Below are 53,277 nucleotides of genomic sequence, written 5' to 3'. Positions count from 1 at the left end.
CTCCGTTGTTCTCTATCGCTGGCCCTTGGACCAAGGGCTGGCTCCGCATGTCTCTAGCTAGCGCGCGCCGCGCGGCGGCAAGGGCGGGCCGCGTGACGCCCCGCGAAATCGCCGCATGTTTCGATTAGGATGAGGCCTATGACACCGGATGATCTCGTCTCGCGCCTCCTCTATCGGGACGGGCTGATGCTCGTCGTCGACAAGCCCGCCGGCCTGCCCGTGCATCGCGGCCCCAAGGGCGGCGAGAATCTGGAGGATCATTTCGACGCTCTGCGCTTCGGCCTGCCGCGCGCGCCGGCGCTCGCGCATCGGCTCGATCGCGACACTTCCGGCTGCCTCGTGCTCGGCCGCCACCGCAAGGCGCTGGAGCGGCTCGGCAGACTGTTTCACGACGGGCGCATCGAGAAGACCTATTGGGCGATCGTCGAAGGCGCGCCTTCGGAGGAGGAGGGCCATATCGACATTGCGCTAGGCCGGCTCGATTCGACGCGCGGCTGGTGGATGCGTCCCGATCCGCTGGGCCTGCCGGCGCAGACGGATTGGCGCGTGCTCGGCCGCGCCCGCGACGCGCAGGGCAATGACCTCGCCTTCCTCGAGTTGAAGCCGCAGACCGGCCGCACGCATCAGCTGCGCGTGCATTGCCAGGCGATGGGCTGGCCCATGCTCGGCGATCCCGTCTATGGCCATGGCAAGCGCGAAGGCGCGCCGCCGCTGCATCTTCATGCGCGCGAGATCGACATTCCGATGCGCGAGAACAAGGAGCGCATCGTCGTGCGCGCCCCGGCGCCCGCGCATATGCGCGAGGCGCTGGCGCTCTGCGGATGGCGCGTGGAGGCGGAGTGATATTTCTCCCTCTCCCCGCGCGAGCGGGGAGAGGGCCGGGGTGAGGGGCTCGGGGCGTTTTCCGTTTGTGGCTCATGCTCTGGCCCCTCATCCTCACCTTCTCCCCGCGAGCGGGGAGAAGGAAGGCGGCGGAGGCCGCGCAAATCTATCCGGGGGCGCGCATGACCACGCCGGTTCGCATCTGCTTTTTCGGCGACAGCCTCGTCAATGGAACCGGCGACGACGATGGTCTCGGCTGGGTGGGGCGGCTCGTCTCGCGGGAGCGCCGGGGCGGGCGGGACGTCACCGCCTATAATCTCGGCATCCGCCGCGACACCAGCGCCGACATCGCGGCGCGTTGGCGCGAGGAGGCGCGGCGCCGTCTGCCGCGAGACTGCGACGCGCGTCTGCTGTTTTCCTTCGGCGCCAATGATTGCGTGGAGGAAGCGGGCCGCGCGCGCGTTCCGCTCGAGGAGACGCTCGCTCATGCGCAGGAAATATTGCGCGAGGCGGCGACGCTCGCGCCCGTTTTGATGGTCGGCCCGTTTCTGCCGGACGTGGCGCGCATCGATCGCCTGTGTCCGCAATTGCAGCGGCTCTGCGCCGAGCAGCGCATTCCCTATATCGAGACGCGCGGCTTCGCCGCGCATTGCGGCGTGCTTTTGAGCGAGGCGGCCGCCGGCGACGGCGCCCACCCCAATAGCGGCGGCTATGCGGCGCTGGCCGATTTCATCGGCGCGGCGCCGCAATGGCGCGCTTGGCTCGACGGCGCGCTCATGTCCGCCAAGGATGCGCCGGCAGATCGCTGACGCCGACGACGGCGACGCCGGCCTGCGCGACGGCGTGGTCATTCTCCACCGAGCTGCCGCTCACGCCGATGGCGCCGACCAGCACGCCGTCCTCGTCGACGATGGGCAGGCCGCCGGGAAAGGTGATGAGCCCGTCATTGGAATGCTCTATGCCGAAGAGCGGGCCGCCCGGCTGCGACAGCTTGCCGATCTCGCCGGTCGGCATTCCGAAGAAGACGGCCGTCTTCGCCTTCTTGATCGCAATGTCGATGCTGCCGACCCAGGCGTCGTCCATGCGATAGAAGGCTTTCAGATCGGCGCCGGAATCGACGACGGCGATGCACATTTTCGTGCCGAGCTCGGCGGCGCGCTTGCGCGCGGCGGTGATGGCGGCCTCCGCCGCGGCGATATTGACATGCATGGGGACTCTCCTCGTCGCGCGAGCGCCGCGACACCACACAAATGGCTACGCCGAAGTCCCTTTCAAGTCCGTCATCTCTGCGCGATCGGCGCCGGCTGTGTCACAATGTCGCGCTCCGCCGGCCATTTGACCCGATAGGCGAGGCGCAGCTCTTTCGTCTCGCCGGGCTTGGCGTCGAAGCTCCAGGCCATCACGCCGCGCTTGTCCGCCACCTGCTTCGTCGTGGGCGCGGTGGTCTGTGGCAGCGTCTCCACCGTAATGGCCGTGTTTTCGGAAAAAGGCGTTCGATCGACCACCGTCACCGGGACGACGAAATCATGCAGATTGCGTATAGTCGTCTTGAAGTCGCGCGTCTCATATTTGGTCTGGCCGAACCAGCTCGGCTCGATTTCGACGCGCTTGACCGGCGCGCGCGTCACCTTGATCTTGTCGTCGGCGCCGAAGCCGAGCTCGACCGCCTCGCCGGGCGCGACGAAAGCGATGCGGCTCTGCCCGACATGAACGCCGTCGCGCTGCACGGCGACGGAGCCTGGCAGCAGCGGCGCGTCCTCCTCATTGACGATGCGCGCCTCGAGAAAGGCGGTTGGATCCTGCGCCGGCGCGATATGCGCGGCGAGCGTCGGCTCGACGCGGCGCGACGAGAGAATGAAGCTCTTCGAGCTTCCGTCGCCGGGGACGCCGACGCGGCCCGCGATGTTGAAGCTGGCCTGATAGGCGTTGGATTCGAGCGTCGCCGTCTGCTGTTCCAAGGGGACGGGCGCGGGCGCCGAAGCCCTGGCGTCGGCTCTGCGCAATTGGCGCTCGGGCGCTGCGGCGACCGGAGCGGCGAGCTTTTCCGCATAGAGAACGGGCGGCTCGTAGAAGCCGACGCGCTGCGGCTGCACATCCGGCGCCGATGCGCCGCGATGCGCGCGCGTCGTCGAGACGGAGAGCGCGACGTCGCTCCAATCCTCGCCCGTGTTCTGCGTCACCGCGGCGCGACGGGTGAGCTCGATCTGCGGCTTGCCGTCCTTGCCGCCGGTGTCGAGCCGCGCGTCATAGGCGGGCCGCCAAGAGGCGCCGGAGACGAGATAGGTGAGCGTCAATCGCAGCTTTCCGCCGCTCGCCGATTCCACGGCGATCGCGACCTCGCGCGCCGGGCGCTGCATTTTGCGTTCGCCGCCTCCCGCTTCGAGCGCATGAATCTCATCGTCGAGATCCTTGGCCCTGGCGCGCGCCGTGCGTAATTCTTCGCCGGTCTTGGCGAGCGCGGCGCCGATCGTCTCGAAAGCGGCGTTCCATTCGCCGATCGCGAGAGGGCGCGCCTCGGGCCCGAGCTTCTCCGGCCCGGCCTGTGAATAGCGCGTGATCATCGCCTGCTTGCCGGCGAGCGCATCCAGCGTCGCCTGCAGGCTCTCGCGCGCCCGGCGCAATTGCTTCAGCTTGATCTCGATCGCCGTATCCGGCGCGCGCGCATCCGCCGGAGCGAATCGCGTCTCGACGGCGCCGATCGTCACGCGGCCATTCGCCTCGCCGGAGACGCGCAGCGAATCGGCGTCGAGCGCGGCGGGCAGGTTCTCGAGCACGATGGTCGAAGCCCCCGCGGGAAGATCGATCGTCGCTCTGCGCGTCACCGTCGCGGCGTCGGGATGGACGACGACGCCTTCGACCGCCGAGGCCGCCTCGATGATCGTCTCCTTCGCCCATGCGGAGGACAGCGCGATCGATGATACGCAAACGAGAGCGGAAACACGAAGCCGCATGGGGCCGCCTCCTCGAGGAAAGACGGCGCCATCCGGCCCGATGCTTATGTCCTTTTCGCGGCGGAGCCGGCGCTTCGGCCGGAGACGTTCTGTTTCTCGGCTTTATTTCTCGGCTCTGGCGACCGGCGCGGGCCGGTCGGTCAGCGTGCGCAGAAAGGCGACGATGGCGTCGATTTCGCCCTCGTCGAGCCGCGGCGTTTCGCCCGGCTTGCGATCATAGGGAACTTCCTTGACGTTCACATTGTCGTGGAACTTTTGCGGCAGATCGTCGTATTTCGCGGTCGCGCCGTTCTTTTTCGGATACCAGCGCGCAGGGTCGGTGTCGCGCGTCGCATAATAGGCGACGACATCGCGCAGGCTGGCGAAGACGCCATTGTGCAGATAGGGCCCGGTCACGGCGACATTGCGCAAGCTCGGCGCCTTGAACTGGCCGCAGAGACTGTCGATGTCGAAGCCTTTCGGCGCGATCTTCGCGAGGCCCTCGCGCTTGCAGAGGCCGAGATCGACAAAGGCCGGGTCTTTGTTGTCGGGAATGGCGGCGTTGCGCGGCGCGCCCAGCGCGTCATAGCTGAAATCGGTGAACAGCCAGTCTTGCGGCCGGCGCGATTTCTCCTCGCCGACATGGCAGGCGAGGCAATTGCCCTTGTTCTTGTCCTTGAACAGAGCGAAGCCCTTTGCTTCTTCAGCGGTCAATTTCTCGCGGCCGCGCAGAGCATCGTCGAATTTGGACGAGAAGGGATGAAAGCGCGCGCTGCTCTCATAGGCGGCGACGGCGCGCGCCAATTTATCGAAAGCGGCGTCGCTGTCGAAAATCTTCGCGCCATAGACGCGCCGCGCGAGATCGGCATAGGCGCCGGATTTGATCTTCTCGACGACGGCGGCTCTCGACGGATTGTTCATCTCGCGCGGATTGAGCAGCGGCCCTTCCACTTGCGCAGCCAGATCATCCGCGCGTCCGTCCCAGAATTGGCCGCCGGCGGGAACGAGCTCGGTCGCGCCGGTCTCCTCGTCCTCCTTCTTCATGAAATGAAAGCGCGGGCTGAAGGAGACGTAGGCGAGCGACGGCGTCTTGCGCGTTCCGAGCGCATCCGGCCGGCTGCCGCGCGCCAGCGCCGCGACGGGCGAGCCGTTATTGCCTTGAAACGCCTTGGCGGGATCGTGGCAGGAGGCGCAGGAGAGGCCGGCGGGCTCGGACAGGCTCTTGTCCTCGAAAATCCGCTTGCCCAGCAGCTCGCGCGGCGTGAGGCCGGCTTCATCGGCCGCCCGCGCGTCGCTCGTCGTCGATTCGAAGCTCGCCGCCGGCGCGGCCGCCGCGAGCAGAAAGAAAAAGGCGCGCGACACTATCGAGAGGCGCGATCGAATGGCGAGCGCCATTGAGAGTCTCCAATCGGGAGAGCGGACTCTCCGAATGAGCGAGGCGCGCGAAATCTAGTGAAGAAGCGCTAATTCCGTCAAACTCAATAGATTGGATCGGTTCCAAACAATGCTCTCGCCGCTTCAGCCGCGCGGGGGCTCCGGCTGAGCGACGAAGAGCAGGATGAGGCCGAGCGAGCCGATGAATCGAAAGGCCGGCTGCTGGAAGTTCCAATCAATGGAACGCCACATCTGGAACCATTCGCCGCCGATGATCATGAAGCCGAAAAAATAGAGCGCGAAGCCGAGCGCGAGCCCGCCAATGGCCCATTGTTTCGCCGTTTCGAAGCGCGCCGCATCGGCCTTTCGTGCGCCAAAAAGCCGCAGCGCGCCATAGAGGCAGAGCGCCCCATAGGCGAGCTCCGTCGCGATGATTCCGGCATAGAGCAGCCGCTGCAGCGTGTCGGAGAGAATGGCGCGGCTCATCAGCGCGGCGTCGGCGTGAGTCGTGTCCATGGAGACGACATGACGAAGGACATCGAAATTCGTGCCATAATCGAAAATATTGCCGAGCCCGGTGACGAGGCCGAGCAGGCCGGCGCAGGCGGTGAGCAGGATCTTGGCGATGCGGGCGATCATGCGTGGGTCCTCCCCGGAGTCGATTCCGATCTATGTCCCGCCGATGACGCGGACGAGGCGGCGAGGGCGATGATCGCGACAGTGGCGCAAATTCTTTTCATTTTCGTCTTTCTCCTGCTGCTCCTCGGCGCGCTGCTCGTCGTCTCCGACGCCGGCGCGCGGCGCGTCTTTCGTATCGCGCTGCATCGGCGGGTCGCGCGTCTGCGGCCGCCGCGCTACGCCATTGTCGGCGACAGTCTCGCGGCGCAATGCGATTGGCGCTTGCTCCGTCGGAGGCCCTTCGACGTGCTGCGCCTCTGCCTCGGCGGCGCGACTCTGAAGGATATAGGCGCGCAAATCGTCGAGGCGCGCATGATGGGCGCGCGCTGCTTCATCATCGACGGCGGCTTGAACGATCTTCTTTTCGACGCGGCGCCGCTCGCGCAGATCGACCATGACTTCCGCGCGCTGCTGCGCCGCCTGCCGGAGGATGCGCGCGGCGTTCTGATGCTCGCGCCCCATGTCGCCGACGCTGCGCAGGCTCCGCGCATAGACGAGATCAATGCGCTGATGCGCGCGCTCGCCGAAGCGCGCGGGCTCGCGGTCGTCGATCTCGCGCCGCAGCTCTCGCAAAACGGCGCGCGGCGGCCCGAGATGACCGATGACGGCCTGCATTTCTCGCCGCTCGCCGCGCAGCTATGGGTGCAGGCGGCGCGAGAGCGCCTTCTTCGCGATGGGCTCGCCTGAGCGCGGCGCGCCCTATGTAACGCGGCGCGGGCGCAATTCCACCGGCGCTCGCGCTCACGCCAAAGCGCGAAGGAGGTCGTAAAAATGGGTCTCTTCAATTTCTGGAACAACTCGAAGAGCGGCGACAAGATCGACAAGAATGCGCCGTCGCCCAAGGGCGCGACCGAGAACGCCGCCGCGCCCGCCGATGAATTGAAGAAGGAGATCGAGAACAAGGGTCTCGACGCCTCCAAGATCGAAATCTCGGTCGAGGGCGACAAGGTGAAGCTCGGCGGCAAGGCGGCCTCCACCAGCGACGCCGAGAAGATCGTGCTCGCCGTCGGCAACACCAAGGGCGTCTCGCAGGTCGAGAGCAATATCGTCGTCGGCAAGCAGGAGACCGAATCGCTCTTCTACAAGGTGCGCCAGGGCGACACGCTGTGGAAGATCGCCGAGACGCAATATGGCCAGGGCAAGGGCGGAAAATACGAGGAGATTTTCGCCGCCAATCGGCCGCTGCTCTCCGACCCCGACAAGATCTATCCGGGCCAGGTGCTGCGCATTCCCAAGGCCCAAGGCGCCGCCGGCCAGGCCTGATCTCTGTCGCGCGGCCTCCTTCGGGAGGCCGCGTCATGCGGGAAAAATAGGGATGCGCGCGCGGGAGCTATTCTCGAAATCGCGCGCGATATCGAAAACGAATTGCCTCGCAAAGGCGCGCGTCACATATTCTGCGCCGTATAAGATCATCCGTCATCGAGGCGAAGAGTTGAACCTCCATACTGTGTGTCGCGCGACGCTCATCGCCGTGATATTGCCGCTTGCTGCGAGCGCGTTGGCGGATAGTCTCCCGCAGCGTCGGCCCGGCTTCTGGCGCATAAAGACCATATCGCCGGAAGTGGGATTGCAGTCGCATGACGTTTGCATCGAGGCGGGCGACGGCCTGCTCGGCGCTCCGCAGGACAATTGCACGAAGCCGACGGTCGAATCCGCGCAAGGCGGCGAGGTCATCGTCACCTTCTCCTGCGATCTCCATGGCGCGCGCGAAGTGACGAGCCTCTTGTTCACCGGCGATTTCTCGAGCTGGTATCGCGCGCAATCGAAGACGACGCTCACGCAAAAGAGCGGCGTCACGCGCGAGCGCTCGGGCTTCACCATAGACGCGAAATATCTTCGCTCGGAATGTCCGCAGCCCTGAGGCGTCACTGCTTCGGCGCGAGGCCGACGATATAGGCGGCGAGCGAGTCGATCTCGTCCGGCGTGAGGATGAGATTGGGCATGTTGCGATGCGAGCTGCGCAGAAAGACCTTGATCGCCAGCTCCGTCGTCGAGGACATGCGCGCGACATCAACGAAGCTCGGCGCCTTGGAGGCTTCGTCCTTGGCCGGCGTCTTGTCGTCTATGCGGTGACATTCGACGCAGAGCGAGGCGGCGAGGCGTCGCCCGGCCGTCGGATCGCTCAATTGCGCGGCCGCGGGCGCCGCGACGGCTATGGAAGCGACTAATGCAAAAATCATCGGCGTCGGGCAAATCATGTCGCAGCTCCTCTATATGGTGAAATCGCTCCGCTTGAAGATCGACGCCAGCGTGATTCCCTTTTCGGCGAGCTTTTCCGCAGCGCCTTCCTCACGGTCGATCACCACCAGCGCGCGCGTCGCTTTCGCCTCTGGATGCTCTTCCGTCATGCCGGCGATGGCCTCCAATATAGAGCCGCCCGTCGTCGCCACATCGTCCACGATCAGCGATTCGCCGCCCTTGGGCACATAGCCGTCGATGCGCTCCTTGGCGCCATGGCCCTTGGCCTCTTTGCGCACGAAGAAAGCTTCGACCGGCGCGCCTTTGGGAAAGCTCACCGCGGCGATGGCCGCCACCATGGGCACGGCGCCCACGGCAAGGCCGCCGACGCCTTTTATTCCCTGCGCCCTCATATAGTCGACGACGATATCGGCGATGAGATGCGCGCCCTCCGGCAGCATGGTCGTCTGGCGCAGCTGGAAGAGATAATTGCTCTTGCGGCCCGAGGAGAGCGTGAAATCGCCGCGCAGCAGCGAATGCGTGTCGATCAGCCGATGCAGCCGCCCCCAGCGCGGATCGGCGGGATCGAGAACGGCGTCGGGACGGGAAGCGCGCAAATCGCTCATTGGCTGTCGAAACTCCGCTGTCGATAGAAGAACGGCGCCTTGCGCCGGCTCGCGTCCCTTACGCCGAGGAACTCGCGGACTTCAAGCCGGTTCCTTCCCTCGGCCCGCGCCGGCGCGGGAGGCGGGGCGAAAAATGCGAGCGGAACAAAAAAAGAACTTGGCGAAGAGAACAAATGCGATACAATCTGCCCATCCGATCTTCGCGTCCGATACCGGTCCGATCCTCACAAGTCTTTCACCGCTCTTTCGCTTCAGGGCCGCATCTCGCGTTGCGCCTGCCGCCCGCCCCGTGCCAGAAGGAATCATCGCCGTGAGCCAAGCCAATCTCCGCCTCGTGGAAGGAACATCCGTGGACAAGACCAAGGCGCTGGACGCCGCTTTGTCGCAGATCGAGCGGGCCTTCGGCAAAGGCTCGATCATGCGGCTCGGCAAGAATCAAAAGGCCGTCGAGATCGAGACGATCTCCACCGGCTCGCTCGGGCTCGACATCGCGCTCGGCGTCGGCGGAATGCCGCGTGGCCGCATCGTCGAGATTTATGGGCCGGAATCTTCGGGCAAGACCACTCTGGCGCTGCATGTGATCGCCGAGGCGCAGAAGAAGGGCGGCGTCTGCGCCTTCGTCGACGCCGAACATGCGCTCGATCCGGTCTACGCCCGCAAGCTCGGCGTCAATCTCGAGGAGCTGCTGATCTCCCAGCCCGATACGGGCGAGCAGGCGCTGGAGATCACCGACACGCTGGTGCGCTCCGGCGCGGTGGATGTGCTCATCATCGATTCGGTCGCCGCGCTGACGCCGCGCGCCGAGATCGAGGGGGAGATGGGCGAGGTGCAGCCCGGCCTGCAGGCCCGCCTGATGAGCCAGGCGCTGCGCAAGCTCACCGCCTCCATCTCGCGCTCCAACACGCTCGTCATCTTCATCAATCAGATCCGCATGAAGATCGGGGTCATGTATGGCTCGCCGGAGACGACCACGGGCGGCAACGCCTTGAAGTTCTACGCTTCCGTGCGTCTCGACATTCGCCGCATCGGCTCCATCAAGGACCGCGACGAGGTCACTGGCAACCAGACCCGCGTGAAGGTGGTCAAGAATAAGGTGGCCCCGCCTTTCAAGCAGGTCGAGTTCGACATCATGTATGGCGAGGGCGTCTCCAAGGTCGGCGAGTTGATCGACCTCGGCGTGAAGGCCGGCGTCGTCGAGAAGTCCGGCGCCTGGTTCTCCTACGACAGCCAGCGACTCGGCCAAGGCCGCGAGAACGCCAAGACCTTTCTCAAGCAGAACAAAGAGGCGGCCGAGCGGATCGAGCAGGCGATCCGCGAAAATTCCGGCCTCATCGCCGAGCGCATTCTCGACGCCGGCGGCGAGGGCGAGGGCGACGGCGCCGAGGACTGATCGCAGACAGCGAACGCCCACCCTCCCCTTCAGGGGGAGGGTCGGACGGCGCAGCCGTCCGGGGTGGGGTGACAGCACGAAGACTTCCGAAGCGTCATCCCCTTCCGCGAGCCGCGCCGCCTGTTCCACTTCGCGGACAAATGCTCTAGAAGGGCTCGGTTCGCGCCGGGCCTTTTCCTTTTCCCTGCGACGGTTACGGCCGAGCGCGCGTTCGATGGCTTTTCGAGCCGAACAAGCGGGCGACAAGAACCGATATGAGTGGCGTCAACCAGATCCGTTCGACCTTCCTCGACTATTTCTCGCGCAATGGACACGAGAAGGTCGCATCCTCGCCGCTCGTCCCGCAGAACGACCCCACGCTGATGTTCACCAACGCCGGCATGGTGCAGTTCAAGAATGTCTTCACCGGCTTCGAGAAGCGCCATTACGCGCGCGCCACCACCGCGCAAAAATGTATGCGCGCCGGCGGCAAGCACAATGATCTCGACAATGTCGGCTATACGGCGCGGCATCTGACCTTTTTCGAGATGCTCGGCAATTTCTCTTTCGGCGATTATTTCAAGGAAGGCGCCATAGAACTCGCCTGGAATTTCGTCTCCCGCGAGCTGGCCCTGCCGCGCGAAAAGCTGCTGGTCACCGTCTATCACGACGATGACGAAGCCTTTTCGCTGTGGAAAAAGATCGCCGGCTTTTCTGACGATCGCATCATCCGCATTCCCACCGCAGATAATTTCTGGAGCATGGGCGACGTCGGCCCCTGCGGCCCTTGCTCCGAGATTTTCTTCGATCAGGGCGACAGCGTCGCCGGCGGCCCGCCCGGCAGCCCGGACGAAGATGGCGATCGGTTCCTGGAGTTCTGGAACCTCGTCTTCATGCAATATGAGCAGACCGCGCCGGGCGAGCGCGCGCCGCTGCCGCGTCCCTCCATCGACACGGGCATGGGCCTCGAGCGAATCGCCGCGCTGCTGCAGGGCGTGCAATCGGTCTTCGAGGTCGATCTCTTCCGGCGCCTCATCGGCGCCGTCGCGGAGGCGACAAGCGTCGATTCCGCCGGACCGCAGGCGGCGAGCCACCGCGTCATCGCCGATCATCTGCGCGCCTCGGCCTTTCTCGTCGCCGATGGCGTGACGCCTTCGAATGAGGGCCGCGGCTATGTGCTGCGCCGAATCATGCGCCGCGCCATGCGCCATGCGCAGCTTCTCGGCGCCGCCGAGCCTTTGATGCATCGCCTCGTCGGCGAGCTGGTTTCCGAAATGGGCCTCGCCTATCCCGAGCTGACCCGCGCCGAAAGCCTCATTCGCGACACTCTGCTGACCGAGGAGACGCGTTTCCGCCAGACTCTCGTGCGCGGCCTCTCGATCCTCGACGAGGAGAGCGCCTCGCTCACGGCCGGCGCGAGCTTCTCCGGCGAAACGGCGTTCAAGCTCTACGACACTTACGGCTTTCCGCTCGATCTCACCGAGGATGCGCTGCGACCGCGCGGCATCGTCGTCGACAAGGCCGCTTTCGAGACCGCCATGGAGCGCCAGCGCGCCGAGGCGCGCAAGGCCTGGGCCGGCTCTGGCGAGACGGCGACCGAGGCCGTCTGGTTCGCGCTCGAGGAGCGTCTCGGCGCGACCGAGTTTCTCGGCTATGATCGGGAAAAGTCCGAGGGCCAGATCGTCGCCCTTCTCCACGAAGGGGCGGAGACCTTCCGGCTCGAGACCGGCGCGCGCGGCGCCGTGCTGCTCAATCAGACGCCCTTCTATGCGGAGTCCGGCGGCCAGATCGGAGACATCGGCGTGATGCGCGCCAAGGGCGTGCGCTTTCGCGTCACCAACACGCAAAAGAAGGTTCACGGCCTCTTCGTTCACGAGGGCGTGGTGGAGGAGGGCGCGCTCACGCCTGGTCTCGCGCTCGAGCTCGAGGTCGAGCACGCTCGCCGCAACGCCGTGCGCGCCAATCATTCGGCGACGCATATTCTGCACGAGGCGCTGCGCCGCGTGCTCGGCGATCATGTCGCGCAAAAGGGCTCGCTCGTCGCGCCGGATCGGCTGCGCTTCGACTTCACCCATCCCAAGCCATTGACCGAGGAAGAGATCGCCGCCGTCGAGCAGATCGCCAACGAAGTGGTGCAGGACAACGCCCCGGTCGAGACCCGGCTGATGGGCCAGGACGAGGCCATTCGTTCCGGCGCCCGCGCTTTGTTCGGCGAAAAATATGGCGACGAGGTGCGCGTCGTCGCCATGGGCCATGCGGCCGTCGACGCCGATCGCGCCTTTTCCGTCGAACTCTGCGGCGGCACGCATGTGCGTCGCACCGGCGACATCGGCCTCATCAGCGTCGTCTCGCAGGGCGCGGTCGCCTCGGGCGTGCGCCGCATCGAGGCGAAGACGGCGGAAGGCGCCCGCGCGCAGCTCGTCTCCGAGGCCAAGGCGCTGCGCGAGATCGCGGCTCTCGTTCGCGCCTCCGTCGAGGAAGCCCCGGCGCGGCTGGCCAGCCTCATCGAGGAGCGCAAGACTTTGGAGCGCGAGCTCGCCGACGCCAAGCGCAAGCTCGCCATGGGCGGCGGCGGCAATGGCGCGGCGGAGCCTGTTCGCGACGTCGCTGGAATCAAGCTGTTCGCCAAAGCCGTCGGCGGCATAGACGCGAAGGATTTGAAGTCCCTCGTCGACGAGGCCAAGAAGACGATCGGCTCCGGCGTCGTCGCCATCGCCAACGCCTCCACGGACGGCAAGGCCGGAGTTGTCGTCGGCGTCACCGCCGATCTCACCGCCCGCTTCAACGCCATCGATCTGGTGCGCGCCGCTTCCGAGAAGCTCGGCGGCAAGGGCGGAGGAGGGCGGCCCGATCTCGCCCAGGCCGGCGGTCCCGACGCTTCTGCGCTCGATGCGGCGCTCGCGGCGGTCGAGGAGACGCTCCGCCAAAAGGCCTCGCAGTGAAGCCGAGGGCGATCGCGCCGGCGTCACTCGTCTCCTAAATATTTTCCCGCAGCGCAATCGCGAGTCGGACGCCATATAATCGGCTGGCGGCGCGCCGGCCGACGTCGTCCCATCGTAAGAGGCCGCGCGACGTTCGGTCGCGCGCTCGAGCGCTAAAAACGCCGGAGCGCGAGCCTTACATCACGATCTCGGGGCCATGGTCGGTTGGTTACCCGAGCGGAGGAGCGCCCATGCATGAGAAAATCCTCATTCCCCTCGATTTGACAGAGCCGGAGCTGACGCGCCTCGCGCTCGACGAAGCGCTCGCATTGGCCAAAGGCCAGGCGCAGCCCGAACTTCGCCTCGTCAATGTGCAATCTCTCGTGCCGGTGGCGTTTCTCGATTACATCCCGCCGAATTTCGACGAGGAATTGCGCACCGCGGCGGAGCAGGAAATCGCCGATGTCGCCGCCAAGCTCGACTATCCCAAGAACAAGGTGACGACAGTGGTGCGTTTCGGCGCCATCTATCCGGAGGTGCTCGCGGAAGCGCAAGAGTGGGGCGCCGATCTCATCGTGCTCGGCTCGCATCGGCCGGCGATGTCGACCTATCTTCTCGGCTCCAACGCCAAGACGATCGTGCGCCACGCCAAATGCTCGGTGCTGGTGGTGCGGCGCTGAGCGCGCCGGCCGCCTTTCAGTTCTTTCTCTCTTCCTTGGCGCGCAGCCGGTCCCGCACGCAGTCGCGGATATAGGCGCGCAGGCTCCCTCGCTCGACGCCGCGCGCCGCCGCCTCTTGGCGGCATTGCTGGCGCTCGACGCGGGTCGAGACGCGGCCGAAATAGCAGCGACCCAAAAAAGCTTCGCGCTCGGGGCCGCCGAGGCCGCGCTCATTGGCGCGTCCCTGGCAGGCGTGGCGAATGCGTCGCGCCTCGAATTTGGTCAGGCGCTTGCGCGCTTGCGCCGGCTGCGCCGATTTTCCGGCGAGCGCCGGCGGGGCGGCGGGCTCGAAGGTCGGTGGCCTGTCGGGGCCGTTGGCGGCGGAGGCCGCAGGCGCGAGCGCCATCATAGAGAGAACGCAGGCCAAAAGAACCCGAAGTCCCGCACAGCGCGCGGCGCGGGAGTCCGAAACGGATTTCATTCCCTGCGTCCGACGAGGGGAGGGGGCTGCGGCGAGCGTGCGCATGGAAATTCTAGCCATTTCGATCCGGGCGAATTCCGCGGCGGCGGAACAGGTCATGCGCGCCGAGCACATCGCGCGGCATGACGCGATCCGCTATGCGTCGCTGCTCGACGGACAGAGAGGCGAAGAAGCTCGTTTCGGCGTCGGCGAGCGCGCGTAAATTCTCCACATGGCGGCTCAGACGATCGGCGCGCGCGCGGAGCGGCTCGCCGGGATCGCGCGGCGCGCCCTCCCGATTGCGGTCGATCGCGGCGGCGACGATGGCGGCGTCGCGGTCCCGAACCACGACATGCAATTGCTCCGCGAAAGTGGAGAACAGCCGGTCCTGCTCACCCGAGAGACGCAGAGCGAGCCGCCATTCGTCCATATGGCTCTCGAGCGGGCTGCGGCGCGCGACAAAGGGATTTTCCGCCACACGGTTGAGCGGCTCGGCGATCGGCGCGTCGCAGACGACGAAGGCGAGAAAGCTCGCCGCCAAGGCAATTGCAAAGCGCAGCAACATCGTCGTCGAACCCCGATGGAAACCCGGCTCGAGTTCTTACGCCGCCTTTGAGACCGAACCATGGCCGCCGCCGTGATTTCCCCCGCCGCCGCCGAGGCGAGCCCGTTAACGACGAATAGGGCTCCGGCGTTAACGAATGGGCCCCGCGAGAGCAGGCGCGGCGCCTCGAACGATCCGCGGCGGCCCCTCGGGCGGCCATCGATATCGCATATTTTCAATAGCATACCGAAAATACCGCGAAATTTCGCCTATTTTGGTCGCAATTCGTTATACTTACGAAAAAACCCATAAAATCTAAACGTGTTCGCTGAAAAACTGAGCTATCTACTTACGGAGCGGGCAAAACAATAAATCTATTCTCGTCTTCACATCGGGGAGACGACGAGAATGTTGCGTAGAGTGGCGAGACTGACGATGAGCGCGGCGCTGGCCGGCGCATTCTCCTTCTGGGGAGCGCCTGCGCGCGCAGCCTCCGAGCCCCTGCTCCATGCGGCTCTCGGAGCCGAGACCAGCGTCCCATACGGATGGCTGGACTTTTGTCATCGCTATCGCGGCGAATGCGACGTCGACGCCTCCGCTCCGCGCGATATCGATCTCACCGCCAAGGCCTACAAGGACCTCCAGCGCATCAACGCGAAGGTCAATCACGCGATCGAGCCCGTCTCCGACATGGAGCATTGGGGCGTCGTCGATCGCTGGGACTATCCCACCGACGGCAAGGGCGATTGCGAGGATTATGCGCTGATGAAGCGCCGTCTGCTGGTCGAACTCGGCTATCCGCGCGCCGCGCTGCTGATGACGGTGGTCAAGGAGAAGAATGGCGACGGTCACGCGATTCTGACCGTCAAGACCAATCGCGGCGAGTTCGTCCTCGACAATATGAACGACGCCGTGCGCCCTTGGACCAACACGCCCTATCGTTTCGTCAAGCGGCAGTCGCAGCTCGATCAGAATGTCTGGGTGGCGATCGACGATCCGAACGCGCCCCGCTTCGCCGCGCGCTGAGCCGGCGGTCGGCGCGCCCCTGCGAAGGGCGCGCCGGGACGGTCAGATCGCCTCCAGCCCTTTCGCATAGCGCTCGGCGTTCTCGACATAATGCTTCGCCGATTCGAGATTGCGCGCCAGCGCGCCCTCGTCGAGCGTGCGCACGACGCGGGCCGGCGAGCCGACGATCAGGCTGTTGTCCGGGAATTCCTTGTTTTCCGTCACCAGCGAATTGGCCCCGACGAGGCAGTTGCGGCCGATTTTCGCGCCATTGAGGATCGTCGCGCCCATGCCGACGAGGCTCGCCTCGCCGATGACGCAGCTGTGCAGAATGACGCCATGGCCGATGGTGCAATCGGCGCCGATGGTCAGCGGAAAGCCCATATCCGTATGGAAAATGCAGTTGTCCTGGACATTGGTGCGGGCGCCGACGGCAATCCATTCATTGTCGCCGCGCAGCACGCAGCCGAACCATATGTTGGCGTCTTCGTCGAGCTGCACGCGGCCGATGATCCGAGCGTCCGGCGCGACCCAAAAACGGCCGGAAGCCGGCACGCGCGGCGCGACGCCGTCGAGCTTGTAGAGCGGCATGATCCTCGTCTCCCGCGCCCCTTTCGGCGACGTCTCGGAGAGACGCGCAGGGGCTTCGCCGGACTTTCTAGAGTTTTTGCCGCGAAGAGGAAACCGCGTTATGGGTCGGTTTGAATGGTCATTTCCGTGATCGACGTCGCAAGGAGCGTCAACAGCTCCTGGCGGTTCGACGAGCGCATCCTATCGATCACTGTAATTTCCATCACGTTTCATCCATCGTGTCCGGCATAGGTCGCGCTTGGCCGTTCCCGCGTCGCGCCATGTATGGACATTAGTGAGGTACAAGAGGCGCAAAGAACTCAAAGGCCTCGTGAAAGAGCGGATGCCAGTCTCGATCAAGCGGCAAATCGATCGGATGCCAGAAGAATGAGAAAGTATGACCGTGGTCGTCCTCAGCCTTATGTTGCCAAGTGTCGGGTAGGCCAGAAGAACGAAAATGGAAGAAATGCCACAGCTGACGATCAGCTCCGATCTGGTGTTGTCCGAGGTACATCAATGGCGACTGAATGGTCAGTCCGCTTTCTTCTCGCAACTCGCGCTCGGCAGCTTCGACCGGCGTCTCTCCTGTTTCGATCGTTCCCTTCACGAACTGCTTCCCAGCCGAAGGATGCACAAAGGCAAGGACTTCCAGCCCGCACTCAAACATTCGGATCACGACGAGGCACACTTTTTCCACTTGGTACATCGAGCAACAATGCCTTCCCAATGCAGCAAATGGGGCGTAAGTAGTGTCCGGCGGTGCGGTCCGAATTTTCGGAGCCCTATTGATTACCGGAATCCTACCCTCATAATCGCTATTCTTTAAAGGGGCCGCCGAGCAAAATTCGCGCCGTGCGAAGGCAATTTTATGCAGGTATTTTTTAGCGCGGAGGAGTGCTGGTATGGCGACACATGGGCGTGAGGAACTTCAGTGCGTTGGCCGCAGGGTCCAGGCGCGCGCGCACGCCTCGCTCATGTCCGATACGAAATGGCGGAAAGTGTTTTCGGAACTCAACAAGCCCGAGTGGCGGCTGGAATATTGCATCGTGAAATTTATCGACGTTACCGAAGAAAAAAGGGTCTATTTCCCGATAGGCTTATGGTCCCCGCGTCCTTGGGTCGACATCTTTGGCTTCGGCCCGATACCTTTGCGCTCCATCGAATGGATGCTTGTTCCCCGTATAGCGAAATATAAGCGGGGCAATCCTGGCGTTCCCGATGGAGAAATCGAGCAAGACGTCGAGGCAATCATGAATGCGATCGATGGGTTTGGAAAATATCCAGTCCAACTCACAGAACGAGGTTTATTGATCATGGGACACGTGACAGAGACACATTCTCGTTGAATGTAGAGTTACGCGTTGCCGAATGGGGACGTCTCGCCAGGAGCGCGCATTCTGAGGCAAACCGTCGAACGACTGGGATCGACCCGACGCAGAGAGGCGGCGAATGAGTGAGCCCCCGATGCCAGAGCAAGAATGCCGAAGCGCGTTCAAGCTCTACAGCGAGGACGGGAAACGAGCAGCCGACGTGCTGGAGTTCCGCAACGGCGAAACATATCTCGACGAGCAGGAATGGGTCGAAGGGACCACATTCAAGAACAGGCATTCCGGTAGGTTGGTAGGTCCGTTCGCTTCGCCAGCGGATGCGGAAAAATTCATAGTGGCTACGCCCTGGTTCCGCGGTAGCCGAGCATAGGCCTCCGCTTCTCACCCCATCTGAGACCTTCAGGTCAGCAAAGGTGCGTGACGGCTTTGGGTCATGACGTGAAATTCAAACTGACCCACTACCGGCGAGCGCGAGCGGCGCCGGCGAAAATGGGCTAAGCTTCGCGAATCTTCCGCGCTCCTCTTTCCAAAGACCCATGCGTCTCTTCGTCCTCGTTCTCGTCCTTCTCGCTCTCGCGCTGGGGCTTCTCGGCGCAGGCGCCTTTCGCCTCCTGAGAAGAGCCGACGAGGCCGCGCCGGCCGTCGTCGCCGCCAGCCTCGGCGATGCGCGCTTCGTCTATTCGCCGGCCCACGCGCGCGACGAGTCGACGCGCTATGGCGGGGCGGTCGATCGTCTTTCCTTCATCGCCGTGGCTCCCGATTTCGCCCCGCCGCCAAAGCCGAGCCTCGATCCGCGCCGGCGCGCGGCCGAGGAGCTCGATCCGATGCGCGTCTTCGTCACGCTCGCGCCGCGCGAGGAGGCGCTCGATCCGGCCGAGCGGCCGTCGCGTCTCTATGCGCGCTTTCTGGAGAGCGAGGTCTGGAGCGGGCCGGGCGGCCTCGTCCTGCGGCGCTTCGAGGCCGGCTCGCCCTATGAGCTCGAGCAGCTCTATCTCGCGCCGCCGGACGGGCGCGCGTTCTTCGCGCGCTGCCCGCGTCGGGACGCCGGCTTTCTCGGCTCGGCCCCCTGCATCTGGGCGCTGCGCCGGAAGACCGTGGATGTGGAGGCGCGCTTTTCCGCGCCGCTGCTGCGCGATTGGGAGGAGCTGGCGAAGGGCCTGCGCGCCTTTCTGGCCTCGATCGACGGCGCGTCCCCGCGGCCGCGCTGAGCGCTGTCAGAAATCGTCGAGGTCGAAGTCGAGAATGGCGATCTGCAGCGTGTAGCTCGTCTGCTTGGCGTCGTCGGCGGAGATGACGCCGAGAAAATCTTCGCCGCTGTTGAGCTCCACCGAATCGGTCTTGCGGCCGCGCGGGGCGATGGTGAGCTTGTCGTTCTCGAACAGCTTGCGCAGATAGGATTGCAGCGTCTCGCGCCCGACCGGGAGCTTCATGCCGAAGGCGAAGGAGCGGTCGCCGTCCTCGTCGTCCACCATGATGGAGGCGATCTTGCGTTCGCCGAGATGAACGGCGGCGTCCTCGGGATTTTTGGGATCGGCGGTCACGCGAATCCCGTCGTTGCCGAGCGACTGGCGCAAGAAGGCCTGCAGCTTACGCAGCTCGATCTTGTCCAATTCCGGTTCCCCCGCTTCACGCGCCTCTTGCCGAGCGCCTCGCCGTCGTCTCGCGGCCTGCTGCCTGTGCCATGAATCGCCGCCGCGCCGCAAGAGGGCGCGGGCGCTCGTCTCCGCTCGCTCGTCTCCGCTCGCTCGTCTCCGCTCGCCCATCTCCGCTCGAACGAAAAAGCCCGGCGCGCGCTGCGCCGGGCCTGTCGAAAATCTCGCCTCGCTCGCTCGGTCACTCGCCCGCGGCTTTGAGGCGCTTGTTGCATTCGCTCCAATATTTCGGCCATGTGGCCTTGGGATTGGCCTTCAGCAGCTCGGCCTTCTTCGCCTTCCATTCGGCGCCGCATTTCTTCTGGCGCGCGGCCTGGGCGGCCTTGCCTTCGGCGGCGGGCTTCGCCGCGGGAGCGGCGGTCGTTGGGGCCGGAGCCGGAGCCGGCGTCGGAGCGGGAGCCGTTTCTGCCGGGGCCGGGGCATGAGTGGGAGCCGGGGCGGGAGCCGGCTCGGGAGCGGCGGCGGCCGGAGCGGGCGCGGGGGCCGGGGCCGGGGCCGGAGCGGGAGCAGGCGCTGCGGCCGGCGCGGCTTCGGCGGGCTGCTCGGCGAGGCGGGCGCGGCAGGCCTTCAGAAAGTCCTGCCAGCTCTGTCCCTTCAGCTCGTTGGCGGCCTTGACGGCTTGATATTGCGCGCCGCATTCCTTCAAAATATTCGCCTGCGCTTTCGCTTCACCCGCGGCGACGGCGAGGCCGAGTGCGAGGGCGCCGGCGGCTGCGTAAGAGACGAGACGGATCGACATCAAATTTCTCCTTGGTGAGCGCCGTCGCCGATGAAGAGTCGTCGGCGCAAACGGCTCCCGACGGCCGCACTGCGAGCACGGCCTGTGCCAATTGTCTTGCATCGACGCATGGGCCGCAAGCTCGCCGCGACCGCAATGAGAATGTTATGAAACGCTCTTTCGGCAAAGATGGCGCGCGTAGGGCGCGAGGGAAGGGGCGATGGCCGCTGAAAGAGAAAATCCACGCGCGTGGCGCGACGCTGTGGCGCTTCGCCATCCAGATGGCGTTTTGCGTTGTCCCTGGGCCGGTTACGATCCGCTCTATGTCGCCTATCACGACGACGAATGGGGCCGGCCGGAGCGCGATTCGCGCGCTCTGTATGAAAAGCTGATCCTCGATGGCTTCCAGGCGGGCCTCTCCTGGATTTCCATTCTGCGCCGTAGAGAAGGCTTTCGCGCCGCTTTCGAGGGCTTCGATCCGCAGGCGATCGCGCGCTTCGACGCCGCGCGCGTCGAAACTTTGATGCAAAATCAGGCAATCATCCGAAATCGCGCCAAGATCGAAGGCGCCATCGCCTCCGCGCGCGCCTATTTGGAGATAGAGGAGCGCCTGGGCTTTTCCGATTATCTCTGGGATTTCGTCGATGGCGTTCCGATCGTCAACCGCCCGCGCACGACGGCCGACGTGCCGACGCAGACCGACATATCGCGCCGCCTCGCCAAGGATTTGAAGTCGCGCGGCTTCGCCTTCTGCGGCCCGACCATCGTCTACGCCTTCATGCAGGCGGTCGGCATGGTCGACGACCATCTGGCGGAGTGCCACAGATGCGCGGCGTGAAGGCGGGCAAGGCGGAGGTCGCCCCCCGCGCCTGGCAGCGTATGCTCTCCGGCCGGCGGCTCGATCTGCTCGATCCTTCGCCGCTCGATGTGGAAATCGAGGATATCGCCCACGGCCTCGCCCGCGTCGCCCGCTGGAACGGTCAGACGCGCGGCCCACATATATTTTCGGTCGCCCAGCACAGCCTGCTCGTCGAGGCGATCGCCTGCGCGCTGTCGCCAGGGCTCGGGCGCGAGGGGCGGCTGTTCATGCTGCTCCATGACGCGCCGGAATATGTGATCGGCGACATGATCTCCCCCTTCAAAGCCGTCATCGGCGACACATACAAGAGCGTGGAGAAACGCATTCTGACGGCGATCCTGCTGCGCTTCTCATTGCCGGCGGAGCCGGACGCCGCACTGATGCGCCTTTCCAAAAGGGCGGATCGCGCCTCGGCTTTTTTCGAGGCGATCGGATTGGCCGGCTTTACACGCGCGGAAGCCGAGCGCATCTTCGGCCGGCCGGCGCTCGGCCCCGACGCTTTCCTGCAAGCGTTGGAGCCGATTTCGGTCGAGACCGCGCAGCAGCGTTTTCTGGCGCGCTTCGCCGCGATCGAGCGAGGCGAGGCGCGCAGTGTCGAGGGTGAGGCGTCGAAGTGACACAGAGAAGGTGAGAGATGGCGCACCTCTATGTCTGCTCGCTCACGAAGGTCGTCGACACGGTGCGCGCCAGCGGCGCGCGCTCGCTCATCACCATTCTCACCGCCGGCGCCTCGCTGGCGCGGCCGAGCGAAATCATTCCCGAGCGCCATTTGCGCCTCGCCGTCTCCGACATAGAGGCGGATCAGGAGGGCCATGTGCTCGCCAATTGCGCGCATATTCAGAGCCTGCTCGATTTCGCCGGCGCATGGGACCGGCGCGAGCCGCTGGTCATTCATTGCTATGCCGGCGTCAGCCGCTCGCCGGCCGCGGCCTTCATTCTCGCCTGCGCGCTCGCGCCGCAGCGGGCCGAGACGGAACTCGCGCGCGAATTGCGCCGCGCCTCGCCCACCGCCACGCCCAATCGCCGTCTCGTCGCTCTGGCCGATCGCCTTCTCTCGCGCGAGGGGCGCATGACGGCGGCGATCGCCGAGATCGGCCGCGGCGCCGATTGCTACGAGGGGGCGCCCTTCGCGCTCGAGCTCGCCTGACGCACAGGAGATGATGAGCTTCGAACATCTGCGCGCGATGGAGGGACCGCTGCCGGTGGGGATCGGCCTCACCGCCGCGATCGTCGCGGCGCTGGAGGACGAGCCGCTCATCCTCACGGTCGCCGCCACGGGCGAGGACGCCCGCGCCGCTCTGCCGTCCGGCCCTTTCGATCCGGTGCGTCACCGCACTTTCGAGATCGGCCTGCGCGCCTGGGTCGCCGAGCAGACCGGCGTGACGCTCGGCTATGTCGAGCAACTCTATACTTTCGGCGATCGCGGCCGCCACGCCCGCGCCGGCGACCGCGATCCGCATGTGGTCTCGGTCGGCTATCTCGCCTTGACCCGCATCGCCGAGGGCGCGAGCGAAATTCGCGGCTTTCGCAGCTGGTATGAATTCTTCCCCTGGGAGGATTGGCGCGGCGGGCGTCCCGAACTGATGGAGAAAGCCATTTTGCCGGGCCTCTCGGCCTGGGTGGAGGAGGCGCCGGATGCGCTCTCCTCTTCCGGCCTGCGGCGGCGGGACCGCGTCAATCTCCTGTTCCGGCCGCAGGGCCGTGGTCTCGACGAGGAGAATGCGCTCGAACGTTATGAGCTGCTCTATGAGGCCGGACTCGTCGAGGAGGCCTGGCGCGACGGCCGCGAGGCGGCGCTGAGGCGCGGCGTGAAGCCGCCGCCGCTCGGCGCGTCCATGCAGCACGATCATCGGCGCATTCTCGCCACCGCAATGGGCCGGCTGCGCGCCAAGATGAAATATCGCCCGGTGATTTTCGAGCTGATGCCGCCGGCCTTCACCCTCACCGAGCTGCAACGGACAGTAGAGGCGATCGCCGGCCGTCATCTGCACAAGCAGAATTTCCGCCGTCTCGTGGAAACCTCCGCCGCCGTCGAGCCGACCGGGGAGATGTCGCTGAAGACGGGCGGCCGCCCCGCGGCGCTTTTTCATTTTCGCCGCAATGTCTTGCAAGAACGTCCTGCGCCCGGCCTCAGGGTCGGCATAAGAGGATGATCCGGCGGTTAAGAGACTATTCACCCTGTCATGGTGAATTTTCTCTTGTCGGACGTCTGTAGAGCGTAGGGGTGTTGTTTGGGTTATCTGTCGCCGCCGCCTGCTCCGGCGCCGGTCGTCGTCTACAAGGATGTGGGCGGTCTCGTCTCGGAGTATCAGGCGCAAACGGAAATCTATCGCCGCGAGGGTCGCGAGGTTCGTCTGCACGAATGCCGGTCGGCCTGCACAATGGCGCTCAGCCTTCCGAATGTCTGTGTCTATCCGGATTCGCAGGTCAAATTCCATTTGGCCTATAATGCGATCGACCATCAGACCGACGCCGGCGTCTCCGCCGAGCTCTTCAATTACTATCCCGCGGCGGTGCGCGAGCGGCTCGGCTATCTCACCCGCCAATATCGGGTTCTCTCCGGCAGAGAGCTGATTTCGCTCGGTATTCGCAATTGCAACGGCGGCGGCCAGACGATGATCGCCGCCGCCGGCCGCAGCCGCCGCGGCGCGCAGACGATCGCCTCGGCGACGCCGGCCTCCGATCCGCTCGGCGATCTCGCGCAAAAGGTGCGCGGCGCGGTGTCGCAGGCTTTCGCCGATCCCACATCGCCGCCGCAGGGGCCGATCCGCCTCGCCCTCGCCGAGCGCGATCGGCTCGCCGCGATCGGCTCCGTCGACGCCATGCCGACGGCCTCCATCCGCTCCAATGGCGCCGCGCCGCTCGAGGCGCCCGAGCCGCCCCGCCGCCCGCCATCGGCCGCCTTCACCAGCGGCGACGCACAAAAGTCGCCCGAACCGGCGCCGCTCATCCCCGGCGGCTACCCGATTCTGGCTACGGGCGCTTTCGTCCCGCCGCTCGTCGGCGGCGCAGCACATTGACTTTTAACGGAAGCTCGACATTGTGTCGTAAAGGCGGCCGGGCAATTTTTCGCCATTTTGTCGAAATAGCGTCCTCGATCTCACGGTCGAGACCGATTCGCCCGTGTCGAAGGGAGGCCGCGTCCAGCCGCGCCGAGTCCGCGGCGAGACATGCGCCGCCGAGACGTGGCGACGGTAGGACGAAGCCGCGATCGATCCGTGGATCGGTCGCCCGTGCGTTCGGCGCTCGCGTCTCGCAATTCAATTCGTCGGGCTGTCTCGCCCGCCGACCAGCGGAAAGAAGAGAGTTTTGGACGATCGGCGGGAAGGCGCGCCTCTCCTCTCACGACGGTCTATCGCGCGGCTCATGAGCGCCGCGGCGGCGCTGATCGCGGCGCTGGCTCCGTCCTTCACCGAAGACGCGGTCGCCAATGGCGACACGCGCACGCTCTATCTCTTCCACAGCCACACCAAAGAGCAGATCGCCGCGACTTATCTGGTCAATGGCCGCTACGACTCGGCGGTTCTCGAGCAGTTGAACTGGTTCCTGCGCGACTGGCGCCGCGACGAGCCGACCAAAATGGACCCGCGCCTCTTCGATGTCGTATGGGAGGCCTATCGGCAGGCCGGGGCGACCGAGCCGGTCCATGTCGTCTCCGCCTATCGCTCGCCGGAGACCAACTCCATGCTGCGCCGCCGCTCCCGCGCCGTGGCGAAACATTCGCAGCACATGCTCGGCAAGGCGATGGACACCACCATGCCGGGCATGTCCATGGAGCAGATCCGCGAGATCGGAATGCGGATGCAGCGCGGCGGCGTCGGCTATTATCCGACCGCCGGCACGCCTTTCGTGCATCTCGACGTCGGCGGCGTCCGCTCCTGGCCGCGTATGAGCTACGACCAGCTCGCGCGCCTGTTTCCGGACGGCAAGACCGTGCATCTGCCGACCAACAACCAGCCGCTCGCGCGCTATGAGGAGGCCAAGGCCGAGATCGAGGCGCGCGGCAACGGCGCCTATGTGCCGGCCGTCCAGCGCCAGAGCAAGGGTCTCTTCGCCATGCTGTTCGGCGGCGGCGAGGAGGACGAGGACAGCGGCGTCGCCACGGCTCCGCCGCCGACGGCGCGCAAGCAATGGGCGTCGCTGGCGCCGCGCCGCTCCGCCGGCGCCTCCGAGGAGGAGGAGAGCCTCGAGGCCGCGGCGCCGAGCCGTCGCGAGCCGGAGCGCATCGTCGCGGCCGAGCGCAATTTGCCGCGCGGCGAGACGCAGCTGAGCGCCGGCCCGGCCGATCCGCCCGCCGTCTCGCGCACCGCCGAGCGGCAAAAGCCGGTGACGACGGCCTCGCTCGCGATATCCGCCGAGGAAGCGCGGATCGAGGCGAAGCTCGACGCGGCCCTCGCCGCACCCCTGCCGCCGCGGCGTCCGATGTTCCTCGCCCTCGCCGGCGCGCCCCTGCCGCCGTCGCGTCCGAGCGAATTCGCCGCTCTGGCGAGTGTCGCAGCCGCGCCGCCGGCCCGCCGCGCCGTGGGCGCCATCGCCAGCCTCGTCGATCTCGGCCCCGCCAGCCTGCGCGGCGGCGTCATCGAGGAGGCGCGCAGCGCCCCGCCGCCGCCGGCCGCGCATCCGGCGCCGTCGTCTGCGCCGACGTCTTCGACTTTCAAGTCTTCGGCTCCTCTCGAGCCTTCGCCTTCCAAGCCGGAGCCGCTGCTCGCCTATGCGCCGTCCGCCGCGCGATCGCTTCCTTATGGAAGCGAATTCGCCGGCTCCGAACTGCGCCTTCCCGCCGCCAGACCGGCCCCGATCGCCAAGCCCGCGGCGGCGAAAGTGGAACTGGTGCCGGCGCGGCTGGACCGCTCCAATTTCCGTGCGCTGACGACCGCGGTCTCGGCGAGCCGGCTGCCGGGCGGCACGGCGCTCGGAGCCACTTTCGCCGCGCCGCGCTCGGCCGCCCGCGCCGATGCGGGATTATTCGCGCCCTCGGCATCGAGCGGACAGGCGCAGGCTTTCGCCGGCCAAACGGCGATTCTGCCGACGGACCGCTTCGTTTCGACGCGCTGAGCCGCCGCTCGCTTTCGTGAAACGGAGGAGGGTCGGCGCAGACCGCTGAATCAGTCCTTTATCTCGGTCTGAATGGTGAAGATGTCATAAGGGGGCGTCGCCTCCCCATTGGCGTAGGGCTCGGCCTCGCCGACCGCGCCATCGGGCGCGACCGAGCGGCGGACGACGCCGGCGACCGGCCCGCCATAGACCTGGATCGCGATCGAAACCTCCTCGGCCAGCGCATTGGAGAGCGCGGTCGTGGGGCCGGTCTTGGAGAGCCGCGCTTCGACCGCGCCTTTCTCCAATGCGTGCGCGTCTTCGGCCCCGCCGGGCAGGCGCCGCGCCACCGCGCCGCGCAAGACGCCGGCGATTTCCCAGACCCCCGGTTGCTCCAGCGACAGGCCGGCGCCGCCGGCGAGCACCGAGGCGACGACGGCGAAGCGCTCCTCGCCATCGCTGTAGAGCTGGAATTGCCGCCCGCGCCCCGGCAGAGCCTCGGCGAAAACCGCCGGCAGGCAATCGTCGCTGGCGACGAGGCGGGTCATCAGATCGCGGCCGATGAGAAGAATCTCCCGCTCGCTGTCGGCGAGCTCGACCATCGACTGAATATCCCAGATGAATCGTTTGAGCGCCGGCGGAACCGGCCCTCTCTCGGTCGCGTTTGTGGTCATGCTCGTAAAAATGCAAGCGTCGCGCCATGGCCGCGCGACAGGCTGGCGCCGCAATTGATGGAGTCTGACGTCGCGAGGCCTTCGGAGACGGAGCGGGGCGGTGATCAAAGACTATATTCCGGAGCTGAGCGAGGTGCGCATGGTGCGTCGCGCGCCGGAACGGCCTTTCGCGCTCAATGGCGCCGACGCCCGCTATGTCGAAGCCTGCCTGCGCGATTTCGAGGCGGCTTTCGGCCTCGACGCCTATCCGGGCGTTCCGTTCGAGCAAATTCCGGGGCGCGCGCTGATCGGCGACTTGATCGACTGGTGGCGCGGCATGGACCCGGAGGGCGAGGCGCAGCAGAACGCGCATTCCCGCTTGCCCGGCGCGATCCGCCTGCTCGATACGGTGTCGGCGTTGATGGAGGAGCTGTCCCATCGTCGCGCCGGGGAGAGCTGAGCGCGCGACGTTCAATTCTGTCGGTTAGCGGACAATTCTTGACGACTGCGCGCGAGGTGCGCCGGCGCGCGCTCCACCCTCCCCTTCAGGGGGAGGGTCGGCCGGCGACAGCCGGACGAGGTGGGGTTCAACGGCAAGACTCGGGCGGTCACCCCTGATGCCGCGCAACTGATCAGGTCCACCGGCTTCAGCATGGCGCCGACGATCGCCGATCGCGCGCTCATCATGGTCGATCGTTTCAGCCGAGATGTCGTCGATGGCGAAATCTACGTCGTCTCGCTCGGCGACGAGGTAAGGATAAAACGAGTTCATAAGGCCATTTCCGGGAAAATCACGTTGGAGTCTGATAATGACGATAAGCGTCTATTCCCGGATGAAGAATTGAGCCCGGCCGACTCCATGCAATTGCGGGTGCGCGGTCGGGCGTTTTGGACGGAGAAGGAATTATGAAGCGTGTTTTCGTGCTGATCGCCTATTTTCTTTTCACCTTTCCGGCCGTCGCTGATAGTTTCTCGCCCGACGAAAAGGCGCTGACGAAGATGGCCGCGACGCTGGCTTACGGAGAGTCGAGGTGTCCTCATCTCGAGGGCAACACGCCGTCTTTGGCGTTGATGGCGACTTCACGAAGGGTCTCGCCAGACGATTGGCGAAAAGGCGGACGCCTGCGCGGCTTGCTCGAAGCGAATATTCAGCTCGTGAAGGCCGAGTTCGACTCCACGGACGACAAAATCTTCTGTCTCGGTCTCGAGGCCGCTTTCGGCCCGAATGGCGTGAAGGCGCCTGGAGCCATGCGGAGAAAGTGACCTCGCATGCGCTCTATTCTGCCGCGGTGCGTTCGGCGGCGTCCTAACCGTGCCCCCAGCCCCGCCCGGCTTCTGCGGCTGCGGAGCGGCGCGGGCGGGACTGTTGCTTCGTTCCGTTCCGGAATTCCCACCCGCGAAGTGCGAGCAACGCGTCTGCTGCTGTTCTTGGAGGCTCGTATCGAAACAGGAAGCCTCGTCGCTGCTTGCCGAAGGCAAGGTGATCAAGGGTCCCGTGGTGGATGACTAATTGCGGCGTCGCCTCCGGAAGAAGTTGCCGGCGGCGGGCAGTTCTTTTCCGCTTCGTGGAACGTCTCGCGGTCGAAGGACGTGTCTGGCCAGGGGGAAAGTTAGCCCTACCGCCCGCGCCAGGGGAACGACACTCAATCCGTTGATGTAACGGCATTAATTCGCTGCATTGACGCCTTCGCGGGAACTTTCCCGCCATGGGAAAGTTCCGCGCCGCTGCGGGCTTGATTTTATCCGTCGCTCCGATCGGCGCAGAGGAGCGATTTTGCGGGAGAACAAGGGCTCGAGGGCGCTTGGAAAGCCTCTCGAAGGGCTTTCAATGCCGCCGCCGATCCTCTAATTTCAAGTGTCCGGATGCCGCACCAGTTGCCCCGCCAGCCGCCTTGGAAAGTCGTTGATTTCCTTGGCAACCCGCGAAATTCCGCAGAATTCCGGTCGATCCCGGTTACTCCGGTTCTATGTGTCTACTAACACCCCCCTCCCGCTCGCCTTCGGCGATCGACCTCCCCCCTCGAGGGGGAGGTGCGAGCGGCCCTTTCTACTCAGGCTTCTACAGTTTTATTCGGCGGCTCGAGGCGCCGGCTGCAGAGCGTCGCGCAGCAGCAGCGCGATATGGCGGGCCTTGCGGCCGCTGCCATGCTCGATCTGGTGGCGGCACGAAAAACCATTGGCGATCAGCGGCGCGTCGGGCGCAGCGTCGCGCATCGCCGGCAGCAGAGACAGCTCCGCCATTTTCATCGAGGTCTCGTAATGCTCGGCCTCGAGCCCGAAGCTGCCGGCCATGCCGCAGCAGCTCGTCTCGACGATGTCGAAGGTAAAGCCCGGAATCCAGCCGAGCACTTTCTTCGTCGCCTTCATCACGCCGAAGGCCTTCTGATGGCAATGGCCATGCACGACCGCCTTGGGCAGATCGAGCGGCTTCAACGAAAGGCGCAGGCCCTTGTTTTGATATTCGCGGGCCAGAAACTCCTCGAGCAGATAGAGCTGCTTGCCGAGATCGCCGACCTCCGGCCCGAGCCCGAGACTATAGAGCTCGTCGCGCAGCGACAGAAGGCAGGAGGGCTCGAGGCCGATGATCGGCGTTTTGGCGGCGATCTCGTCGCGGAAGGCGGCGAGCACGCGCTCCGCCTCGCCACGGGCCTTTTTCACCATTCCGGTGGTCAGATAAGTGCGGCCGCAGCAGAGCGGACGGTCCGGCTCCGCGTCGGTCGCCGCCGGCTCGGCGATGCGCACACTATAGCCGGCATGTTCCAGCACTTCGACGGCGGCTTCGGCCACATGCGGGTCGAAGTGATGGCAGAAAGTATCGACGAAGAGGATCACCTCGCCGCGCGCCCCGGCGCTCGCCGCCGCCGGGGCGGAGCGGGCGAAAGCCGCGGGGGCCGGCTCGGGAATGGGACGGCGGGCGGTGACGCCGATCCATTTTTCCGCGAGCTTGGAGAGAAGGCGCGAGTGATTGCGCAGGCGAATGGCGAAGCGCAGCAGAGCGCGATGGCGGCCCGTCCATTCCGGCACGCCGCCGAACAGGCGCAGGCGCTTGGGCACGCCGACGATCTCGTGACGCTGGGCGAGATATTCGGTCTTGATCAGCGTCATATCGACGGCGCTGGGACATTCCTTCTTGCAGGCCTTGCAGGAGACGCAGAGATCCATCGCTTCGTCGAGGCGCGGATCGGCGAAAGCGCGCTCGTCGCTGCCGTCATTGAGCGCGGCCTTGAAGGCGGCGACGCGCGCCTCGGTGGAATGCTTGACTTCGCCGGTGACGCGATAGCTCGGGCACATGACGCCCTTGGCGGTCTTCTGACAATCGCGGCTGTGCATACACACGGCCACCGCCTTGGCGTAATTGCCGCCGGTGGCCGGAATGCCGGAATAGGCGTCGCCGATTCCATAGGTGTCGTAAGCCGACCAGTCGAGAAATGTCTTCATGCCGCCCGTTTCCTCGGGCGGCATGGAAGCAATATTTGCGCCGTCAGCCGGCGGCTTGCGCCTCTTCCGCCGGAGCGGCGGCCAACTGCTCGGCGGGCTGCTCTTGCTGCTGCTGCTCTTGCTCCTGCGCCGCGGGCTTGCGGCCATAGGTGACGATCCAGAGCCCGGCGCGGATCTGCTCGATCGCCTCATAGCCGGCGCGCGTGAAATAGGTCTCCAGCTCCTGCGGCGTCGAGGTCTTGCTGATCTGCGCCGGCCGTTCGAAGGGCGGCACAGCGCAATGTTCCTCGAAGAATTTCCAGCCGAGATCGGAGGTGATGTCCACATTGTCGACGAGCATACGTCCGCCCGGCCGCAGAATGCGGAAGCCTTCCTTGATGTAGCTGTAGCGATCCCATTCCTCGAGATGCATGAAGACGACCGTGCTGTAGACGACGTCGACCGAAGCGTCCGGCACATTGGCGAGGTCGAAACCGCTGGTCGGGATCGTGCGCACATTGTCGAAAGCGGCGAGGCGCTGGCGAATATGGCCGAGCATATTCTCGGCGACGTCGACGCCGATCCATTCCTTGCAGATCGGCGCGAGCGCGGCGCCGACGCGGCCGACGCCGGCGCCGATCTCCAGCACCACATCGTCCGGGCCTATGCCGACATAGGACTGCAGCATCTCGCGCGTGCCCTCGCCCATCTGGCGATAGACCTCTTCGTCCGTATAGCCGCTGACCGCCATTTTGGCGTCGTCCTGCGAGACCGAGACGGAATTCCAGATCGTCTTGTATTGGCTGCGATTGAGCTTGACGTGCTCGACGGGCAGCGGCTCGTTCTTCAACCCGACCAGGGAGCGGAGCGCGCGCGTGAGGCGTTTGCCGAGGGGGAGCTGCTTGGTCTTGTCCTGAATGCTCATGCCATTCCTCTATACGAGTCGCGTCCTCTATGAGAGGCGCGCCATTCCTCTGTGACGCGACGCCCGCTGGCGGCGCCCTCGTCGGGGGCGGGCGGCGGATGAAAGAGCAGGGCCCCGCCGCGCCGCGAGACGTCGTCAGCCTTCGGCGGGACGCCGTCTGGCGAAGACAGAAAATGTCGGAAGCGTGTTGCCCGCGGTTCCAATGATGTCGTCCAGCACGGTGATCTCTTCATAGCCGAGCGCGCGGAGCGCAGCGAGAACATCGTTCCTGTGCATCCAATTCGGGAAATCCATCGATCCTCCGCAAAAGGCCACGCTCCGATCGCCATAGCCGCGCGCATAGAGCCGCATGTCGAGACCTTCGAAACGCTGCGTCGCGCTCGGGGCGAGCCTGTCGTCGTCGACGATCACGGTCCAAAGATAGATCGCGTCGGCGCGCTCCGACATGGCGCGCAGCAGCCGCAGCGGATCGCGCATGTGATAGAGCACGCCGCTCGCGACGATGAGATCATAGCGCGTCTCGGTCTGCTCGAGCCATTGCACGAAATCGCCGAGATAGAAGCGCGCATTGGGAAAATCGAGGATTTCCCGCGCCACCAGACATTTGAGGAAGGCGAGCCGGTTCGCCTCCACGGCGTCGACATGGGCGCCGGCCTTCGCGAGCATATAAGTGTGCGAGGCCTCCAGCGGGCCGAGCTCGAGCACCGCGCGGCCGGAAAGATCGCCGAAACGTTCCATGGCCCAAGTGATGCGCGGATCGTCGAAGGTCGGCAGCTTTCCGGCGGAAAGGCCATATTCGACCGGAAAATGGCAGCTCCAACCCGGAATTGCGTCGACGGCGTTCTGGAACGACGGCGCGCGCGTCTCATCCCCTGAAAACAGATCTGTGACCGGAGCCTCCTCTGAGCGGGGGCGCGGTCTGAACCAATCTCGTCCTATCAATGCGAAAACCTCGCCTTTCGAATCCTGGCCGCGCCGGAGCCCCTAGCACATATTCGGCGACGGCGCTCGTCCGTGCGCCGCCGCGCTCCGGGGCGCCGTTCTCGCGGCGCTGCGTCTTGCAGCGCGGCTTGCGCCCGCGCCCGGCTCCCCCCATGTTGACGGCGACTTTCCGCCCCCCTCGGAGCCCTCATGCTGCAAGCCGCTCTGGACGCCGCCCGTCAAATCTTCTCGCCGCCGTTCCGCAATGTTCTGTTCAAGAGCCTCGGCCTGACTTTCGTCCTGCTGGCGCTCGCCTGGACCGGGCTGGACAAGGTCGCGCTCTCTTTCCTCACCGTCGACAATTATTGGTTGCGAACGATCGTCACTTTCGCGACCGGCGCGGGGCTCGTCTTCGGGCTCGCCTTTCTCATCGCGCCGATTTCCATTCTCGTGGCGGGATTTTTCCTCGACGATCTCGCCGATGTGGTGGAGGAGGAAATCGATCCGCTCGGGCCGCGCGGGCGTCCGCTGCCGCCCGGCCAGGCGATGATCATGGCGCTGCGCTTCGCGTTGGTCTCGGCGGGCGTAAATCTCGTCGCCCTGCTGCTGCTGCTCGTGCCGGGCGTCAACGCCATCGTCTTCGTGCTGGCCAACGCCTATTTGTTCGGGCGGGAGTATTTCGCCTTCGCCGCGACGCGCTATTGCTCGCTGGAGGAAGCCCGCGAGCTGACGCGCCGCCATGCGACGACCCTTTTTCTCGCGGGATTGTTCATCGCCGGCTTCGTCGCCGTGCCGGGGCTCAACCTGTTCACGCCCTTGTTCGGCGTGGCCTTCATGGTGCGGATGCACAAGACGCTCGCCGCCCGCGCCATGGCGCGAGCGAGCTGAGCGTCTTTGGTCCCGGCGCGTTTTAAAAGCCGAGCGGCGCCCGCTTCGGCTTTAAACGCGCTTTGCCGCTCAAGCCAGCCGCTGCGCCTGATATTGGCCGGTCTTGCGATAGCGATAGAGATAGGACGGAACGATCGCCTCGATCGCCGTCGGGGCGATCCCCAGGCCCTCGAGCGTCAGCCCGGCGGCCTCGGCCTGCGCGGAGACGACATTGTCGTGGCGCAGCAGCTCCACCTGATCGACGGTCGTCGTTAGCAGGCTGGGGAAAAGGCCGAGCGAGAGGCTGTGCAGCGTCTGCGTGACGCGCGCGATCATCGCTCCGGTCGCGAAGGACAGCGGCAGGATTTTGACGTCGCGCTCGGTGATCTTCAGCGCATATTCGACGATGGCGCGGAAAGTCTTCACCTCCGGCCCGCCGAGCTCATAGGTCGCGCCGGCCTGGGCGCGGCCGTCCACGGCCAGCGCCACCGCCTGCGCCACGTCGCCGACATAGACGGGCTGGAAGCGCGTCGCCTCGCCGATGACGGGCTCGACCGGCAGATAGCGCGCCAGAGCGCCGAATCGGTTGAAGAACTGATCTTCCGGGCCGAAGACGACGGAAGGACGCAGAATCACCGCGCCGGGGAAGGCGGCGCGAATCGCCTCCTCGCCCTCCGCCTTGGTGCGGGCGTAGACGGAGCTGGAATTCTTGTCCGCGCCTATGGCCGAGACATGGACGAGATGCTTCGCGCCCGCCGCGACGGCGGCCTCGGCGATGGTCTTCGCGCCCTGCGCGTGCAGAGCGGAGAATTTCTGCTTGCCGCCCTCGGCCAGCACGCCGACCAGATTGACGACGGCCTCGGCCCCGCGCACGGCGGCGGCGACGGAGGCGGGATTGCGCAGATTGGCCTGCACCGGGAAAATCTGCCCCACCTTGCCCAGAGGCTGCAGGAAAAAGGCGAGGTCCGGCCGCCGGCAGGCGACGCGCACGCGCCAGCCGTCGCGCGCCAGGGCCGCCACCACATGGCGCCCGATGAATCCCGACCCGCCGAACACCGTCACGATCCGCCCGGCATCCTTCACATCTGCGCTCATTCTTCGCCCCACGCCGATTCTCTCGGAGCGCTCGAAAATATCGCTCCGTTTCGGGCGGATGCTCTAGCGCGATTTGGGCGGAAAGGAAATGCGCCGCGCGAGCGTGACCGAAGCATGACGAGCGCCATTGACAAGCAGAGCGTCCGCCTCGTAAGAGAGCCGCGTTGCCCAGGTGGCGGAATTGGTAGACGCGCTGGTTTCAGGTACCAGTGGTGAAAGCCGTGGAGGTTCGAGTCCTCTCCTGGGCACCAAATCGAGACATCGGCATTGGCTGATGTCCGAGTTCGGCGCCTCCCCCGTGAAGAGCGCTGTTTCATTCCCATAATCGAGATCGATAATCGGCGCGCTTGCAAGAGAGGCGTCGCGGGCTCAGAACCGGACGGCGCCGCGCGGCCTGCTTCGCGGGCGGGCTTTTCCGGGGACATATCATGCGACGCGCTCTCTCTGCCTTTCTCGCGCTGCTGGCTCTCGCGCTTCTCTACGCCGGCTACGCCTTTCTCTCGCTGCGCCAGCTCGAGGCCGGCGTGAGAGCGGGCGACGCTGCGGCCATTTCGGACCATGTCGATTTCCCCGCCGTGCGCGCCTCGATCAAGGAGCAGCTGGGAACCGTCGTGATGTCGCGTGCGCTGGGGGAGACCGACAAGAGCCGCAACGCCGGCGCGCGGCTGGGCGCCGGCCTGCTGGCGGCGCTCGGTCCCGCGCTCATCGACACGGCGGTGGACCGATTCGTCTCGCCGTCCACCATCGGCGCCCTGCTGGCGCGGCGCGCCTCCGCGCCCCAGCCCGGTCCGGAGCCCGAAGGCGGCGCCGAAGCCGGCGGGACGAAGGAGCTCGATCTGAGGCGCTTCGCCGATCGTTTCGAGCTCGTGTCGCCGACGCGGTTTCGCATCACCCACAAGGATGGCGTCGCCATCGTCTTCGCTCTCACCGATTGGACGTGGAAGGTCGCCGATATTCGCATTCCGCCGGAGAGTCTGAAAAAGATCATGCGTCCGGATGCGGGCGAGCGCCCGTGATCTCTCCATGAAAGGCTCTCCTCGCCTTTCCATCGCGGGCTTGCACGCCGGTCTCGTTTCGGCGGGTCGCATTCCCGATTGACGCGGGCGGGCGTCGCGTTAAGAGCTTTCTTCATGACGAAGACGCACAAGGGCGCCGCGCTGCTCGGGCAGAAGACGGCGCTGCCCAATTCGCCGGACGAGGCCGAGCTCGACCTCGTCGCCAATCCGCATCCGGGCGAGACCTATCTCGTCCGCTTTGTCGCGCCGGAATTCACCTCGCTCTGCCCGGTGACCGGCCAGCCGGATTTCGCGCATATCGTCATCGATTACGCGCCGATGGAATGGCTCGTCGAATCGAAATCGCTGAAGCTCTATCTCGGCAGCTATCGCAATCACGGCGCCTTCCACGAGGATTGCACCATCCGCATCGCCAAGGATCTGGTGGCGGCGATGACGCCGCGCTGGCTGCGCATCGGCGGCTATTGGTATCCGCGCGGCGGCATTCCGATCGACGTCTTCTGGCAGACGGGCGAGCCGCCTGCGGGACTCTGGCTGCCGGATCAGGGCGTGCCGCCCTATCGCGGGCGGGGCTGATCGCTCTATCGCAGCGCCTTCGCCAGCCGATCGAAGGCTAAAAGCGCCTCGAGCAGCGCCGGCAGATCGCGCAGCGCGATCATATTCGGCCCGTCGGAGACGGCGCTGTCGGGATCTGGATGCGTCTCGATGAAGAGGCCGGCGACGCCCACCGCCACAGCCGCCCGCGCCAGCACGGGGACGAAGCGCCGCTCGCCGCCGGAGGCCGCGCCGAGCCCGCCCGGCTGCTGCACGGAATGGGTGGCGTCGAAAATGACCGGGACGCCGGTCGTCTCGGCGAGAATGGGCAGCGCGCGCATGTCGGAGACGAGGGCGTTATAGCCGAAGCTGGTTCCGCGCTCGGTCGCCAGCGCGCCGGCGGCGCCCTCGGTGCGCAGCTTGTCTATGGCGTGGCGCATGTCCCAGGGCGCGAGAAACTGGCCCTTCTTCACATTGACGACGCGCCCTGTGCGCGCCGCCGCCGCGAGGAGATCGGTCTGGCGGCAGAGGAAGGCGGGGATTTGCAGAATATCCGCCACTTCGGCGACAGGCGCGCATTGCGCGGCCTCATGGACGTCGGTGAGGACGGGAAGGCCGAAGCGTTCCTTGATCTCGGCGAAGATCGGCAGAGAGGCGGAAAGGCCGAGGCCGCGCCCCGAGGCGCCCGAGCTGCGATTGGCCTTGTCGAAGGAGGCTTTGAAGACGACGCCGATTTGCAGCCGAGCGGCCAGCTCGGCCAGAGCCTGCGCAATTTCGAGGCCCTGCGCGCGGCTCTCCAGCGCGCAGGGGCCGGCGATGAGGGCGAGCGGCAGATGATTGCCGAAGGTCACGCGGCGCAAAGGCGCGCCGACCGTGACTGTGGAGAAATCCGCCGCCGCTTTGCTCATTCGCGGGAGCTTATCACTCGCGCCCGCGGGATCGAAGCGCGTCGCGTCATTCGGCGCTGGAGGGTGCGGCGAGAGTCGCCCATGTCTGCGCGATCGTGACCTCGTAAGGCGTCGTCGGCCGACCGATCAGCGCCCTGAGCTGGAGGCCATTGTCGAACAGCGCGCCCTTCGCCGCGCCGGCGTCGGAATCGGCGAGCAGAGCGGCGAATCCGTCCGGCAGGCCGGCGCCGACGAGAGCGGCGGCGAAATCGGCCTCGGGCAGGTTCTGATAGTCGATCTTCCGCCCCGCGGCCTCGCCGATCGCGGCGGCGAATTGCCCGAGCGTATAGGCGTCGTCTCCGGCCAGTTCATAGACGCGGCCGGCGTGATCTTCGCCCGTCAGCACGGCGGCCGCGGCCTCGGCGTAATCGGCGCGGGCGGCGGAGGCGATCCGGCCCTCGCCGGCGCAGCCGATGAAGACGCCATGCGCCAGCGCCGGGGCGATGGAGGCGGCGTAATTCTCCGTATACCAGCCGTTGCGCAGCAGCACGAAAGGCGTTCCCGAGGCGCGCAGGATCGCCTCCGTCTCGCGATGCTCCTGCGCCAGCGCCAGCGGCGAGACATCGGCGCGCAGCAGGCTCGTATAGGCGATGAGTCCGACGCCGGCCCGCGTCGCCGCCTCTATGACATTGCGATGCTGAGCCGTTCGCTGGCCGATCTCGCTCGAGGAGATCAGCAGCAGCCGATCGACGCCCGCGAAGGCCGGGGCCAGCGTCTCCGGGCGGGAATAATCGGCGATGCGCAGCTCCACGCCGAGGGCGGCGAGATCGCGGGCGGCGTCGCTGTCGGTCCGGCGCACGCCGGCGACGATGCGCGTCGCCGGAACGCTTCGCGGCAGTGCGCCTATGACGAGCCGGCCGAGCTGGCCGGTCGCGCCGGTGACGAAAATGCGCGGCTGAGCAGGGGAAGTCATGACAGCGTTCCTTTCGGGTTCGTTTCTGATACAAGGTCTCTAACCGAGACCGAAGAGCCCGTGAAGGAGGCAGTTTTTTGGGACCAGGCGACGCCGAGGGAACCATCGCCAATGCGCGGGAGGAGCTCGCGCGTAAATTCGACGCATGGCGAGAGGTGGCGCTGGATGCGAGCCGCTGTCCGGTGCGCGATGTGCTGGATCGCGTCGGCGACAAATGGACGACGCTGATTTTGATGGCGCTGGCCGGCGGGCCGCAGCGCTTCGGCGCGCTCAGCCGCGCGGCGCCCGATATTTCCAAGCGCATGTTGACGCAGACGTTGCGCACTCTGGAGCGGGACGGGCTGGTCGCGCGCCGCGTCTATCCCACCAAGCCGCCGAGCGTGGATTATCGGCTGACGCCGCTCGGCGTCGCCATGATGGAGCCGCTCGCCGCGCTCATTCGCTGGGCGGAGCAGAGCCATTCGGCGATCGTCGCGGCGCGGCGGCGCTTCGACGAAGGTCCGGCCGAAGAGAGCGCGGCGTGAGCCGGGCGCGCGTCAGTCCGGCGCGCGTCAGTCCTCTCGGGCCTCGGTCGGGGTCACTTTCAGCACGGTGATGCGATTGCGCATCTTGCGCAGCACCTCGAAGCGGAAACCGTGGAAGTTGAACACTTGCCCCGCCTCGGGAATGGCCGCGGCCTCATGGATGACGAGGCCGGCGATCGTCGTCGCCTCCTCGTCGGGCAGGCTCCACTCCATCACGCGATTGAGGTCGCGTAGCGGCACTGCGCCGTCGACGAGCACCGAGCCGTCCGGCTGCTGCCGCACGCCCTGCATTGCGAGATCATGCTCGTCGCGAATGTCGCCGACGATCTCCTCGAGAATGTCCTCGAGCGTGACGAGGCCCATCACCTCGCCATATTCGTCGACGACCAGCGCGAAATGCGTCTTGCGCTTCAAAAACGCTTCGAGCTGATCCTCGAGCGTCGTCGATTCCGGCACGAACCAGGGCTCGAGCGCTATGTCGTCTATATCGAGCTGGGAGAAATCCGCCTTTGCCGCATCGAGCGCGCGCAGCAGGTCCTTGGAGTGGATGACGCCGATGAAATTATCCGGCCGGTCGCGCCACAAGGGCATACGCGTGAAAGGCGAGGCGAGCACTTCGCGCACGATCTGCTCGGGAGGAAGATCGGCGTCGATGGTGCGCATTTTGGTGCGATGGATCATCACATCGGCGACATGCAGCACCTGAAGATCGAGCACGCCGCCGAACATGTCGCGCCAATTGCGCTCGACGGTTCCTTCCTCGTGCATGATGTCGACGGCGCTCTTGAGCTCGTCATAGGGCGAGAGCAGCGTGCGGCCATGGCCGATCTCGACGCCGACGAGCTTCAGCACGCCGCGCACGAAGGCCTCCACCGCAAAGAGCAGCGGGCCGAAGACGGCGACGAAGACGCCGATGACGCGCGCGACGCGCAGCGACAGCCGATCAGGATGGTTGATCGCCACGGTCTTGGGCAGCACTTCGGCGAAGACCAGCAGCAGCGCCGTCATGATGATGGTGGCGTAGACGGCGCCGCTCTCGCCGGTGAGATAGACGAGCACGCTGGTGGTGAAGGCCGAGCCGCCGATATTGACCAGAGTGGAGCCGAGAAGCAGCGCCGCGATCATGCGGTTGCGCTGGCGCAGCAGACGATTGACCAGCGCCGCGCGATGGTCGCCCTCCTTCTCCAGCGCGTGCATATGCGCATGGGACGCCGCTGTCAGCGCCGTCTCGGAGGCCGAGAAGAAGGCCGAGAGAAGCACGCACAGCAATACGACTAGTGTCGCGACCCAGATGTCGACATTCTCCAGGCCCGCTTCCGCTCCGCCGTGCATGACGCCCCTATTCGCGCGCGATTTCGTCTTTGAGGAAACTGCGCAGTTGGTCCACGTCTATGCCCTTCTCGACGAAGGAGCGTCCGATGCCGCGCGCGAGAATGAAGGTGAGCGCGCCTTTCTCGACCTTCTTGTCCTGGAACATGGCGTCGAGCATGGCGTCGGCGTCGTCGCGCCAGCCGGAAATATCGCGAATGCGGGTCGGCAGGCCGACGCGGGTCAGATGGCGGCCGACGCGTTCGGCGTCCTGCTGGCTGCAGAGGCCGAGCCGCGCCGAGAAGCGGAAGGCGCAGACGAGGCCGATGGCGACGCCCTCGCCATGGACGAGGCGCTCGCCGTCGTAATGCACGAGCCGCTCCAGCGCATGGCCGAAAGTATGGCCGAGATTGAGCAGCGCGCGGTCGCCCTGCTCGGTCTCGTCGCGGGCGACGATCTTGGCCTTGGAGCGGCAGCTCACCGAGATCGCCTCCACGCGCGCGGCGCGGTCGGCGAAGACGGCGGAAGCGTTGTTCTCCAGCCATTCGAAGAAGAAGGCGTCGTCGATGAGTCCGTATTTGACCACTTCGGCGTAGCCGGCGCGGAACTCGCGCAGCGGCAGCGTCGCCAGGGCGTCGACATCGGCCAGCACCAGCGCGGGCTGATAGAAGGCGCCGACGAGATTCTTGCCTTGCGGCGTGTTGATGCCGGTCTTGCCGCCGACGGAGGAGTCGACCTGCGCCAGCAGCGTGGTCGGAACCTGCACGAAGCGGGAGCCGCGCCGCACGCTCGCCGCCGCGAAGCCGGCGAGGTCGCCGACAACGCCGCCGCCGAGCGCCAGCACCACATCGCGCCGTTCGATGCGCGCCTCGAGAATCTCCTCACAGACGCGCTGGAAGACCGGGAAGGATTTGGACGCCTCGCCCGGCTCGACGACGATGGAGACAGTGCGAATGCCGCTTTTCTCGAGGCTCTGGCGCAGCACGGGCAATTGCAGCCGGGCGACATTGGCGTCGGTGACGACGGCGCAGGCCGCGCCCGGCGCGATGCGGGCGAGATGCTCGCCCGCCTGCTCCAGCAGCCCGGCGCCGATGATGATGTCATAGGCGCGGCCGCCGAGCCCCACTTCGACAGTCTGCGGCTCGACGGGGGCGGGCGGCGTTCGTGACGTCATGAATCGATCGAATCCTCGTGTAGTCGCGCTCTCCGGCGCGCCATGCGCCCATGCGAGCAGCGCCGCGATCGTCTCTTCGACCATCACCTCATGGGGTACGTCGCGGGAGAGCACGGCGATGTCGGCCTGGCGATAGACGGGATAGCGCTCGTCCATCAGCCGGCGCAATACGGCGGCGGGGTCGCTGGTCTGCAACAGCGGGCGGTCGCCCTTGCGGCGCACGCGGCGCAGCAGAACCTCATGAGCGGCGTCGAACCACAGCGAGACGCCGCGCTCCTTCACGCGGTTGCGCGTGGTCTCGTCCATGAAGGCGCCGCCGCCGGTCGCCAGCACGCAGGGCTCGCCGGCGAGCAGCCGGGCGATGACGCGGCGCTCGCAGTCGCGGAAATGCGCCTCGCCATATTTGGCGAAAATATCGGGGATCGACATTCCCGCCGCGGCGGCGACGATCTCGGCGTCGGCGTCCTTGAACGGCAGGCCGAGGCGCTGCGCCAGACGCTGGCCGATGGAGGTCTTACCGGAGCCCATCATGCCGACCAGCACGAGCGAGCGGCCGAGCAGTGCGCCGCGAATGGCGCGCGCGCTGTCAGCGGGCGGAGTCTGTCCGCCCGGCCGCGCCGCATGGCCGCCGATCGCCTGCACTTTGCTCATGAGGAGTAATCTACACCGCGCCGCCAGGAAATTCAGCCCCCATTTGCTCATGGGGGCAGCAGCGGCTCGAGAAAACGGCGGATGAAACCGAGCATTCGCGGCTCGGCGAGCTCGGCGCGCCGCGCGACCATGCGCACGCCAGCCAGCTCCGGCTTTTTCTGCGAGGCGATATAGGAGTTTACGCGCATTTCCAGCTCTGCGGCGGACAGCGGCGATTGCGCGATTCTCATGCAGGCGACGCGCGGCCCGGCGTAGACGATGGTCCAATCGGGCGAAAGCCGCGCCTCCTGCGGCGCAATGCCGGTTTCTTCCTCCAGCTCGCGCAGCAGATTGGCCTCGAGATCGACCATGCCGTCGCGCAGATCGCTCGGATCCGGCGTGCCGGCGGGAAAATAGATCGCGCCGGCGGCGGAATGATCCGCCCCCATCTCGCCGAGCAGAAAGGCGCCGTCGGCCGAGCGCAACGCCGGCATGGAGAAGCAATTGTAGACGCCGGCGTCCGGAAAGCCGAAATCCCGCCAGGCGAGGAAACGCGAGAAGCGCGTCTCGAAGAATTTGACGCCGAGCGCCGTCTCGCCGCGCGAGACGCTGTGCGCGAGCAGCACGGGGCCGTCATAGAGCGCCGGCACGGCGGCGCGGCGCTCGGCCCAATGCGCGTCGATCTCCGCGCCGCGCAGCCGGTCGAAGGCCCAGTCATGCGGCTCGAGGACGCAATGCAGGGCCGAGACGCCGACGATCTCGACTTCGCCGCTCATAGATCCAGATCTCCGCGCTGCACTTCCACCGCATGGCCCGCCACTGTGACGGCGACGAGCGCGCCCGCCTCGATTCGCGAGCCGAGGATGATGCGGGAGGGGCGGCCCATGGCGTAGCCCTGCTCGATGACGAATTCATGCTCGCCGTCCTCGGGCGCCTCGAAGGCGTGGGCGACTCCGGCGAAGGCCGCCGCCGCCGCGCCGGTCGCCGGGTCCTCGCCTATGCCGACGCCATTGGCGAACATTCGGGCCGCGACCGCGCTCGCCGGCTCTACTGTCTCACTCGTGTAGAGATAGGCGCCGATGCGCTCGCCCAGCAGCGCGGCGAAGGCGGCTGGGTCCGGCCGCGCGCGATCCAGCGCCGCGCGCGAGCGGATCGGAACGAAGACGAGCTCCACGCCCGCGGAGAAGGTCGACGGCGCGTGACGGCCGAAACCGATCTCCTCGCTTTCGAGGCCGAGCGCTTTGGCGAGCGGCGCCGGCTCCGGCGACCATGCGCCGCGAACCGGCAGGCGCGGCGCCGTGAAGCGCGCGAGAATGGCGCGCGAGGCGTCCCTCACCACATCGCAGCGGACGAGGCCGATCTCCTCCTCGAGCGCGATGACGATTCCATTGCGCGTCAGCATCTCGGGCGCGCGCTGCGTCGCCAGCAGGATCGCCGCGCCGATCGTCGGATGGCCGGCGAAGGGCAATTCGCGCAGCGGCGTGAAGATGCGCAGCCGCGCGGTATTGATGGAATCGCGTGGCTCCAGAACGAAGACCGTCTCGCTCAGATTGAACTCGCAGGCGATGGTCTGCATCGTCGCGCTGTCGAGCCCGTCCGCGCCGAGCACGACGGCGAGCGGATTGCCGGCAAAGCGCGTGTTCGTGAACACGTCGAGCGTGGAGAAGCGCAATCGCATGGTGCTGACGCAGGCTCGCTCAAGGCCAGGGCGGATCGCCCTGAATGGAGAGGATGGTGATCGAATCGCGGAACTCGATCAATTCGACGATGAGGCCATTCTCGAAGCGTATGAAATCGGCGAGATCGACGCGGCCCTCGAGGCCTGTGCCGCGATGGCGCCAGCGGATGCTGCGCCGCATCGCGACGCCGTCGGAGTCGATGATGACATCGTCGATCTGCTGCTCAGATTGAGCGAAATCGATATTGATCGCGCGCAATATATTCAGCAGCGCGTCGACGCCGAAATGGCGGCCGGCATAGGGGATGCGGGATTTGTCGCCGACGAATTCGCAGACGACGTCCTGCGCGCAGAAGTCCCGGACGACGCCGAAATCGCCGTTTTCGGCGGGCTGCCGCGCAAGCAGCTCGACGCGGCGCCGGATTTCGTCGCGATCGAGCCCGGGCGGAGGGCGAGAGAAAAAATCTTCGCTATTCGTCATGCAACGCCTCGATCCGCGATTATCGGGCCGCGATTATCGGGGCCGAGGATCGTCCCGCTCGATCAGCGCCTCGGCGGCGGAGCGTCCCCAGCTGTGATAGTCGAGATATTCGAACATCTCGACCACCTTCCCGTTCCGCCAGTACAGGAAATGCGCCATGTCCAGCGTCGCCGTGCGGCCGGAGTTGCGATGGCGCCAGGAGTTGCGCCATCGCACCGATGATTTCGGCCCATCGACGAGGATCGCCAGCACCTCGCCGCCGAGCGGCTCGTAATTGACGTCGGTCAGCCGAATATTCTCCTTGAACGCGTCGCGGCCATGGAGAACGCCCGGAAGAAACAGGCCTTCCTTGGTGCCGTGATAGCGCACGACGACATCGCGTGCGAAGTAGCGCATCATCTCGTCGATCCGGCCCGACATGCGCAGGCGCGTGATCTCGAAGACGTTGCGTCTCAATTCGCGACGATGCTCTTCGTCAGGCTCGTCGATTTTCGGCTGCATCGCGCTTCCCCGTCATGAGGGCGGCCGTCTCTCCGCGCCTCTTTCGACGATGCGTTCGATCCGAGCTGGGCGTCGTGATCGTCTCCTTTAGAAAAAAGGATCAGTTGCGGTCCTTGTCGACCAGCCGGTTCTTGCCGATCCAGGGCATCATGCCGCGCAGGCGTCCGCCGACTTCCTCGATCGGATGAGCGGCGTTGCGGGCGCGGGTGGCCTTGAAGGACGTCTGGCTGACCTTGTTCTCGAGCATCCAGTCGCGGGTGAACTTGCCGGACTGAATATCTTCGAGCACGCGCTTCATCTCGGCCTTGGTGTCCTTGGTGATGATGCGCGGACCGGTGACATATTCGCCATATTCGGCCGTGTTGGAGACCGAATAATTCATATTGGCGATGCCGCCCTCATAGATGAGGTCGACGATCAGCTTCACCTCGTGCAGGCACTCGAAATAGGCCATTTCCGGCGCATAGCCGGCCTCGACCAGCGTCTCGAAGCCATTGCGGATCAGCTCGACGAGGCCGCCGCAGAGCACGACCTGCTCGCCGAAGAGATCGGTCTCGCATTCCTCGCGGAAGGTGGTCTCGATGATGCCGGCGCGGCCGCCGCCGATCGCCGAGGCGTAGGAGAGGCCGAGCTCGAGCGCATTGCCGGAGGCGTTCTGATGCACGGCGATGAGGCAGGGGACGCCGCCGCCCTTCAGATATTCGCCGCGAACCGTGTGGCCGGGGCCCTTGGGCGCGACCATGATGATGTCGAGATCGGCGCGCGGCTCGATGAGATTGAAGTGTATGTTGAGGCCATGGGCGAAGAACAGCGCCGCGCCGGATTTGAGATTCGGCGCGAGCTCGGCGGCGTAGATCTCGCCCTGCAGCTCGTCCGGCGTCAGCATCATGACGACATCGGCCCATTTGGCCGCCTCGGCGACTTCCATCACCTTGACGCCGGCGCCCTCGGCCTTCTTGGCGGAGGCGGAGCCCTTGCGCAGCGCGACCGCGACCTCGCCGACGCCCGAATCCTTGAGGTTCAGGACATGGGCGTGGCCCTGGCTGCCATAGCCCACCACAGCGACCTTCTTGCCCTTGATCAGATTGATGTCGGCATCCCGATCGTAATAGACGCGCATATTCTCGCTTTCCCCCACAGGACGACAGAGCCGTCGTTCGGCTTCAAGAGTTCCTCGACCGCCGGGCGGTCCCGGAGGCCTGTCTTTCCAGCTTGATTTTACATTGTTTTTCCGTCGGCTCGGGAAGACGGTCGAGGCGACGGGCAATTCCGCGGGACCTTTCTACGCGCCCATGGCGTGAAGGTCAAAATCTCGAGGATCGCCCGATCAGATCGGGTCCGGCCCGCGCGAGATCGCCGCGACGCCGGTGCGCGAGACCTCGACGAGCCCGATCGGGCGCATCAGATCGACGAATTCATCGATTTTATTCGGCTTTCCGGTCAGCTCGAAGATGAAGCTCTCGGTCGTGGCGTCGACGACGCGGGCGCGGAAGGCCTCGGCCAGCTGCAGCGCGGCGTTGCGCTCCTCGCCCTTGCCCCTCACCTTGACCATGGCCAGCTCGCGCTCGAGCGAGCGGGCGGAGACGGTGAGATCGGTGACCTTGTGAACCGGCACCAGCCGCTCGAGCTGATGCTGAATCTGCTCGATCGTCTCCGGCGTGCCGGAGGTAACGACGGTGATGCGCGAGAGATGCTCGCCATGGGCGACCTCCGCCACCGTCAGGCTCTCGATATTATAGCCGCGGCCCGAGAACAGGCCGACGACGCGCGCCAGCACGCCCGGCTCATTGTCGACCAGCACGGCGAGCGTATGCGTCTCCACATTGGAGCGCGACGTCGGCGAGGAATAGGGCGAGGGCGGGGAGAGGGGAGCGTTCATGTGTCCGTTTCCAGCGAATAGCGAGTAGCGAGTAGCGAATAGTCGACGCAGGAGCAGCTCTATTCGCTACTCGCTATCTCGCTATTCGCGCTCGTCTCACACCAGCATCTTGCCCTTTTCGTCGATGATCGAGCCGAGCTCGATTCCGGCGTCGTCGGAGAGGTCGGCGAGCAGCATGTCGTTATGCGCCTTGCCCGAGGGGATCATCGGGAAGCAATTCTCGCCCTTCTCGACGAGGCAGTCGAAGATCACCGGCCCGTCATAGTCGATCATCTCCTGGATCGCGCGATCGAGATCGGCGGGGTCGGAGCAGCGAATGCCCTTGGCGCCGAAGGCCTCCGCGAGCTTCACGAAATCGGGCAGCGCCTCCGAATAGGAGTGCGAGTAGCGTCCGCCGTGCAGCAGTTCCTGCCACTGGCGCACCATGCCCATATATTCATTGTTGAGGATGAACACCTTGACCGGCAGGCGATATTGGATCGCCGTCGACATTTCCTGAATGTTCATCAGAATGGACGCCTCGCCGGCGATGTCGACGACCAGCGATTTGGGATGCGCGAGCTGCGCGCCGATCGCCGCCGGCAGGCCATAGCCCATGGTGCCGAGCCCGCCGGAAGTCATCCAGCGATTGGGCTCGTCGAAATGATAATGCTGCGCGGCCCACATCTGATGCTGGCCGACCTCGGTGGTGATGTAAGGATCGCGATCCTTGGTCAGCGCATAGAGACGCTGCACGGCGTATTGCGGCTTGATGACCTTGTCGGAATTGCGGAAGGCCAGCGACTTGCGGTCGCGCCATTCGTCGATCTTCTTCCACCAGGCGTCGAGCGGCTGCTTCTCGGCGTGCATCGCCTCGGCGCGCCAGATGCGCACCATGCTCTCCAGCACATGGCCGCAATCGCCGACGATCGGCAGATCGACCTTCACATTCTTATTGATCGAGGAGCGATCGATATCGATGTGGATTTTCTTCGAGCCGGGTGAGAAGGCGTCGAGCCTTCCGGTGATGCGATCGTCGAAACGCGAGCCGACGGCGATCATCAGATCGCAGTCGTGCATGGCGTTATTGGCCTCGAAAGTGCCGTGCATTCCCAGCATTCCGAGCCAGTTCGGCCCGGAGCCCGGATAGGCGCCGAGGCCCATCAGCGTGGAGGTGATCGGGAAGCCGGTCAGCGAGACCAATTCGCGCAGCAGCGTCGAGGCCGCCGGGCCGGAATTGATGACGCCGCCGCCCGTGTAGAAGATCGGCCGCTTGGCGGCGGCCATCATCTTCACCGCGCGGCGAATGGCGTCCGTGTCGGCGTCGAGCTTGGGCTGATAGGTCTTGTGATGCACATTGCGCGGACCCGTATAGGTCCCGGAGGCGAATTGCACATCCTTCGGAATATCGATGACCACTGGCCCGGGCCGCCCGCTGGAGGCGACATAGAAGGCCTCGTGCAGGATGCGCGGCAGATCGGCGATATTCTTCACCAGATAATTATGCTTGGTGCAGTGGCGCGTGATGCCGACCGTGTCGCATTCCTGAAAAGCGTCGGAGCCGATGAGATGCGTCGGCACCTGGCCGGTGATGCAGACCAGCGGAATGGAGTCCATCAGCGCATCGGTGAGGCCGGTGATGGTGTTGGTGGCGCCGGGGCCGGAGGTGACGAGCAGCACGCCCGGCTTGCCGGAGGAGCGGGCGTAGCCCTCCGCCGCATGGGCCGCGCCCTGCTCGTGGCGCACGAGAATATGCCGCACCTTCTCCTGGTGGAAGAGAACGTCGTAGATCGGAAGGACGGCGCCGCCGGGATAGCCGAAAAGCACTTCGACGCCCTGATCCTTCAGGGCCTCGACCACCATTTCCGCTCCGGTCATTTGCTTCGCCATTCTCTCCAGCTCCGCTTTCCTCGACCCTCGAGACATAGGACCGCGCGGGCGCGTCCCCATAGGCAATAAAAAAGGCCCCCTGGAGGGCCTCGGATAAGCGCCAGCGGCGGAAGCTCGGGATCAGACCCGCTCCGTCTCCAGCGCCCTGCCTACGAGAAGAATGCCCTTCACGGCCCGCTCCAGGTGAAATACCGGATCAGACGTTACGGGAGACGACCGCAGGGGTCAAGGCGATTCCGCGGGCAAAGAGGCGATCGGCGCGCGCGCCGGTCTCCTGAGCTTGGCCGGCGCGGCGAATTCGTGTACGCTTCCGTCGCCCCCCACCAGAACGAGTCGAAGATGAAGCGCTTTTTCGAATCCTTCCTGTTCCTGTCGCGCTGGCTGCTCGCGCCCTTCTTCGTCATGCTGGCGGTGGGGCTCTTGGAGCTGCTCTATAAAGCCGGCGTTCATCTCTTCGAGGCGACGGCGCATCTCGTCACCGCCACCGAATCCAATATGACGCTGCTGGTGCTCGATCTCATCGACATGACGCTCACCGGCGCGCTGGTGGTGACGGTCATGCTGTCGGTCTATGAGAATTTCGTCTCCAAGGTCGATACGGACAGCCAGCCCGGCTGGCCGGACTGGATGGGCTCGATCGATTTCTCCGAGCTGAAGCTGAAGCTGCTCTCGACCATCGTCGCCATCTCGGCGATCAAGCTGCTCGAAGCCTTCATGGACGTGCCGCATATGAACGACCGGGATCTGTATTTCTATCTCGGCATTCATCTGACCTTCGTCGTCTCGACGCTGGCCTTCGCTCTGTCGGAGCGCCTCGCCGGCGGCCATGGGACCAATAACGGCGAGCAGGGCCATTGACGGCGGAGCCGGAAGAGAGGCTCAGCGTTTCTTCACGAATTCCGTGCGCAGCACCAATCCTTTGATGGTGTCGTGCCGGCAGTCGATCTCTTCCGGATCGTCGGTGAGGCGGATCGAGCGAATCACCGTGCCCTGCTTCAACGTCTGATTGGCGCCCTTCACCTTCAGATCCTTGATGAGGGTCACGGAATCGCCGTCGGCGAGCGCATTGCCGGCCGAATCCTTCACGACTTTCGCCTGCGCCGCCACCGCGGCGAGCTGCGACGCCGGGACCCATTCGCCGCTCGCTTCGTCATAGACATAGTCTTCGTCGTCGGCCACGCGAACCTCTTTTCGATTGAACGCCGCGCGCGAGAGCCGCGCATCGGGATGCGCTCTCTTAGGCGACCGCGCCGTCCCGGCGCAAGGTGGAGCGGAGCGATGCGTTTCTCGAGGGGCGCGACGCTTCTAGAATCTACGGCCGGGCGGCGCGAGCGCGCATTTCATCACGGCGATGACGCCGCCATCGTCATATTTCAGCGTGCCGGCGGCTGTGTCGAGCAGGTTGCGAATATGCTGGTCTCGGCATTTGCCGCTCGCGGCGACGCAGATTCGGTCCTGTCCGAAGCTCACCGCATCCTTGTCGACGCTGACCGCATAAGTGACTTTTTGCGTGTCGCTGGAGCCACTCGCGCCGGAGACATAGCTATCGCCATCGCGATATTCCTCGGCGACGCCATCCTCCCAAATGAGCTGCACGAAGCGCCGGCCGGTGTCGATGTCGATCGCGACCGTTCGACCGGTGCGCCCGCAATCGAGATGAATTTCCGAGGCGAGGGCGTGCGGCGCGAGCAGCAGCGCTAGGGCCGCGAGGGCGTAGAGTCTGGCTTTCATTCCATGTCCCGCAATGCGCGCGTGGCGCGGCCTCGTCAATTTCTCGGCAAAGAGGAGCGCATCTCGTCGCAGGCGCGCAATTGCGCCTCGGTCGCGGACCAATAGGAGATTTCGCAAAGGGCCTGATAGCGGCTGGCGACGAAGATGGACCACAGAAAGTAGCCGAAGCCGGCGACGCCCAGCGCGAGCAGCATGTTGCGACTGAAAGCGTTCATGATCGCCCTTCCGCGCCGATCCGGCGTGACGTCCCCGCCGCCTCGATCCTGGCGCTTGCGCAGGACCGGGTCAAGCGCGTGGCGGCTTCGGCGGGCCGCGGCGCGCCCAATGCGCTCGACCCGAACCTGCCTCAGAGCCACTGATGATGCAATTGAGATCCCGCTGATCGGCGGCTGTCGCAAGGGGAGAAATGCCGGAGCTTATTGCGCGGCGTCGAGCTGCGGCCGTAAGGGGATCAGCGCCACCATAAACTGCGACAATTCTCGTGAGACCTCCGGGTCGCGCTTCAGATCGACGAGGCTGCGCGGCGCGGGGATCGCTCGGCCGTGCTCGACAGCGACATCCACCCAGAGCGTCAGCGCTTCGGCGGCGTTGGCCATCGCCTCGTCGAGACTATCGCCCGCGGAGATGCAGCCGGGCAGATCGGGAAACCAGACCCCGACTGCCTTTCCCTCTTCCTCTTCGACGATGGCGACGTAATGGGTCATCGAGCTCATTCAGTCTCTGGGCCAGCCGGCTGCCTTGTAGATCGTCCAGACGAGACCTTGGCCGAGGTCTTTCTTTAGATGCGGCAGGGGGATTATGGCGCCGGTTTTCGGATTTCGAAAGACATGGTGCGATCCCGTGACGCGGACCAACACCCAGCCTTCCTTTTCGAGACGGCGTTTGATGTCGCGGCTATTGGTGAACATGAGGCGCCTTCGAAGATCATCGATGGCGACCTATTGATTACATCGGAACGAATAGAGCAAGTAGCCTTCGGTTTTTTACTTAGGTCTTTAATTTGATGGGAGCGGGGCGGCCGCAGGGAGGAGACGGCCGCCCCGGCCGGACGCTCAGAAGAAGCCGAGCTTGTCCGGGCTATAGCTGACGAGCAGATTCTTCGTCTGCTGGTAGTGATCGAGCATCATGCGATGATTCTCGCGGCCGATGCCGGACTGCTTGTAGCCGCCGAAGGCCGCATGGGCCGGATAGGCGTGATAGCAATTGGTCCAGACGCGTCCCGCCTGCACGGCGCGGCCGACGCGATAGGCGCGGTTGACGTCGCGCGTCCACACGCCGGCGCCGAGGCCGAAGATCGTGTCATTGGCGATCGCCACCGCTTCTTCGTCGGTGTCGAACACCGTCACCGAGACGACGGGTCCGAAGATCTCCTCCTGGAACACGCGCATCTTATTGTTGCCGGCGAGCACTGTGGGCTTCACATAATAGCCGCCGGAAAGATCGCCGCCGAGTTCGGCGCGGCCCCCGCCGATCAATATGTCCGCGCCTTCCTTCTGGCCGATGTCGATATAGCCGAGGATTTTTTCCATCTGCTCCTTGGAGGCCTGCGCGCCGATCATCGTCTTGGCGTCGAGCGGATCGCCCTGCACGATGGCGCCGACGCGCTTCACCGCCTTCTCGATGAATTTGTCATAGATGCTTCGCTGCACCAGGGCGCGGCTGGGGCAGGTGCATACTTCGCCCTGATTGAGCGCGAACATGGCGAAGCCTTCGAGCGCCTTGTCGAGAAAAGCGTCGTCCTCCGCCGCCACATCGGCAAAGAAGATGTTGGGCGATTTGCCGCCGAGCTCCAATGTCGCGGGGATGAGATTGCGCGCGGCATATTCGCCGATCAGCCGTCCCGTGCTGGTCTCGCCGGTGAAGGCGATCTTGGCGATGCGCGGCGAGGAGGCGAGCGGCTTGCCGGCCTCGAGGCCGAAGCCGTTGACGATATTGACGACGCCCGCCGGCAGAAGATCGCCGACGATCTCCGCCCATACGAGTATCGAGGCGGGCGTCTGCTCGGCCGGCTTCAGCACCACGCAATTGCCGGCGGCGAGCGCCGGGGCCAGCTTCCACGCCGCCATCAGCAAGGGAAAATTCCACGGAATGATCTGCCCGACGACGCCGAGCGGCTCGTGGAAATGATAGGCGACCGTGTCGTGGTCGAGCTCCGATATGCCGCCTTCCTGCGCGCGGATCGCGGAGGCGAAATAGCGGAAATGATCGATGGCGAGCGGAACGTCCGCCGCGGTCGTCTCGCGGATCGGCTTGCCATTGTCCCAGCTCTCGGCTTCCGCCAGCGCCGCGAGATTTTGCTCCATGCGATCGGCGACCGCGTTGAGAACGCGCGCGCGTTCACCGACGCTGGTTCTGCCCCAGGCGTCCTTGGCGGCATGGGCGGCGTCGAGCGCGATTTCTATGTCGGTCTCGTCGGAGCGCGCAACCTCGCAGAGAATCTGTCCGTTGACCGGCGTCACATTCTCGAAATAGCGGCCGGCGCGCGGAGCGACCCAGCGGCCGCCGATGAAATTCTCATAGCGCGCCTTGAATTTGGGCGTAGCGGAGCGGAGGAATTCGGGCCTCGTCATGACGTTTCCCCTTGACTGTTTCACGCGCCTTTGCGGCGTCGGGGGGAAATCATCCGCCCGCGCGGCCGGCTGCGCCAGTGGGGGAAACGCAGGAATGGCCTCGAGGTGTCGCAGATTTGCGACAGTCGGGACGGAATCTAATGTCCCTGCGACAATCCGAGCCGGCCGAGCTTGCGGTGCAGCGTGGCGCGGCTGACGCCGAGCAGGCGCGCGGCGGCGGTGACATTGCCATTGGCGCGGGCGAGGGCGCGGCGAATGGCGCCGCGCTCGGCGTCTTCCAGCTCGGCGTTTTGCAGCGTGGCCTCCGCCTCGCCGCCGCCGGCGAGAAGATCGGCGGCGGGAAGCTGCGAGGCTATGCGCGCGTCGGTGACGCCGAGCTCGAGCCGCGCCGCGCGTGTCGCGCCGATGACGAGATCGTGCCGATCGACGGCGAGCAAGGCCGCGCCGCGCTCGGAGGGCGCCGTCAATATGCGCGCGCCGGCGAAGGCCTCGCGGAAATGCGCGGCCTCGATCGCCCGCGCGGCCTCCGCGACAGCGACGGCGACGAGCGCGACCACGCCGCTGGGGAGAGATTCGCGGCTGCTGGAGACGTCGAGGGCGGCGGCGAGCCGCCCCTCATGATCGTAGATCGGCGCCGCGGCGCAGCTCAGCCCCGTGTTGCGCGTGTGGAAATGCTGATCGCGATGAATGGTCAGCGCGCGGCCTTCGGCGAGGCAGGCGCCGATCGCGTTGGTGCCCTCGCGCGCCTCGCTCCAGACGGCGCCCGGACGCAGGCCGCGCGCGTCGAAATCCGGCGCATCCGACTCGGCGCTGCGCCGCTCGAGCGGCACGCCCTCGATATTGCTGAGCAATGTGCAGCAGCCGAGCTCGGCGACAGCCGCGAACAGGCGATCGAGCGGCTTGCGCGCCGCGCGCAGCAGCGGCGCGAGCCGCTCCCGCGCGTCCTGGAGCGCCGCCGCTTCGATCAAATCCGGCGCGCGGCGCGCATCCGGGTCGAGCCCATGCAGCGTGACGCAGCGCCGCCATGAAGCGGCGACCGCCGAGGCCGCGGGCGCCGCATCGTCATCGACGACCGAGCGGACCCGGTCGATATGGCTCACCTCGCGCCGTTCCATTCCTGGCTCTCCCATGGGAGGACGGGTCAGCATAGCGCGGCGCGCGGATGCTTTCACCTCCCTTGCGTCCGCTCGGCGCCCTGCGCGAATGCAGCTTTCGACCGACAAGCGTGTCCAGCCGAAGTGGACGCCGGTTCGGCGTTGGAAACGCGTCAAAACAAAGGACTAGAGTCTGGTAGGCGAGGCGCGAACCGTGACCGCCGCGGCGCGGCGCGGTTTGTCGCGCCCATGGGCATTATGCGTAGGGTTTACCGAAATGTTTACTATATTGATTCATAATTCCCTTCCGTAGCCGGTGAAGCTCACGTCAGTCGAACGAAAAGATTCGACGTGTCGACCGCGTAAATACTTCAGCTGTAGTTACGTAGAGCGGACAAAAAACCGCCAAATTGTAACTTCAGTTTCTCGAACGCTCGGGGTCTGAGAGTTGATCCTCGTTCTGGGCGCGGGTGGCGTAGTCGATCGGCTTCACATGAAGCTCTCCGACAGTGTGCGTAACGGAAGTGTTTCCGAAAGTGGGGGTGGATGCGTAAGAATCCCGGTGAACGATCCTTGCTCAATTCATTGTCGCGCCGTGAAATATCTCGCCGCCTTTTGATCTCGACTCTGTTCGTCGCAGGCGCCCTCACAGTGGGCGGTCTCGCGGGTCTCGCCATGCGCAGCGCGGAGGAGACCGCCGCGCCATCGGCTGCCGCGTTCGAGATCGACTCCCCCGCCGAGACGACGGCCTCGATCGAGGCGCCGTCCTTCTCCATTCCCTTCGGCGTGCTGGTCGGCGATCTGCGCTCGCATGTCGCGCCCA

The 53,277-nt window shown here is 65.6% G+C and carries 61 protein-coding genes and 1 tRNA gene (1 of these 62 running past the window's edge); 27 read left to right on the top strand and 35 right to left on the bottom strand.

What is annotated here, in order from left to right:
- Positions 1-138: 138 nt before the first annotated feature.
- Positions 139-843, top strand: coding sequence for an RluA family pseudouridine synthase (locus KP010_RS11430; RefSeq protein WP_253203607.1), 705 nt, complete (start codon positions 139-141; stop codon positions 841-843).
- Between the two features lie 161 nt (positions 844-1,004).
- Positions 1,005-1,631, top strand: a complete 627-nt coding sequence (locus KP010_RS11425) for a GDSL-type esterase/lipase family protein (protein ID WP_216280889.1) — start codon at positions 1,005-1,007, stop codon at positions 1,629-1,631.
- Here the strand turns inward: KP010_RS11425 and KP010_RS11420 are convergent.
- The 4 genes from KP010_RS11420 to KP010_RS11405 form a co-directional block, all read right to left on the bottom strand.
- Positions 1,597-2,031, bottom strand: a complete 435-nt coding sequence (locus KP010_RS11420; protein ID WP_036292728.1) for a heme-binding protein — start codon at positions 2,029-2,031, stop codon at positions 1,597-1,599. The genes KP010_RS11425 and KP010_RS11420 overlap by 35 nt on opposite strands.
- Positions 2,032-2,102: 71 nt before the next feature.
- Positions 2,103-3,773, bottom strand: coding sequence for a mucoidy inhibitor MuiA family protein (locus KP010_RS11415; protein WP_216280888.1), 1,671 nt, complete (start codon positions 3,771-3,773; stop codon positions 2,103-2,105).
- A 102-nt stretch (positions 3,774-3,875) separates the two neighbouring features.
- Positions 3,876-5,147, bottom strand: coding sequence for a cytochrome-c peroxidase (locus KP010_RS11410; protein ID WP_216280887.1), 1,272 nt, complete (start codon positions 5,145-5,147; stop codon positions 3,876-3,878).
- A gap of 123 nt (positions 5,148-5,270) precedes the next feature.
- The gene (locus tag KP010_RS11405; protein WP_216280886.1) at positions 5,271-5,765 is read right to left on the bottom strand and encodes a DUF2165 family protein; all 495 of its coding nucleotides are present in this window, start codon (positions 5,763-5,765) and stop codon (positions 5,271-5,273) included.
- A 69-nt stretch (positions 5,766-5,834) separates the two neighbouring features.
- Between KP010_RS11405 and KP010_RS11400 the strand changes: the two genes are divergently transcribed.
- The 3 genes from KP010_RS11400 to KP010_RS11390 all read left to right on the top strand — a co-directional run bounded on the left by KP010_RS11400 (position 5,835) and on the right by KP010_RS11390 (position 7,665).
- Positions 5,835-6,491, top strand: coding sequence for an SGNH/GDSL hydrolase family protein (locus KP010_RS11400; RefSeq protein ID WP_216280885.1), 657 nt, complete (start codon positions 5,835-5,837; stop codon positions 6,489-6,491).
- A gap of 84 nt (positions 6,492-6,575) precedes the next feature.
- Positions 6,576-7,067 carry a peptidoglycan-binding protein LysM gene (gene lysM / locus KP010_RS11395; RefSeq protein WP_216280884.1) on the top strand — a complete coding sequence of 164 codons (492 nt, stop codon included), beginning with the start codon at positions 6,576-6,578 and terminating at the stop codon, positions 7,065-7,067.
- Between the two features lie 169 nt (positions 7,068-7,236).
- Positions 7,237-7,665, top strand: coding sequence for a DUF3617 family protein (locus KP010_RS11390; RefSeq protein WP_185966399.1), 429 nt, complete (start codon positions 7,237-7,239; stop codon positions 7,663-7,665).
- 4 nt (positions 7,666-7,669) lie between these two features.
- On the opposite strand, the gene KP010_RS11385 is transcribed toward KP010_RS11390, so the two are convergent.
- Both KP010_RS11385 and pyrE read right to left on the bottom strand, forming a co-directional pair.
- Positions 7,670-8,002, bottom strand: a complete 333-nt coding sequence (locus KP010_RS11385; protein WP_216280883.1) for a cytochrome c — start codon at positions 8,000-8,002, stop codon at positions 7,670-7,672.
- A 12-nt stretch (positions 8,003-8,014) separates the two neighbouring features.
- Positions 8,015-8,608, bottom strand: a complete 594-nt coding sequence (gene pyrE / locus KP010_RS11380) for an orotate phosphoribosyltransferase (protein ID WP_142861852.1) — start codon at positions 8,606-8,608, stop codon at positions 8,015-8,017.
- A 310-nt stretch (positions 8,609-8,918) separates the two neighbouring features.
- On the opposite strand from pyrE, the gene recA reads away from it, so the two are divergent.
- From recA to KP010_RS11365, 3 genes are all read left to right on the top strand, one after another.
- A complete protein-coding gene (gene recA / locus KP010_RS11375; RefSeq protein ID WP_161912649.1) occupies positions 8,919-9,998 on the top strand; it encodes a recombinase RecA in 1,080 nt (359 codons plus the stop codon).
- 254 nt (positions 9,999-10,252) lie between these two features.
- The gene (gene alaS / locus KP010_RS11370; protein ID WP_142861850.1) at positions 10,253-12,919 is read left to right on the top strand and encodes an alanine--tRNA ligase; all 2,667 of its coding nucleotides are present in this window, start codon (positions 10,253-10,255) and stop codon (positions 12,917-12,919) included.
- A 230-nt stretch (positions 12,920-13,149) separates the two neighbouring features.
- Positions 13,150-13,578 carry a universal stress protein gene (locus KP010_RS11365; protein WP_108917840.1) on the top strand — a complete coding sequence of 143 codons (429 nt, stop codon included), beginning with the start codon at positions 13,150-13,152 and terminating at the stop codon, positions 13,576-13,578.
- Between the two features lie 16 nt (positions 13,579-13,594).
- Here KP010_RS11365 and KP010_RS11360 read toward each other — a convergent pair whose 3' ends face one another.
- Together KP010_RS11360 and KP010_RS11355 are read right to left on the bottom strand one after the other, a co-directional pair.
- Positions 13,595-14,038 carry a hypothetical protein gene (locus KP010_RS11360; protein WP_142861849.1) on the bottom strand — a complete coding sequence of 148 codons (444 nt, stop codon included), beginning with the start codon at positions 14,036-14,038 and terminating at the stop codon, positions 13,595-13,597.
- Between the two features lie 52 nt (positions 14,039-14,090).
- Positions 14,091-14,582 carry a Spy/CpxP family protein refolding chaperone gene (locus KP010_RS11355; protein WP_142861848.1) on the bottom strand — a complete coding sequence of 164 codons (492 nt, stop codon included), beginning with the start codon at positions 14,580-14,582 and terminating at the stop codon, positions 14,091-14,093.
- A 387-nt stretch (positions 14,583-14,969) separates the two neighbouring features.
- Here KP010_RS11355 and KP010_RS11350 point away from each other — a divergent pair, with 387 nt between their 5' ends.
- A complete protein-coding gene (locus tag KP010_RS11350; protein ID WP_142861847.1) occupies positions 14,970-15,587 on the top strand; it encodes a transglutaminase-like cysteine peptidase in 618 nt (205 codons plus the stop codon).
- Between the two features lie 42 nt (positions 15,588-15,629).
- On the opposite strand, the gene KP010_RS11345 is transcribed toward KP010_RS11350, so the two are convergent.
- Both KP010_RS11345 and KP010_RS11340 read right to left on the bottom strand, forming a co-directional pair.
- Positions 15,630-16,157 carry a gamma carbonic anhydrase family protein gene (locus tag KP010_RS11345; protein ID WP_108917836.1) on the bottom strand — a complete coding sequence of 176 codons (528 nt, stop codon included), beginning with the start codon at positions 16,155-16,157 and terminating at the stop codon, positions 15,630-15,632.
- 271 nt (positions 16,158-16,428) lie between these two features.
- Positions 16,429-16,842, bottom strand: coding sequence for an NUDIX domain-containing protein (locus KP010_RS11340; RefSeq protein WP_216280882.1), 414 nt, complete (start codon positions 16,840-16,842; stop codon positions 16,429-16,431).
- A gap of 196 nt (positions 16,843-17,038) precedes the next feature.
- Here KP010_RS11340 and KP010_RS11335 point away from each other — a divergent pair, with 196 nt between their 5' ends.
- On the top strand, positions 17,039-17,482 hold the full coding sequence (locus tag KP010_RS11335; protein WP_108917834.1) for a DUF6678 family protein: 444 nt from the start codon (positions 17,039-17,041) through the stop codon (positions 17,480-17,482).
- Positions 17,483-18,000: 518 nt separating this feature from the next.
- The gene (locus tag KP010_RS11330; RefSeq protein WP_142864148.1) at positions 18,001-18,672 is read left to right on the top strand and encodes a hypothetical protein; all 672 of its coding nucleotides are present in this window, start codon (positions 18,001-18,003) and stop codon (positions 18,670-18,672) included.
- 6 nt (positions 18,673-18,678) lie between these two features.
- Here the strand turns inward: KP010_RS11330 and KP010_RS11325 are convergent, their stop codons facing one another.
- Together KP010_RS11325 and KP010_RS11320 are read right to left on the bottom strand one after the other, a co-directional pair.
- Positions 18,679-19,074, bottom strand: coding sequence for a DUF3126 family protein (locus tag KP010_RS11325; RefSeq protein ID WP_108917832.1), 396 nt, complete (start codon positions 19,072-19,074; stop codon positions 18,679-18,681).
- 223 nt (positions 19,075-19,297) lie between these two features.
- A complete protein-coding gene (locus tag KP010_RS11320) occupies positions 19,298-19,855 on the bottom strand; it encodes a hypothetical protein (RefSeq protein WP_142864147.1) in 558 nt (185 codons plus the stop codon).
- 199 nt (positions 19,856-20,054) lie between these two features.
- On the opposite strand from KP010_RS11320, the gene KP010_RS11315 reads away from it, so the two are divergent.
- The 6 genes from KP010_RS11315 (at position 20,055) to KP010_RS11290 (ending at position 25,748) form a co-directional block, all read left to right on the top strand.
- A complete protein-coding gene (locus KP010_RS11315) occupies positions 20,055-20,672 on the top strand; it encodes a DNA-3-methyladenine glycosylase I (RefSeq protein ID WP_142864146.1) in 618 nt (205 codons plus the stop codon).
- On the top strand, positions 20,660-21,310 hold the full coding sequence (locus KP010_RS11310; protein WP_142864145.1) for an HD family hydrolase: 651 nt from the start codon (positions 20,660-20,662) through the stop codon (positions 21,308-21,310). Before KP010_RS11315 ends, KP010_RS11310 begins: the two co-directional genes overlap by 13 nt.
- 17 nt (positions 21,311-21,327) lie before the next feature.
- Positions 21,328-21,840, top strand: a complete 513-nt coding sequence (locus KP010_RS11305; RefSeq protein WP_142864144.1) for a tyrosine phosphatase family protein — start codon at positions 21,328-21,330, stop codon at positions 21,838-21,840.
- A 10-nt stretch (positions 21,841-21,850) separates the two neighbouring features.
- Positions 21,851-22,846: an NAD regulator gene (locus tag KP010_RS11300; protein ID WP_370464697.1), complete on the top strand. Its 996-nt coding sequence runs from the start codon at positions 21,851-21,853 to the stop codon at positions 22,844-22,846.
- A 78-nt stretch (positions 22,847-22,924) separates the two neighbouring features.
- On the top strand, positions 22,925-23,713 hold the full coding sequence (locus tag KP010_RS11295; RefSeq protein WP_142864143.1) for a hypothetical protein: 789 nt from the start codon (positions 22,925-22,927) through the stop codon (positions 23,711-23,713).
- A gap of 346 nt (positions 23,714-24,059) precedes the next feature.
- Positions 24,060-25,748 (top strand): DUF882 domain-containing protein, encoded by a 1,689-nt coding sequence (locus tag KP010_RS11290; protein WP_185966572.1) that lies wholly within the window; start codon positions 24,060-24,062, stop codon positions 25,746-25,748.
- A gap of 50 nt (positions 25,749-25,798) precedes the next feature.
- On the opposite strand, the gene KP010_RS11285 is transcribed toward KP010_RS11290, so the two are convergent.
- Entirely contained in the window at positions 25,799-26,401 is a 603-nt protein-coding gene (locus KP010_RS11285; RefSeq protein WP_142864141.1) for a hypothetical protein, read from the bottom strand.
- A gap of 100 nt (positions 26,402-26,501) precedes the next feature.
- Here KP010_RS11285 and KP010_RS11280 point away from each other — a divergent pair, with 100 nt between their 5' ends.
- From KP010_RS11280 to KP010_RS11270, 3 genes are all read left to right on the top strand, one after another.
- Positions 26,502-26,840, top strand: coding sequence for a hypothetical protein (locus KP010_RS11280; protein WP_142864140.1), 339 nt, complete (start codon positions 26,502-26,504; stop codon positions 26,838-26,840).
- A 120-nt stretch (positions 26,841-26,960) separates the two neighbouring features.
- A complete protein-coding gene (locus KP010_RS23075) occupies positions 26,961-27,290 on the top strand; it encodes a S24 family peptidase (protein WP_216280881.1) in 330 nt (109 codons plus the stop codon).
- Positions 27,287-27,643: a hypothetical protein gene (locus tag KP010_RS11270; RefSeq protein ID WP_142864138.1), complete on the top strand. Its 357-nt coding sequence runs from the start codon at positions 27,287-27,289 to the stop codon at positions 27,641-27,643. The genes KP010_RS23075 and KP010_RS11270 overlap by 4 nt, the downstream gene beginning before the upstream one ends.
- A gap of 804 nt (positions 27,644-28,447) precedes the next feature.
- Here KP010_RS11270 and KP010_RS11265 read toward each other — a convergent pair.
- From KP010_RS11265 to KP010_RS11255, 3 genes are all read right to left on the bottom strand, one after another.
- Positions 28,448-29,818 carry a (Fe-S)-binding protein gene (locus KP010_RS11265; RefSeq protein WP_142864137.1) on the bottom strand — a complete coding sequence of 457 codons (1,371 nt, stop codon included), beginning with the start codon at positions 29,816-29,818 and terminating at the stop codon, positions 28,448-28,450.
- 43 nt (positions 29,819-29,861) lie between these two features.
- On the bottom strand, positions 29,862-30,722 hold the full coding sequence (locus tag KP010_RS11260; protein WP_142864136.1) for a class I SAM-dependent methyltransferase: 861 nt from the start codon (positions 30,720-30,722) through the stop codon (positions 29,862-29,864).
- 135 nt (positions 30,723-30,857) lie between these two features.
- Positions 30,858-31,664: a bifunctional 2-polyprenyl-6-hydroxyphenol methylase/3-demethylubiquinol 3-O-methyltransferase UbiG gene (locus KP010_RS11255; protein WP_142864135.1), complete on the bottom strand. Its 807-nt coding sequence runs from the start codon at positions 31,662-31,664 to the stop codon at positions 30,858-30,860.
- Positions 31,665-31,853: 189 nt separating this feature from the next.
- Between KP010_RS11255 and KP010_RS11250 the strand changes: the two genes are divergently transcribed.
- Complete coding sequence (locus KP010_RS11250; RefSeq protein WP_142864134.1) at positions 31,854-32,531, top strand: sulfate transporter family protein; 678 nt, start codon at positions 31,854-31,856, stop codon at positions 32,529-32,531.
- Between the two features lie 69 nt (positions 32,532-32,600).
- On the opposite strand, the gene KP010_RS11245 is transcribed toward KP010_RS11250, so the two are convergent.
- A complete protein-coding gene (locus KP010_RS11245) occupies positions 32,601-33,605 on the bottom strand; it encodes a complex I NDUFA9 subunit family protein (RefSeq protein ID WP_142864133.1) in 1,005 nt (334 codons plus the stop codon).
- Positions 33,606-33,771: 166 nt separating this feature from the next.
- Here KP010_RS11245 and KP010_RS11240 point away from each other — a divergent pair.
- The 3 genes from KP010_RS11240 to queF all read left to right on the top strand — a co-directional run bounded on the left by KP010_RS11240 (position 33,772) and on the right by queF (position 35,197).
- Positions 33,772-33,856: transfer RNA gene (locus KP010_RS11240), tRNA-Leu, on the top strand.
- A gap of 177 nt (positions 33,857-34,033) precedes the next feature.
- Positions 34,034-34,621, top strand: coding sequence for a DUF2939 domain-containing protein (locus KP010_RS11235; RefSeq protein WP_142864132.1), 588 nt, complete (start codon positions 34,034-34,036; stop codon positions 34,619-34,621).
- Between the two features lie 114 nt (positions 34,622-34,735).
- Positions 34,736-35,197 (top strand): preQ(1) synthase, encoded by a 462-nt coding sequence (gene queF / locus KP010_RS11230; RefSeq protein WP_142864131.1) that lies wholly within the window; start codon positions 34,736-34,738, stop codon positions 35,195-35,197.
- Between the two features lie 5 nt (positions 35,198-35,202).
- Here the strand turns inward: queF and kdsA are convergent, their stop codons facing one another.
- Both kdsA and KP010_RS11220 read right to left on the bottom strand, forming a co-directional pair.
- Positions 35,203-36,063 carry a 3-deoxy-8-phosphooctulonate synthase gene (kdsA, locus tag KP010_RS11225; RefSeq protein ID WP_142864130.1) on the bottom strand — a complete coding sequence of 287 codons (861 nt, stop codon included), beginning with the start codon at positions 36,061-36,063 and terminating at the stop codon, positions 35,203-35,205.
- Positions 36,064-36,109: 46 nt separating this feature from the next.
- The gene (locus tag KP010_RS11220) at positions 36,110-37,015 is read right to left on the bottom strand and encodes an SDR family oxidoreductase (protein ID WP_142864129.1); all 906 of its coding nucleotides are present in this window, start codon (positions 37,013-37,015) and stop codon (positions 36,110-36,112) included.
- 77 nt (positions 37,016-37,092) lie between these two features.
- On the opposite strand from KP010_RS11220, the gene KP010_RS11215 reads away from it, so the two are divergent.
- Positions 37,093-37,539: a helix-turn-helix domain-containing protein gene (locus tag KP010_RS11215; protein WP_108917318.1), complete on the top strand. Its 447-nt coding sequence runs from the start codon at positions 37,093-37,095 to the stop codon at positions 37,537-37,539.
- Between the two features lie 27 nt (positions 37,540-37,566).
- Here KP010_RS11215 and KP010_RS11210 read toward each other — a convergent pair whose 3' ends face one another.
- The 9 genes from KP010_RS11210 to KP010_RS11170 form a co-directional block, all read right to left on the bottom strand.
- Entirely contained in the window at positions 37,567-38,871 is a 1,305-nt protein-coding gene (locus KP010_RS11210; protein WP_185966571.1) for an HlyC/CorC family transporter, read from the bottom strand.
- A gap of 7 nt (positions 38,872-38,878) precedes the next feature.
- Positions 38,879-40,672 (bottom strand): 3-dehydroquinate synthase, encoded by a 1,794-nt coding sequence (gene aroB, locus KP010_RS11205; RefSeq protein ID WP_142864128.1) that lies wholly within the window; start codon positions 40,670-40,672, stop codon positions 38,879-38,881.
- 47 nt (positions 40,673-40,719) lie between these two features.
- A complete protein-coding gene (locus tag KP010_RS11200; protein ID WP_142864127.1) occupies positions 40,720-41,427 on the bottom strand; it encodes an NUDIX hydrolase in 708 nt (235 codons plus the stop codon).
- Entirely contained in the window at positions 41,424-42,329 is a 906-nt protein-coding gene (locus tag KP010_RS11195) for a PhzF family phenazine biosynthesis protein (RefSeq protein WP_108917322.1), read from the bottom strand. Before KP010_RS11195 ends, KP010_RS11200 begins: the two co-directional genes overlap by 4 nt.
- A gap of 19 nt (positions 42,330-42,348) precedes the next feature.
- Positions 42,349-42,810 (bottom strand): nuclear transport factor 2 family protein, encoded by a 462-nt coding sequence (locus tag KP010_RS11190; protein WP_216280880.1) that lies wholly within the window; start codon positions 42,808-42,810, stop codon positions 42,349-42,351.
- A gap of 33 nt (positions 42,811-42,843) precedes the next feature.
- Entirely contained in the window at positions 42,844-43,311 is a 468-nt protein-coding gene (locus KP010_RS11185) for a nuclear transport factor 2 family protein (RefSeq protein WP_108917324.1), read from the bottom strand.
- 100 nt (positions 43,312-43,411) lie between these two features.
- Positions 43,412-44,431 carry a ketol-acid reductoisomerase gene (gene ilvC / locus KP010_RS11180; protein WP_108917325.1) on the bottom strand — a complete coding sequence of 340 codons (1,020 nt, stop codon included), beginning with the start codon at positions 44,429-44,431 and terminating at the stop codon, positions 43,412-43,414.
- Between the two features lie 207 nt (positions 44,432-44,638).
- A complete protein-coding gene (ilvN, locus tag KP010_RS11175) occupies positions 44,639-45,190 on the bottom strand; it encodes an acetolactate synthase small subunit (RefSeq protein ID WP_024881200.1) in 552 nt (183 codons plus the stop codon).
- A gap of 96 nt (positions 45,191-45,286) precedes the next feature.
- Positions 45,287-47,059, bottom strand: coding sequence for an acetolactate synthase 3 large subunit (locus KP010_RS11170; RefSeq protein ID WP_142864124.1), 1,773 nt, complete (start codon positions 47,057-47,059; stop codon positions 45,287-45,289).
- A 339-nt stretch (positions 47,060-47,398) separates the two neighbouring features.
- On the opposite strand from KP010_RS11170, the gene KP010_RS11165 reads away from it, so the two are divergent.
- Positions 47,399-47,917: a YqhA family protein gene (locus tag KP010_RS11165; RefSeq protein WP_142864123.1), complete on the top strand. Its 519-nt coding sequence runs from the start codon at positions 47,399-47,401 to the stop codon at positions 47,915-47,917.
- 21 nt (positions 47,918-47,938) lie between these two features.
- Here the strand turns inward: KP010_RS11165 and KP010_RS11160 are convergent, their stop codons facing one another.
- The 7 genes from KP010_RS11160 to KP010_RS11130 form a co-directional block, all read right to left on the bottom strand.
- The gene (locus KP010_RS11160) at positions 47,939-48,238 is read right to left on the bottom strand and encodes an alkylphosphonate utilization protein (protein WP_142864122.1); all 300 of its coding nucleotides are present in this window, start codon (positions 48,236-48,238) and stop codon (positions 47,939-47,941) included.
- A 126-nt stretch (positions 48,239-48,364) separates the two neighbouring features.
- Positions 48,365-48,790 carry a hypothetical protein gene (locus KP010_RS11155; protein ID WP_108917329.1) on the bottom strand — a complete coding sequence of 142 codons (426 nt, stop codon included), beginning with the start codon at positions 48,788-48,790 and terminating at the stop codon, positions 48,365-48,367.
- A gap of 35 nt (positions 48,791-48,825) precedes the next feature.
- Entirely contained in the window at positions 48,826-49,005 is a 180-nt protein-coding gene (locus tag KP010_RS11150; protein ID WP_108917330.1) for a hypothetical protein, read from the bottom strand.
- 201 nt (positions 49,006-49,206) lie between these two features.
- Entirely contained in the window at positions 49,207-49,503 is a 297-nt protein-coding gene (locus tag KP010_RS11145) for a type II toxin-antitoxin system HicB family antitoxin (protein WP_343219808.1), read from the bottom strand.
- Positions 49,504-49,698 (bottom strand): type II toxin-antitoxin system HicA family toxin, encoded by a 195-nt coding sequence (locus tag KP010_RS11140; RefSeq protein ID WP_216280879.1) that lies wholly within the window; start codon positions 49,696-49,698, stop codon positions 49,504-49,506.
- Between the two features lie 144 nt (positions 49,699-49,842).
- Positions 49,843-51,360 (bottom strand): aldehyde dehydrogenase, encoded by a 1,518-nt coding sequence (gene adh / locus KP010_RS11135; protein WP_216280878.1) that lies wholly within the window; start codon positions 51,358-51,360, stop codon positions 49,843-49,845.
- 137 nt (positions 51,361-51,497) lie between these two features.
- Complete coding sequence (locus KP010_RS11130) at positions 51,498-52,475, bottom strand: helix-turn-helix domain-containing protein (RefSeq protein WP_216280877.1); 978 nt, start codon at positions 52,473-52,475, stop codon at positions 51,498-51,500.
- A gap of 630 nt (positions 52,476-53,105) precedes the next feature.
- Between KP010_RS11130 and KP010_RS11125 the strand changes: the two genes are divergently transcribed.
- Positions 53,106-53,277, top strand: partial view of a DUF2778 domain-containing protein gene (locus KP010_RS11125; protein WP_371824208.1) — the 5' end (the start) only. The gene runs 725 nt beyond the window's last position; 172 of the gene's 897 nt are visible here — the first part of the coding sequence; it begins with the start codon at positions 53,106-53,108; the stop codon falls past the right edge of the window.

Origin of the sequence: Methylosinus sp. KRF6, from assembly GCF_018887255.1 — a bacterium.
Lineage (GTDB): Bacteria > Pseudomonadota > Alphaproteobacteria > Rhizobiales > Beijerinckiaceae > Methylosinus > Methylosinus sporium.
This window is presented reverse-complemented; position numbering and strand designations above follow the sequence as displayed.

Excerpts from the sequence above, each read along its gene's own strand:
- KP010_RS11430 (WP_253203607.1), top strand. The coding sequence starts at position 139 with ATGACACCGGATGATCTCGTCTCGCGCCTCCTCTATCGGGACGGGCTG.
- KP010_RS11425 (WP_216280889.1), top strand. The coding sequence starts at position 1,005 with ATGACCACGCCGGTTCGCATCTGCTTTTTCGGCGACAGCCTCGTCAAT.
- KP010_RS11420 (WP_036292728.1), bottom strand. The coding sequence starts at position 2,031 with ATGCATGTCAATATCGCCGCGGCGGAGGCCGCCATCACCGCCGCGCGC.
- KP010_RS11415 (WP_216280888.1), bottom strand. The coding sequence starts at position 3,773 with ATGCGGCTTCGTGTTTCCGCTCTCGTTTGCGTATCATCGATCGCGCTG.
- KP010_RS11410 (WP_216280887.1), bottom strand. The coding sequence starts at position 5,147 with ATGGCGCTCGCCATTCGATCGCGCCTCTCGATAGTGTCGCGCGCCTTT.
- KP010_RS11405 (WP_216280886.1), bottom strand. The coding sequence starts at position 5,765 with ATGATCGCCCGCATCGCCAAGATCCTGCTCACCGCCTGCGCCGGCCTG.
- KP010_RS11400 (WP_216280885.1), top strand. The coding sequence starts at position 5,835 with ATGATCGCGACAGTGGCGCAAATTCTTTTCATTTTCGTCTTTCTCCTG.
- lysM (WP_216280884.1), top strand. The coding sequence starts at position 6,576 with ATGGGTCTCTTCAATTTCTGGAACAACTCGAAGAGCGGCGACAAGATC.
- KP010_RS11385 (WP_216280883.1), bottom strand. The coding sequence starts at position 8,002 with ATGATTTGCCCGACGCCGATGATTTTTGCATTAGTCGCTTCCATAGCC.
- pyrE (WP_142861852.1), bottom strand. The coding sequence starts at position 8,608 with ATGAGCGATTTGCGCGCTTCCCGTCCCGACGCCGTTCTCGATCCCGCC.
- alaS (WP_142861850.1), top strand. The coding sequence starts at position 10,253 with ATGAGTGGCGTCAACCAGATCCGTTCGACCTTCCTCGACTATTTCTCG.
- KP010_RS11365 (WP_108917840.1), top strand. The coding sequence starts at position 13,150 with ATGCATGAGAAAATCCTCATTCCCCTCGATTTGACAGAGCCGGAGCTG.
- KP010_RS11360 (WP_142861849.1), bottom strand. The coding sequence starts at position 14,038 with ATGAAATCCGTTTCGGACTCCCGCGCCGCGCGCTGTGCGGGACTTCGG.
- KP010_RS11355 (WP_142861848.1), bottom strand. The coding sequence starts at position 14,582 with ATGTTGCTGCGCTTTGCAATTGCCTTGGCGGCGAGCTTTCTCGCCTTC.
- KP010_RS11350 (WP_142861847.1), top strand. The coding sequence starts at position 14,970 with ATGTTGCGTAGAGTGGCGAGACTGACGATGAGCGCGGCGCTGGCCGGC.
- KP010_RS11345 (WP_108917836.1), bottom strand. The coding sequence starts at position 16,157 with ATGCCGCTCTACAAGCTCGACGGCGTCGCGCCGCGCGTGCCGGCTTCC.
- KP010_RS11340 (WP_216280882.1), bottom strand. The coding sequence starts at position 16,842 with ATGTACCAAGTGGAAAAAGTGTGCCTCGTCGTGATCCGAATGTTTGAG.
- KP010_RS11335 (WP_108917834.1), top strand. The coding sequence starts at position 17,039 with ATGGCGACACATGGGCGTGAGGAACTTCAGTGCGTTGGCCGCAGGGTC.
- KP010_RS11330 (WP_142864148.1), top strand. The coding sequence starts at position 18,001 with ATGCGTCTCTTCGTCCTCGTTCTCGTCCTTCTCGCTCTCGCGCTGGGG.
- KP010_RS11320 (WP_142864147.1), bottom strand. The coding sequence starts at position 19,855 with ATGTCGATCCGTCTCGTCTCTTACGCAGCCGCCGGCGCCCTCGCACTC.
- KP010_RS11315 (WP_142864146.1), top strand. The coding sequence starts at position 20,055 with ATGGCCGCTGAAAGAGAAAATCCACGCGCGTGGCGCGACGCTGTGGCG.
- KP010_RS11310 (WP_142864145.1), top strand. The coding sequence starts at position 20,660 with ATGCGCGGCGTGAAGGCGGGCAAGGCGGAGGTCGCCCCCCGCGCCTGG.
- KP010_RS11305 (WP_142864144.1), top strand. The coding sequence starts at position 21,328 with ATGGCGCACCTCTATGTCTGCTCGCTCACGAAGGTCGTCGACACGGTG.
- KP010_RS11300 (WP_370464697.1), top strand. The coding sequence starts at position 21,851 with ATGATGAGCTTCGAACATCTGCGCGCGATGGAGGGACCGCTGCCGGTG.
- KP010_RS11290 (WP_185966572.1), top strand. The coding sequence starts at position 24,060 with ATGAGCGCCGCGGCGGCGCTGATCGCGGCGCTGGCTCCGTCCTTCACC.
- KP010_RS11285 (WP_142864141.1), bottom strand. The coding sequence starts at position 26,401 with ATGACCACAAACGCGACCGAGAGAGGGCCGGTTCCGCCGGCGCTCAAA.
- KP010_RS11270 (WP_142864138.1), top strand. The coding sequence starts at position 27,287 with ATGAAGCGTGTTTTCGTGCTGATCGCCTATTTTCTTTTCACCTTTCCG.
- KP010_RS11265 (WP_142864137.1), bottom strand. The coding sequence starts at position 29,818 with ATGAAGACATTTCTCGACTGGTCGGCTTACGACACCTATGGAATCGGC.
- KP010_RS11260 (WP_142864136.1), bottom strand. The coding sequence starts at position 30,722 with ATGAGCATTCAGGACAAGACCAAGCAGCTCCCCCTCGGCAAACGCCTC.
- KP010_RS11250 (WP_142864134.1), top strand. The coding sequence starts at position 31,854 with ATGCTGCAAGCCGCTCTGGACGCCGCCCGTCAAATCTTCTCGCCGCCG.
- KP010_RS11245 (WP_142864133.1), bottom strand. The coding sequence starts at position 33,605 with ATGAGCGCAGATGTGAAGGATGCCGGGCGGATCGTGACGGTGTTCGGC.
- KP010_RS11235 (WP_142864132.1), top strand. The coding sequence starts at position 34,034 with ATGCGACGCGCTCTCTCTGCCTTTCTCGCGCTGCTGGCTCTCGCGCTT.
- queF (WP_142864131.1), top strand. The coding sequence starts at position 34,736 with ATGACGAAGACGCACAAGGGCGCCGCGCTGCTCGGGCAGAAGACGGCG.
- kdsA (WP_142864130.1), bottom strand. The coding sequence starts at position 36,063 with ATGAGCAAAGCGGCGGCGGATTTCTCCACAGTCACGGTCGGCGCGCCT.
- KP010_RS11220 (WP_142864129.1), bottom strand. The coding sequence starts at position 37,015 with ATGACTTCCCCTGCTCAGCCGCGCATTTTCGTCACCGGCGCGACCGGC.
- KP010_RS11210 (WP_185966571.1), bottom strand. The coding sequence starts at position 38,871 with ATGCACGGCGGAGCGGAAGCGGGCCTGGAGAATGTCGACATCTGGGTC.
- aroB (WP_142864128.1), bottom strand. The coding sequence starts at position 40,672 with ATGAGCAAAGTGCAGGCGATCGGCGGCCATGCGGCGCGGCCGGGCGGA.
- KP010_RS11200 (WP_142864127.1), bottom strand. The coding sequence starts at position 41,427 with ATGAGCGGCGAAGTCGAGATCGTCGGCGTCTCGGCCCTGCATTGCGTC.
- KP010_RS11195 (WP_108917322.1), bottom strand. The coding sequence starts at position 42,329 with ATGCGATTGCGCTTCTCCACGCTCGACGTGTTCACGAACACGCGCTTT.
- KP010_RS11190 (WP_216280880.1), bottom strand. The coding sequence starts at position 42,810 with ATGACGAATAGCGAAGATTTTTTCTCTCGCCCTCCGCCCGGGCTCGAT.
- KP010_RS11185 (WP_108917324.1), bottom strand. The coding sequence starts at position 43,311 with ATGCAGCCGAAAATCGACGAGCCTGACGAAGAGCATCGTCGCGAATTG.
- ilvC (WP_108917325.1), bottom strand. The coding sequence starts at position 44,431 with ATGCGCGTCTATTACGATCGGGATGCCGACATCAATCTGATCAAGGGC.
- ilvN (WP_024881200.1), bottom strand. The coding sequence starts at position 45,190 with ATGAACGCTCCCCTCTCCCCGCCCTCGCCCTATTCCTCGCCGACGTCG.
- KP010_RS11170 (WP_142864124.1), bottom strand. The coding sequence starts at position 47,059 with ATGGCGAAGCAAATGACCGGAGCGGAAATGGTGGTCGAGGCCCTGAAG.
- KP010_RS11165 (WP_142864123.1), top strand. The coding sequence starts at position 47,399 with ATGAAGCGCTTTTTCGAATCCTTCCTGTTCCTGTCGCGCTGGCTGCTC.
- KP010_RS11155 (WP_108917329.1), bottom strand. The coding sequence starts at position 48,790 with ATGAAAGCCAGACTCTACGCCCTCGCGGCCCTAGCGCTGCTGCTCGCG.
- KP010_RS11150 (WP_108917330.1), bottom strand. The coding sequence starts at position 49,005 with ATGAACGCTTTCAGTCGCAACATGCTGCTCGCGCTGGGCGTCGCCGGC.
- KP010_RS11145 (WP_343219808.1), bottom strand. The coding sequence starts at position 49,503 with ATGAGCTCGATGACCCATTACGTCGCCATCGTCGAAGAGGAAGAGGGA.
- KP010_RS11140 (WP_216280879.1), bottom strand. The coding sequence starts at position 49,698 with ATGTTCACCAATAGCCGCGACATCAAACGCCGTCTCGAAAAGGAAGGC.
- adh (WP_216280878.1), bottom strand. The coding sequence starts at position 51,360 with ATGACGAGGCCCGAATTCCTCCGCTCCGCTACGCCCAAATTCAAGGCG.
- KP010_RS11130 (WP_216280877.1), bottom strand. The coding sequence starts at position 52,475 with ATGGAACGGCGCGAGGTGAGCCATATCGACCGGGTCCGCTCGGTCGTC.